Below are 56,670 nucleotides of genomic sequence, written 5' to 3' on the forward strand. Positions count from 1 at the left end.
ACATCCATTCACATCAACGGATAGAGAGTCCACATTCGAGGGAGTCTAGTCCTTACAAGGCGGATGTCGGCGGTTCGAAACCGTCCGCGCCCACCAGCGCAAAGACCCCCAGTCGATCAAGACTGGGGGTCTTTGACGTTCAGGTGCCCGGAATTGCTTGAACAGCGCCAACACCCGGCACTAGCGGCTCCTCGGACAGCTCAGCCCTCGACCGTTGATGTGAGCTGCAGTGAGACTACGAGCCAGTCATGTCATCTCGAGGGCAGGAGGATGTACCTCCAGGATGACTGCGGTGCCGGCCACGGTTCGGTCCTCATGCATGGTGATCTGCTGACCGGGCCGGACGTCCGTCCAGTGGGACGGTGTGAGGGGCACGAGTCGAACCGTGGCCTTCCCGCCGGGTTCCAGGAAGGGCAGGTCTTCAACCCAGAGCGCCGCGATGCTGACCGCGGCGTCGCCGGTGGGTGAGGTGTGTCCGATGTCCCACATGGGGCGAAGAACACCAGCGCCTGAGATTGCAGTGGTGCGTCGCGCCTCGCCGGCAGGGCGGAGCGTCAGATCGGCTCGGATCACGCCGTTCCGAATCTCGGAGCAGCGCCAACGGCACCAGGCCGCGCTCCGCTCAAGCCTGAGCTGCCCAGCCGCTTCGGCAAGCGCCTCCCAGAACGCCAGCGGCAGCGCCCCTTCATCCCGCAGCTCCTCCAGCAGGCCCAGGGCGATCTCCCACTCGTCGTGGACGAGGTAGTCCCAGATGTCTCGCACCGTGATGTCGTTCTCGGTGGCAGTCTCTTCCGGAACCAACAGGGAAGCTGATTCGAGCAGTTCAGGGACGTTCATGCGCTCATTGTCGACCAAGGGATCGTAAGCATGGCCGGGTTGGTAGATGCCTTCTCCACGGGGTCAAGGCGCCCGCACGCGGGGCGCGCGCCGCTCTCGTCCTGCCGGCACAGCCGGAAGGTCCTGGCGTGCGATGGGAGGCCCGGGCTGTTCACCGTGAGACCCGTCAGGTGCAACCCAGGGGATGAGCAGGGACACCTCGATCCACCCCTTGGTCGACCAGCGACAGCACCTCGCACCGGGGAGGATGTCGTGCTCGGAACCATTGACCATGAAGGCACGCTCGACAGGCGACAGCCCGTCGGTCACGAGGAAACTCATGCATGGATCATCACAGCCGAGGCCTCGGCGGTCCTCCGTGCTCCTCAGCGACCACACTGCCGGGGGCCCGCATCGAGGGTGTCGCAGGTACAGCGGTCGACCCTAGGGCGACGGCGTGCGCAACGAACGACACGAAGAGCGGCTCTCCGAGACCGAGATAGAGCTGTTCCTCCAGTACCTCCACCGGTTCGCGAGATCCCATCTCTGACATCGATCGCGACAGCTACCACCGCCCGTGAGTGGCGCTGGGCCGAGTGACCAACTGAGTGCGTGAGGGAGTCCCGCCATGACCATGAATCTGCATGACTTCGACGGCCAGTTCTCGCTGACCGGCTCGAATTCGACAGTGAGGCCGGTATGTTCTGCGCACTCGGAGCCGCAAGCGACCTCACCGGCTCAAAGCCGCCATGGAGCCTGTCATCACAAGTCCCGAGGCAGTCCGCGAAATTGTTGCCCGCGCGGAGGCTTCAGGTTTCGAGTTCGACGACTGAGGCCTCGACGCCCCCCGTGCCAGGTTGAGCAGGGAGCCACGGGAAACACCGGGTGACCGATCAGCTCGACTGGAGATCGCGGACCCACTCCGCCGCAGCTCAGGCGCCCAAGAGGCCCTAGAACATCTGAGCTTCCCAAGCTGCGAGTTCAGTCCTCGGCGTTCTGCTTTATTTCGCTGTGCCAGTCAGGGCGTCACTGATCTCCAAGAGGCGTTCGGTGGGCAGGGCGAAGGCGTTGCCCGGGTTTCGGTACGAGTGTCCGCCGTCGTTGATCCAGGCACCTCCCTCCCACCGCCACTGAGCTGAAGTCCACAGGCCCTGGTTCTCTACCAGGATGTCGGCTACTTCCGCAGGCTCTTCGATCACGGTGAGCGCGGCAAGCGCGGCCGTGAGCAGTCCAGTTGCCTCTTCGGGGATGTCAGCGTCTCCGAGCGCAGGGAAGAGCAGCAACAGCCTGGCGTCGAAACCGTCGGGCCCGTCGGCGGCCGGCCGCCGGGCAGTGGACAGAAGTTCCGGCCAGGAGATCCCCGGGCCCATGAAGTGTCCGTCGACTGCGGCGAGGGATTCTGCCTCGGGCCACGTCTGGTGGTGGATCAGGTAGTCCACCCCGCGTTCGCCTTCGTAGTTGCGGTAGACGATGTGGATGGTGTGCCCGGAGGGCAGCGGCACAGTGAACACCGGCCACGCATCCTGGGCCGAGAGGGCGCTTAGAAGCTCCCTGGCGGCGTCCCAGTCGGCGCCGAACGCAGCCCGCTGCGCGTCCTCACCACGCAAGCCGGCACCGAGGTGCACAGGCCAGAACAATGGGTTGCTCATGTAGGCATCGCCCTGGACCAGCGGGCCACCCTCATATCCGGGGATCTTCAGCATCTGAGGATGATGACACGCAGGGATGCCGGGCCTTCTGGGGCCGTCCGAGGCCAAGCACCAACAGCCACCAAGCACCAACACCACCAAGCACCAACAACAGCCATAGGTATCAGGGCGGTTGATGATCGGATCAGGTCTGCCGCAGCAGACCATCCCCGCTGAGGGGCACCATCGCCGCATCACTGGTCCTGGCGCTGCAGGCCGGCGGTGTCGGCCGCGGTGACGAAGCCAGGCCACTTGAGGGCAGGCGACGGAGCCAGGCCACTTGAGGGCAGGCAAGGTGGGCCGGAGCCGTTGACGCCGGCTCCGGCCCATCCAGCAGTGTGAGCCCGCGGGACGGCCGGTGGGGGTCAGATGGCGGCAGGGTGGGGCGGGGCGGGATTCAGGTCTGCCTCGAGCGGGGCGTTCAGGTGCGCGGTGAGGAAGTGGGCGGCTCGGTCCAGGGCGGTGTCGGCCTCGTCGAGGCGGCCGTGGTGTGTCTGGTAGACGTGCGGGAGGCCGGGGCCTATCTCCAGTGTGGTCTCGACGTCGGCGGCGCCGGCGCGGGCGGCCAGGCGGACCGCGTCGTCGAGCAGCACTTCGTTCGCCCCCACCTGGACGAGCAGTGGCGGCAGGCCGGACAGGTCGGCGAAGACCGGGCTGGCCAGCGGGTGGCTGCGGTCGCCCGCGCCGACGTAGAGGTCCGCGTACGCGCGCACGTCGGCCTGGGTGAAGATCGGGTCGGCCGCCTCCTTGGTGCGCATGCTGGCCCCGGAGAGGGTCAGGTCGACCCACGGCGAGAAGACGACCGCGGCGGCCGGCTGAGGGAGCCCGGCCTCCCGGGCGGCGAGCAGGGTCGCGATGCTCAGGCCGCCGCCCGCGGAGTCGCCGGCCACCACGATCTCCCTCGGGTCGACGCCCGCCGTCAGCAGGTCGCGGTAGGCGGCGAGCCCGTCGTCGACGGCCGCGGGGAACGGGTGCTCGGGCGCCAGCCGGTAGTCGACCGAGGTGGTGCGCAGCCCTGCGCGGGCCGCGAGTTCGCCGGCCAGTCCCGTGTGGGTGTCCGGTGAGCCGATCACATAGCCGCCGCCGTGGAGATAGAGCAGCCGGCCGCGGTCGGCTGCGCCGGCCGGTTCCAGTTCCAGGGCCGGGCGGCCGCCCAGGACGGTTCTGCGGACGGTGACGCTCTCGGGTGCCGGTCGCGTCATGGCGGCGGCGAAGGAGGTGCGCTGTTCGGCGGGGGTGAGCGGAGTTTCGCTGCGCGGGACGGAGCGGAGCAGGGCGTCCAGGGCTTGGCGCTGACGGCGGGACATGGCGGGCCTCCATCGGTCGGGATGCGAGGATGGATTCCTTGGAATTCATTGGGTCCCGGCAGGGGCCGGCGGGTCCGGCGAGTTCTGTCGGGTCCGGCGGTTCTGTCAGGTCCGTCGAGTCCGTCGAGTCCGGTGGGTCTGGCGGATCTGTCAGGTTCCGTCGGTCGGGTCCGTTGGAATCCATCTGTTCGTCACCAACCGCGTTCCAGGGAAGATGATTCCTGGGAATCTATATGGAGTCTCTGTGAGCCGCGTCACTCCCGTCGCCCCCGTCTTCTACGATCTCGTCCGCGTGGAGACCCGGCTCTACAACGCGGTGAGCGCCAGGCTGCGCACCGAACACGGCCTGGGGCTGGGGGAGTTCGAGTTCCTGCAGATCATCGACCGCGTCGACGGGTGCCGGGTACTCGACATCGCGGGTGAACTGGCCATCACCGTGGGCGCCGTCAGCAAGGCCGTGGACCGGCTGGTGGCCGCGGGCCGGTGTGTGCGGGTCGCGCACCCGCAGGACCGCCGCTCCTCCGTGCTCCGCCTCACGCCCGAGGGGGAGGAGCTGCTGTCGGCCGCGCGGCCCGTGGTCGAGGAGACGCTCGCGTCTCTGACCGCGGTGGTTTCTCCCGCCGATCTCAAGGGACTTGCGGCCACGCTGGCCGTCCTTCGTGCCGCCCTTGAGGAGGGTGAATAGGGCGGCGTGAGGCGGCGGCCGAGGGGGCGCCCAAGGAGGGCGGGGTGGTTCAGTCCTTGCGGCCCGTCACCGCCACCGTGACCCCCAGGCCGATCATCGCGAGCCCGCCCGTGCCGCCGACCATCGTGAGGCGGCGGGGGGAACGGGCGAACCAGGTGCGGGCCGAGGCGGCGGTCAGGCCCCACGCGCTGTCGCAGAGCACCGCGATCAGGTTGAAGACCAGGCCGAGCAGGAGCATCTGGGCCGGGACGTGGCCGGCCGTGCGGTCCACGAACTGGGGCAGGACCGCGGCGAAGAAGACGATGGTCTTCGGGTTCGCCACGCCGACCGCGAAGCCCTCCCAGAGCGTGCGCATCCCGCCGCGCTCGGGGGCGTCTCCGGTGAACTCGGCGACCAGGGAGCGCCGTTCGCGGAAGGCCTTCACGCCCAGGTACACGAGGTATGCGGCGCCGATGAGCTTCAGTGCGGTGAAGACCAGGACGGAACGTTCCACGATCGCGCCGACGCCGAGGGCCACGGCGATGACCAGGACGTACGCGCCGAGCGTGTTGCCCAGGACCGTGGTCAGGGCGGCCCGGCGGCCGTGCGCGAGTGCGCGCCCGATCACGAACAGGACGCTGGGGCCGGGGACGACTATCAGGAGGAAGGACATCGCGGCGAAGGCGAGCAGGTTCTCGGTGGCGGGCATGCCTCCATGGAAACACCGATGCGGGCGGCGTGGGACACCGTCCGGTACGTGGACCGCCCGCGCTGCCCGGGGTGCGGTGGGCTACGCCGACCGGCAGCTGGTCGGCCGGGTGCGGTGAGTGGTGCGCGCCTGACCGACCCGGTGCGCGGCGCGCTACGCCGACTGTTCGTCCCAGCCCTCCGCCGGCCGCGGGATCAGCGTCGGGTTCACATGATCGAGGACCGTCTCGCGGGTGATCACGACGCGGGCCACGTCGTCGCGGCTCGGGACCTCGTACATCACGTTGAGGAGGACCTCCTCCAGGACGCTGCGGGCCGCGCGCGCCCCCGTCCGGCGCAGCAGCGCCTGGTCGGCGACCGCGGCGACCGCCTCGTCGGTGAACTCCAGCTCCACGCCGTCGAGTTGGAAGAGCTTCTGGTACTGCTTGATCAGCGCGTTGCGCGGCTCGGTGAGGATGCGGATCAGGGCCGTACGGTCCAGCGGGTGCACCGTCGTCGTGAGCGGCAGCCGGCCGACGAACTCCGGGATCAGGCCGAACTCGCGCAGATCCTCTGCCGTCAGCTCGTTCAGTGGCTGGGGCGAGCGCAGGGGCGTCGGGCCGAAGCCGATCGACCGGCGGGACGAGCGGCGTTCGATGATCTCCTCGAGGCCCGCGAAGGCGCCGCCGACGATGAACAGGACCTGGGAGGTGTCGAGTTGGATGAACTCCTGGCCCGGGTGCTTGCGCCCGCCCTGCGGCGGGATCGAGGCGACCGTGCCTTCGAGGATCTTGAGCAGGGCCTGCTGCACCCCTTCGCCGCTGACGTCGCGCGTCACCGAGGGGCCCTCGCTCTTGCGCGCCACCTTGTCGATCTCGTCGATGTAGATGATCCCGCGCTGCGCCCGCTCGATGTCGTGGTCGGCCGCCTGGACCAGCTTGAGCAGGATGTTCTCCACGTCCTCGCCGACGTATCCCGCCTCGGTGAGCGCCGTGGCGTCGGCGATCGCGAAGGGCACGTCGAGGATCCGGGCCAGCGTCTGGACCAGGTACGTCTTGCCGCAGCCGGTCGGGCCGACGAGGAGGACGTTGGACTTGCCGAGCTCCACGTCGGCGTCGGCGAACGCGCTGTTCCGCAGCCGCTTGTAGTGGTTGTAGACCGCTACGGCCAGGGTGCGCTTGGCCTCCTCCTGGCCGACGACGTAGCTCTCCAGATGCGCGAAGATCTCGCGGGGCGTGGGCAGTTCGGCCGGTGCGTCGCCCGGCGCCTCCACGAGGTCCTCCGCGATGAGCTCGTTGCACAGCCCGACGCACTCGTCGCAGATGCAGATACCGCCCGGGCCCGCGATGAGCTTGCGGACGGACTTCTGGCTCTTCCCGCAGAACGTGCAGGTCAACAAGGAGCCGCTGTCACCGGCGCGTGCCACTCGGATTCGTCTCCCTCGGCCCCGTGACGGGGTTGTGTCGGTTCTGCCCCGCCCGCGTGGCAGGGGCGCGTCGTGCCCCCGGGGCGAGGGTGCCTGGTGCCCCCGCGGCAGGGATGCGTCGTATTTCAAATGACGGCATCATCTGAATCACCTGGTGGTGACGGTAACGTGACCGGGGCGCCGACGGCAACGTGCCCGGCGAAACAGCCCAACTGCCCGGCGGGGCAGGCGGAAAGGTGAGGACGGGGACGATGGCCCGGCTCGGCAGAGGGCTCAGCAGGCTTCAGCTGCAGGCGCAGAACCGGGCGAAGGTGCTCGCCGCGGCCCGCGCCGAGTTCGCCGCGCGCGGCTTCGAGGGGGCGAAGGTCGACGCCATCGCCGAGCGCGCCGGGCTCACGCGCGGCGCCGTCTACTCGAACTTCTCCGGCAAGCGGGCGCTCTACTTCTCCGTCCTGGCCGACCTGGCGGAGGGTGCGCCCGCGCCGCGGCGCCCCGAGCCGCCCGCCACCCCCGCCGCAGCGCTCGGCGCCTACGCCCGCATCCTGCTCACCGGCCTGCCGCTGACGTCCGAGCACGGGCGGCTCGGCAGCCGGCTCCAGCAGGAGATCCTCGCCGAGGAGGCCACGCGCAGCGCGTATGCCCAACTGCTCAAGCTGGACGCGGTGGTGCTCGGCCTGTGCCTGGAGGAGGTGCACCGCCGGGGGGCGAGCGCGGCGGCGCCGCGTAGGGTGCGCAGCCGGGAGCCGGGTTCGGCGCCGCGTGTGGTGCGCAGCCCGGATCCGGGTGCGGCGCCACGTATGGTGCGGGCCGCCGAAGCAGCGCTCACGTTCCTGTACGGAGCGCGTCAACTTGCCGACTCCGCACCGGGTTTCGTGGACCCGTTCCACGCCGTCGCCGCCTGTGAGCGGCTCGCCGCCGTCGCGGACGACGGCTCCTGGCCGCCCGCATACCTCCCGTATGCCGCGGAGGCCGTCCCCTGCGACCGTCCCTGGGAGCCGCCGCCGGCCACGGACGTCCTGCGGGCCCGCCCCGCCCGGCTCGGCGGCGCGGACGGAGTCGTCGCCGTGCTCGGGCTCCAACGGCTCGAAGCCGTCGAGGAGTTGGTGCGCTCGGCGGAGCCCGGTGCGCAGGTCACGGCCGTCCTCGTCTCCGCCGACCCCCACGAACTCACCCCGCTCGCCCGCCTCACCCTCGCCGAGCTGCGCACCTGCGTGAGCGGTGTCTTTCCGCCGGAGACATGGCCGGCGCTGAGGATCGTGTACGACGGGACGCATGCGGTCGCGGGGGCGGTGGGCCTCGACGCGGTGGACGACGGCACCGAGGCGGCCGTACGGATCGAAGCGGGCCGCATCACGGCCTTCGCGGGCGGCCGCGGTGCCTGCCATGCCGCGGCGTCGTCATCCGCTACGGGACCGTCCGCTGCGACTGCGGAACCGTCTCCTGCCGCCACAAAGCCATCCCCTGCCGTTACGCGGACATCCCCTGCCGCTACGCGGACATCCCCTCCGCCGGTCCCGGCCGAGCGCCCCGTGCCCCACTGATCACCGGCCGCCCCTGTGCCCCGCCGACCGGCTGACCAGCTGACCGGCCGAGCGCCCCACGCCGCGCCGCCCCGATGTGACACACCCCCCACAGCTGCCCCCTACCCCTTTATGCAACCAGTTGCATAATGAGGAGTCAGCCGTCCTGCCGCGTAGCCGTCCTGCCGTGACCGAGGAGCCTCCGGATGAGTGCCTACCCCCACCTCATGACCCCCCTCGACCTGGGATTCCTCACCCTTCCCAACCGGGTCGTGATGGGTTCGATGCACATCGGCCTGGAAGAGGCCGAGCGCGGGTTCGAGCGGATGGCGGCCTTCTACGCCGAGCGCGCCCGCGGCGGCGCCGGCCTGATCGTCACCGGCGGCATCGCGCCCAACGACGCGGGACGCCCGTACGAGGGCGGCGCGAAGCTCACCACCGAGGAGGAGGCCGAGCAGCACCGCGTCGTCACCGAGGCCGTGCACGCCGAGGGCGGCCGGATCGCGCTCCAGATCCTGCACTTCGGGCGGTATGCGTACCACAAGGACCTGGTCGCGCCGAGCGCGCTTCAGGCGCCCATCTCGCCTTTCGTGCCGCACGAGTTGACCGAGGACGAGATCGAGCGGACCATCGAGGACTTCGTGCGCACGGCCGCGCTGGCGAAGAAGGCCGGGTACGACGGTGTCGAGATCATGGGCTCGGAGGGCTACCTGATCAACGAGTTCATCGCCGCGCAGACCAACCACCGCACGGACCGCTGGGGCGGCTCGTACGAGAACCGCATGCGGCTGCCCGTCGAGATCGTGCGCCGCACCCGCGCCCGCCTCGGCAAGGACTTCCTGATCGTCTACCGCCTCTCCATGCTCGACCTCGTGCCCGGCGGCTCCTCGCTCGACGAGGTCGTCGCGCTCGCCCGGCAGATCGAGGCCGCCGGTGCCAACATCCTCAACACCGGCATCGGCTGGCACGAGGCGCGCATCCCGACCATCGCCACCACCGTGCCGCGCGGCGCCTTCGCGTGGGTGACCAAGAAGGTGATGGGCGCGGTCGAGATCCCGCTCGTCACCAGCAACCGCATCAACACCCCCGAGGTGGCCGAGCAGTTGCTCGCCGACGGGCACGCCGACCTCGTCTCCCTGGCGCGGCCCTTCCTCGCCGACCCGGAGTTCGTGGCGAAGGCCGCCGAGGGCCGCGCCGAGACCATCAACACCTGCATCGGCTGCAACCAGGCCTGCCTGGACCACACCTTCAGCGGCCAGATCACCTCCTGCCTCGTGAACCCGCGCGCCTGCCACGAGACCGAGTTGGTCCTCGGCCCGGTCCGCCGCGCCAAGCACATCGCGGTCGTCGGCGCCGGTCCCGCCGGTCTCGCCTGCGCGGTCTCCGCGGCCGAACGCGGCCACCAGGTCACGCTGTTCGACGCCGCGGAGGAGATCGGCGGCCAGCTGAACGTGGCCCGCAAGGTCCCCGGCAAGCAGGAGTTCGACGAGACGCTCCGCTACTTCCGCGTGCAGCTCGAAGAGCGGGGTGTGGACGTCAAGTTGGGCGTACGCGTGGAGGCCGGCGACCTCGCCGACGGGCCGTACGACGAGATCGTGATCGCCACCGGCGTCGAGCCGCGCACGCCCCCGATCGAGGGCGTCGGCCACCCGAGCGTGCTCAGCTACCTGGACGTGCTCGCGGGCGGCGCCGAGGTGGGGGAGAAGGTCGCGCTCATCGGGGCCGGCGGCATCGGGTTCGACGTGGCCGAGTTCCTCACCGACGGCGGCGAGGGCGCGAGCGCCGATCCGGCCGTCTACTTCCGCCAGTGGGGCGTGGACATGGAGTACCGCACGCGCGGCGGGCTCGACGAGCCGCGGCGCCCCAAGCCCCCGCGCCAGGTGCACCTGCTCCAGCGCAAGGCCAGCAAGGTCGGCGCCGGCCTCGGCAAGACGACCGGCTGGATCCACCGCGCCGAGCTCAAGCACCGCGGCGTGACCATGCTCGCGGGCGTGACGTACGACCGGATCGACGACGACGGTCTGCACATCACGGTCGGCGGGGAGCGCTCGGTGCTCGACGTGGACACCGTGGTGCTGTGCGCCGGACAGGAGCCGCGCCGCGAGCTGTACGAGGCGCTCCTTGCGGCCGGCGCGAGCGTGCACGTCATCGGCGGCGCCGACGTGGCCGCCGAACTGGACGCCAAGCGGGCCATCAAGCAGGGCACCGAACTCGCCGCCTCCCTGTGACGGGCCTCCCCTCATGTCCCTGCCGCACGCGATCCTGACCGCGCTGCTCGAAAAGCCCTCGTCCGGCCTCGAGTTGACCCGCCGCTTCGACAAGTCGATCGGCTACTTCTGGTCGGCCACGCACCAGCAGATCTACCGGGAGCTGGGCCGCCTGGAGACCTCGGGGCTGATCAGGGCGCTGCCCTCGCAGGGGCCTTCGCGCGGCTCGAGGAAGGAGTACGAGGTCCTGCCGGCCGGGCGCGAGGAGCTTGCCGCCTGGGTCGCGCGCCCCGAGGACCCGCGCCCCATCCGCGACCCGCTGCTGCTTCGGGTGCGGGCCGCGGGCGTGGTCGGGCGCGCGGGCCTGGAGGAGGAGCTGCGCCGCCATCTCGCCCTCCACCGGCGGCAGTTGGCGGAGTACGAGGCGATCGAGGCGCGGGACTTCCCGGTGGGCGCGGACATCGACGTGCTCCAGCATCTGGTGCTGCGGGGCGGGATCGACCTGGAGACGTTCTGGGTGGCGTGGCTGGAGCGGGCGCTGGGGGAACTTGAGGAGGAGGGTCCGGGCGCCTGACGGTCCCGGTCAGCTCAGGCGGCGCCCTTGGCCTTCGCGCTCCCCGCACCCCGGACCACCAGGTCCTGGAGCAGTTCGCGGGTGGCCTCCGCCACCGCGTCGACGGCGCGGTCGAACACCTCCTGGTTGTGGGCGGCGGGCGCCCGGAAGCCGGAGATCTTCCGCACGTACTGCAAGGCTGCGGCGCGGATGTCCTCCTCCGTGGCGTCGTGCTCGAGGACCGGGGGACGAAGGGTCTTGATGCTGCGGCACATGGCTCCAGTGTGGCCCGTGACCGCCGCTGGAACACCCGTTCGCGTGAACTCCCGGATTCCGCTCGCCTTCGAAAATCGAACAGACGTAGCATTGCGGCGTGGCTGTGACTCCTGAGTTCCCGAGTGACCTCCTCCAGGGGCAGGAGGAGCTGCACCAGGTCCGATCAGAACTTCTGGCGCTCCTGAAGCGGCTCCCCTGGTCCGTCGTGCCCCTCGACGGCTTCAGCGACACCGCGGGCTGGCGCAAGGTGGAGCGCCCCGCCTCGCCCGGCTGGACGGAGGACGAGCAGGCCGAGGTGGAGAAGCTGCGCGAGCGGGAGCGGGAGCTCGCCGTGTTCGTCAGCGGCCACCGCTACTGGAAGGAGGTGGCCGCGCCGGACGTGGTCGACGCCCGCATGCTGCTCAAGCATGTCCACGAGCTGCCCGCGCAGCAGGGGGCCGGGGACTGACCCGGGGGCGGCCGGGGCGGCTCAGCCCGCCGTCTCCACCGTCGTCACGGCCCGCGGCCGCCGCATCAGATAGGCCGCCCCGGCGCCCGCCCCGAACAGCGCCGCGAGCGAGACGCCCGTGGCCACCCAGGTCGCGCCGAGGAGCTGGCCGCCGAAGTAGCCGAGGCCCACGCTGTACGCGGCCCAGGCCACCCCCGCGAGCGCCGACCACGGCAGGAACTCGCGTACGCGCCGGTGCGCCGCACCCGCGCCGAAGGAGACCACCGAGCGGCCGGCCGGGGCGAAGCGTGCGAGGACGACCAGTGCGCCGCCACCCCGTGCGAGTGCGGCGCCGAGACGTTCCTGCGCCGAGGCGAGGCGGCGTGAGCGGGCGAGCGCGCGGTCCCAGCGCGGGCCGCCGCGCCAGGCCAGGCGGTAGGCCGCGAGGTCGCCGAGCACCGAGGCGGTCGCCGCGCACAGGGCGAGCAGCAGCAGATCGGGTACGTCGCCCACCACTTGCGTGGCGGAGCCGGCCACCGCGCTCGAACCGGCCACGGCCCCCGTGCCGGCCGCCGCCGCGGTGGCCGCGGTGATCACCAGGAAGCCGCTCGGCAGCACCGGCAGGAACACGTCGAAGAGGATCGAGACCGCGACGACGGCATAGATCCAGGGGCTGCCGGTGAGGGCGCCCACACTGTCCAGCACGAGTCCCTCCCGGTCGGCAGTACCGCGCCGCTCGGGCGCCGCTGAAGTGCGCGTCCGTGGCATCCGGACACGGGGCAACATCAACAGCCATACAGCGTACGCACGAGGGCACGGCGCACATCCACGGGGGTGCACAGGCCCTTCGCAGGTCGTTCACCCGGCTGCCGTGCCCGATGCGGCGGCCGGTCACGAAGTCCCGTACGAACGAAGGGGGCAACAGGGGGCGTACCGGGACGGACCAGACGAAGGAGAGTCGGCGATGGTGGCAGGGATGGCGGTGGCGGGTCTGACGGCCGCGCTGCTCGCGACGACGGGCGGAACGGGGCACAGCGCGGCAGCCGCGGACTACTACTGGATGCGCGCGGAGGCCACCTTCGCGCCGCCGAGCGCGCTGATCCCGTCCACCGCGAAGACGTACGACCTCGGTCTCGTGCCCGCGGCCGGCTGGGTCGAGGTGCGCCAGCACACCGACGAGCGGGGCACGAAGGTCGCGCTGCGGGTCAAGGGGCTCAAGCCCGGCTACGCGTACGGCGCGCACGTGCACCAGAAGCCGTGCGGCACCGATCCGATGGACGCCGGCGGGCACTACCAGAACAAGGTCGACCCGGTGCAGCCCTCGAAGGACCCGAAGTACCTGAACGCGGACAACGAGATCTGGCTGGACTTCACCACGGACGAGGCCGGGAACGGCAAAGCGGCCGCGCACCACAGCTGGAACTTCCGCCGGGGCGCGGCCGCTTCGGTGGTCCTGCACCGCGAACAGGGCGGTGCGGGAGACCGGTTGGCCTGTTTCACCGTGCCGTTCGGATCGCTTCCTCGCGCTTGACGGACGCTTCGGCGCTCCCGGAGGACTCCGGGGCGGAGCCGCCCGCGGCCGTCGGCTGCGCGCCGACGCGGGCGCCGCGCGAGAAGAGCCGGTCGAGGCCGAGGGCGCCGGAGCCGGTGAAGACGAGCAGGAAGAAGGCCCAGCAGAACAGGGCGGAGGACTCGCCGCCGTTCTGCAGCGGCCACAGGGCCTCGGGCTGGTGGACCTTGAAGTACGCGTAGGCCATCGAGCCCGAGGCCAGGAACGCGGCGGGGCGGGTGGCGAGGCCGATGAGCACCAGGCCGCCGCACACGAGCTGGATCACGGCCGCGTACCAGGACGGCCAGGCGCCGATCTCCGGCGTGCTGCCGCCCATCGGGCCGCCGAGCACACCGAACAGGGTGGCCGCGCCGTGGCAGGCGAAGAGCAGTCCGACGACGATGCGGAACAGGGCGACGGCATAGGGCTGGGCGCTGTTGAGACGTCCAGTCATGGTGGGGGACTCCTTACTTCGGTCCGGGGACGAGGACCGACCTGGGGGAGCCCTAGGTTAGGTAAACCTTAGCGTGCTTGCAAGTTCAACATTCGGCCGTCGGCCGGATTCCGTTCGCCGCGCGCACCGGCCCGCGCATCCCCCAGCACCGCCCGCGCCACCGCGTCCGCGTCCGCCAGCGTCACCGAGTCCACCCCGGGCCGCGCGCCCGCCGCGGTCACCCAGTGCACCCCCTCGGCGGGCACGCCGAGCGCGTACCGCGCGGGATGCGCGGCTCCTTGACGGTCGATCAGACGGTAGGGACTCGGGGTGACGTCCAGGCCTCCGGTCTCGTAATCGCCGACGACGTGCGGGCGGCAGCGGCCCGTTTTGAGCAGGCGGGCGAGCAGCGGGTCGGCGGTGCGGCGCAGGTCCGGCTCCGGCAGCCGCGCCTCGACGAGCACGCGCGCGCTCACCTCGGAGCCCGGCACGTCGGGGGAGTGGGCGGTGAACGCGCCCTGTTCTGCGGCGACTTGCATGCGGGGCCCGACGACCGTGAGGACGCCCGCGTCGAGCAGGGCGCACATCTCCTCGATACGGCGCCGGGGCGGGCCGATCGACAGGAACGCGTTGAGCGGGGTGTACCAGCGGTCCAGGTGCTCACGGCGCGAGCGGCCGGTCAGGCCGCCGTGGTCGACGATCAGGCGCAGCTCGTTGCGCAGGTCGCGCAGTACATCGAGCGCCGCCTTGAGCGGGCCCGAGACATTGCCGCGCGCGGCCTCGGCGGCGTCCGCGCGCAGATGTCCGCCGAGCCAGCCGCGCCAGTCCTCGGGGCCGGTGAAGGTGCGTCCGCGGTACGGGCGCGAGATGCGGTCCCAGGACCAGCGGGCCGTGGGCGGCAGGCCGAACTCGGCCAGGAGCAGGGCGAGTTCGGGATCGTGGAGGCCGGCGAGGAAGCGTTCGCGGAAGGCCGTCCGCCGGTCCGCGACGAGCAGCGCTTCGTAATAGACGCACTCCACCTCCCTCGCGACCAGGGGCCAGACCTCGTCGAGGAAGTCGGGTGGATCGCCCTCGGCGGTGCGTTTGCGGAAGGCCTCGATGACGTCCTCGGTGAGCACGAGCGGGAGGTGGCGGCCGTGTGCGCCCTTCTCGTTGTCGCCGCGTGCCTGGTACGGGATGCCGCGCCGCGAGCCCGCGAGCAGCCGTGGCTCGCGGCCGGACGGCAGATAGCGCAGCCCGTGCGGGGTCCGCTCGAAGCGGCCGCCGCGGCCCCGGGTCAACAGGGCCATGTGGTCGAAGAAGTTGAGCCCGAGTCCGCGCAGGATGACCGGCTCGCCGGGTGCGAGCGAGGACAGGTCCACGTCGGCGGGGTTGGCGGGCGGGAGGTGGCGCAGGCCGTGCCGGGCGGCGTGGGCGGCGAGGCGTTCCTGGCCGCGGTCGCCGAGCGCGGGGAGGTGGCCCTGGGCGAGGACCACCGCGTCCAGGCCCTCGATACGGGTGCCGTCGTCGAGGTCGAGGCGCTGGGGGCCGTCCCCCTCCAGGCGGACCGCGCGGGCGCGGTGCACCTCGATCCGTATCCGCTCGGGCGCCCTGCGCACCGTCTCGGCGAACACCCACTCCAGATAGCGGCCGTAGAGCGCACGCGCCGGGTAGGCGTCCGGGCCGAGCGCCGTCGCCGGGTCGCGCGCCGCCCACTCGTACAGGCTCGGGCCCGGGCGGACGGGGCCCGCGCAGCTGACGCTCTCGTCCGTGAACAGCGTGACCTGGGAGGCGACGGTGTTCATCAGGAGCTCGGGGCTCTGGTCGGTGCGCCACACCTGCCCGGCGCCCGGCAGCGCGGGGTCGATCACGTGGACCGTGAGCCGGGTGTCCGGCGGCAGGAGTTCCGGCGCGGAGGCGCAGAGCCGCTCGACGACGCCGGTGCCCCGCGGTCCGGCCCCGACCACGGCGACGGCCGACTCCTGGGCGTATCGGGGTATTCGGGGTGGTACGGGCGTCGGGGACGTCGCGGGCAAGAGGTGGACTCCCGGTCGTGTGGGGCAACTTGGGCGTCACGTGGGGTGGGGGTGACGGATGAGGAAGCGGATGGTCCGCCTCATCATGCCGTCGCCGCGCCGCCTGTCGATGCCCTGACCGGAATTGCCCCGTCCGCTGTGGGGCGGATCACGCAGGTCCCGCGGAGGCACCACGGGACCCCCACAAGAACGCCATGGGGCCGCCACACCAGCCCTACGGTCACCCGCGAAACGCGCGAGCCCTTACGGCGTGAGCTGCGCGTCCTACGGCGTGAGCTGCGCGTCCTACGGCGGGAGCTGTGGTCCTACGGCGTGAGCTGCGTGTCCTCCACCGTCTCCAGGCGCGCCCCGCCGCCCCGCACCCGCTGCGCCTGATCGAGCCGCAGCCGCGAGGAGCGGCCGCGCAGGGTCAGGGTCATCAGCTGGTTGCCGAACCAGGGGCCGCCCGTCCTGCGCCACTTGATGGGCTGCTCGGCGAGCCGCCCGTGCCGCGCGAACCGCCGCCCCAGCGCACGGCCCGCCTTGCTCCAGCCGAAGCGGAAGCCCCACTTCACCGAGCGGTGGATGGAGTTGTGCACGGGGGAGCAGGTCAGCTGGAGGATGCGGGCGTCCGGCCGGTGCTCGCCGTTGGGCCAGGTCGGCTCGGCCGCGTACGCGTGGTGCACGTCCCCGGAGAGCACGCACACCGACGCCGGCGCGCCCGGGCCCGTACCCGCCTCGGCGATCAGCTCGGTCAGCGCCTCGAACGAGCGCGGGAACGCCGCCCAGTGCTCCAGGTCGCTGCGCCGCCGCAGATCCTCGGCGAACCTGGCCCAGCGCGGCCCGCGTTCACCGCGCGCGAGCGCCGCGTTCCACCCCTCGGCCTCGTGGATCAGGTGCGGGAGCAGCCACGGCAGCGAGGTGCCGATCAGCAGGTGGTCGCTCGACTCCCGGTCCGCGAGCGCCTGTTCGCGCAGCCAGGCCGCCTCGCTCTCGTCCAGCATCGCGCGCTCCGACTCCTTCAGGACGCGCGCGCCGCGGGTGTCCACCATGAGCAGCCGTACGCGCCCGAAGTCGCGCCGGTAGCTCCAGCGGGTGCGCGCGGGGTCGCGGTCGGACTCGGCGGCGAAGGTGCGCAGCGCGTCCGTGCCGTCCGGGGTTTCGCGCACGGCCGCGTACAGCTCGTCGGAGGCGAGCTCGGCCGGGGTGAGGTTGCCCAGGTGCTGGTAGACCCAGTAGGACATCAGACCGCTGAGGATCCGCTCGTTCCACCACGGGGTGGCGCGCATCTCGGCGAGCCAGGACTCGCTGGTGTTCCAGTCGTCGATCACGTCGTGGTCGTCGAAGATCATGCAGCTCGGCACGGTGGAGAGCAGCCAGCGCACCTCGGGGTCCAGCCAGGACTCGTAGTAGAGGTGCGTGTACTCCTCGTAGTCCGCGACCTGAGCCCCGGGCGGTTCGCGCAGGTCGCGCCGGGCCGCGAGCCAGCTCTTGGTGGCCTTGGAGGTCATGTCCGCGTACACCTGGTCGCCCAGCAGCACCAGGACGTCCGGGCGTACGTCGGCGGGGTGCTCGGCGAGCTTGGCCGCGAGGGTGTCCAGGGCGTCCGGACCCACCGGGTCGTGCTCGCTCGCGGGCGGCGCGGCCCAGCGGCAGGAGCCGAAGGAGATCCGCATCTGCTCGTCCGCGGCGCCCGAGGGGGTGTGGATCGTGGACGGCGGGAAGCGCGAGTCCGGCAGCGGCCACACCCGCTGCCCGTCCAGGAACACCTCGTACGCCGTCTCGGTGCCGGGGGTCAGACCGCCCACCGGTATCAGCGCATAGTGGTGCCCGGCCACCTGGAACGTGTGCTCCCGGCCTCCGGCGCCGTCGGCGCAGCGCACCTCGGCCGTGCAGGGGCGGTCGGTCTCCACCCAAATCGTCGCCGCGGCCTCGTCGACATAACGCAGCAGCGGGCCCAGGCGCAGCCGGGTCATCGTGATCACTTCCCTCCGTCGCCCGTACGGTACGGAACGACGGAGGGTCGTGGGGAGGTTCCGCCGTAACGAATCAGTCGTAGCGGATCAGCGACCGGTCAGCGACCGGTCAGCACCCGCTGAGCGCCGACTGGAGCGCGCTCTTCTCGGCCGAGTCCACGCTCAGCCCGTAGTGGTGCTTCACGTCCACCCACATCCGTACGTACATGCAGGTGTAGGCGGTGCGCGGAGGCAGCCACTCCGCCGGGTCCTGGTCGCCCTTGGCCTGGTTCACGTTGTCCGTGACGGCGATCAGCTGCGGCTGGGCGAGGTCGTTGGCGAAGCTCTGGCGCCGCGCGGTGGTCCAGCTGCTCGCGCCCGAGCGCCAGGCCTCGGCGAGCGGGATCACGTGGTCGATGTCCACATCCGATGCGGCGCTCCAGGTGGCGCCGTCGTACGGGGAGTACCAACTGCCGGACGTGGCGGCGCAGCTGGAGTCCTGCTGCACATTGGTGCCGTCGCGCTTGAGCACCACCTCGCGGGTGTTGCAGGCGCCGGACTGGGTGATCCAGTGCGGGAACTTGTCGCGGCTGTAGCCGGTCGAGGAGCCCTCGGCCTTCACGGTGAGCTCGCCCAGGTAGGTGCGGGCGGTGGTCGCGCTGATCGGGGTGGGGGGCGCGGCCTGGGCGGGCGGGCCGGTGAGCAGGCTCACAGCGGCGGCCGCGGCGGTCAGGGCGGCGAGGGCACCGGCTCGTTGACGCGCGTAGACACCGGACATGCGAACTCCCTTGGTGTGGGGGGATGTTGAGCGCTCCCCGCTGGTGTGCGAGCGCGCTCATGCTGGCGGCGCGGGATGGCGTGCAGATGTGCGCCGGGTGACAGGGTCGCGTCAACCCGATGAGCGGACAAGAGGGCGTGCACGAACCTCATCCGCCATGCCTGGCAGGGGAGTTGGTGTGCGGCGGCCGTGCGGCCGGGGTTGGTGCCGCACCGGGTCCGGGACCTAAGGCCCTGACGGCAGCGGACGTACGTCGCGTACGATGGAGGACGCAGAAGGGGAGTAGCTCTTCGCCGGACCGTCGACATACTGCTCAGCCGTCTTCCGACAGGCTGGGCCGGCGCCCGGAGCGGACCGTTCGCGGACCGCCAGCGAGACCTTCGGCAAGCAGTGCCCGTGTGCGCCTCTGCCCGGCAGGGGTGGCACCTCAGCGCGCTGCCGTGCCGAGGTGTCCGCAGCAACTCTCGGTGGGGCAGCCCCGACCGATTGAGGAACCTTGATCAGCTTCAGCGTGATGGCGCTCGTCTTCGGCGTCGTCTTCCTCGCCGAACTGCCCGACAAGACCGCGCTCGCCGGCCTCGTCCTCGGCACCCGCTACCGCGCCTCGTACGTGTTCGCCGGTGTCGCCGCGGCCTTCGCCGTGCACGTCGCGCTCGCGATCGCGGCCGGCTCGGTGCTCACCCTGCTCCCCAACCGCCTCGTCCAGGCGCTCACCGGCGTGCTCTTCCTCGCGGGCGCGGTGATGCTCCTGATGAAGAAGGACGAGGGCGAGGAAGAGGTCAGGAAGCCCGAGGACCAGTCGTTCTGGAAGGTGTCCGGGGCGGGCTTCATGCTCATCCTCGTCGCCGAGTTCGGCGATCTGACCCAGATCATGACGGCCAACCTCGCCGCCAAGTACGACGACCCGCTCTCGGTCGGCCTCGGTGCGGTGCTCGCGCTCTGGTCCGTGGCGGCCATCGGCATCATCGGCGGCAAGGCGCTGCTCAAGCGGGTGCCGCTGCGGCTCATCACCAAGATCGCGGCGATCGCCATGCTCGCCCTTGCGGGCTTCAGCCTGTACGAGGCTGTGGCGCCGTAAGCCCCCGGGCGCCGTGGGCCTGCCGGGCTTTCTGGGACTCCTGGGACTCCTGGGGCTCCTGGGCCTGCGCCGGGCCTGAGCCGGGTCTGCCGGAGCCTGTCTGCCGGGCTCCTGCCGAGGGCGCTGTGACCTGCTGTTTTATGGCGGCCTGTCCGGAATCGGGCAGGCCGCTGGCGTAGCGCCGTCCTTGTTTTGTAAGCTGTAGGAACAAAGTGGTCCTCGCCCGCACCTCCCTGACCGGCGGGCGGGACCGCTCTGTTCCCTTCCGCGGCCGCGGTCGACACCGGGCCGCGGCTTCCGCGGCCGGCACCGGCCGCGTCCCGAGCTCTGGAGACCGCCGATGACGGCCACCGAGGCCACCACCGTGCTGACCGCCCGCGCCCTGCTGCTCGACATGGACGGCACGATCGTCAACTCCGATGCGGTGGTGGAGCGTTGCTGGCGACGCTTCGCCGACAAGCACGGGCTCGACTTCGAGCAGGTCATCTCCGTCGTGCACGGCCGCCAGGGCTACGCCTCCATGGCGCTGCTGCTGCCGGACCGCCCGATGGAGGAGAACTACGCGGAGAACCGCGAGATGCTCGCGGCCGAGACCGCCGACGTCGACGGCGTGGTCCCGGTGGGCGGCGCCCCCGCCTTCATGGCCGCGCTCCAGGGCCTGCCGCACGCCCTCGTCACCTCGGCCGACGTGGCCCTGGCCACCGCCCGGATCGACGCGGCCGGGCTGCCGATGCCCGAGCACCGCATCACCGCCGAGTCGGTCTCGGCCAGCAAGCCGGACCCCGAGGGCTTCCTCAAGGGCGCGGCCCTGCTCGGCGCCGACCCGGCCGACTGCATCGTCTTCGAGGACTCCGGCGCCGGCATCGCCGCGGGCAAGGCGGCCGGGATGCGCGTGGTGGGCGTCGGCCCGCGCGCCGTGCAGTACGAGCCCACCGTGCACGTCATGGACCTTGACGAGATCAAGGTCGTCGAGGCGGCGGACGGCTCGGTGGAGCTGCACTTCAAGGGCTGACAGCTGCCCCTGGAGGGCTGAGGACCAGCGATTTCCTGACGGGCCCGGCCGCGCACCGCGCGCGGCCGGGCCCGTCTCGTATGTCCGAAGTGGGGGCTCCCGCGCGGTGCGGCGGGCGGCTGCGCGAAGATGGGCGGCATGAGCATCGTGAAGATCAACGCGCTGACCGTGCCGGCCGAGCAGCGGGAGACCCTCGAGAAGCGGTTCGCCTCGCGGGCCGGCGCCGTGGAGAGCTCTGACGGGTTCGAGTGGTTCGAGCTGCTCAAGCCGCTCGAAGGCACCGACCAGTACCTCGTCTACACGCGCTGGCGCAGCGAGGCCGACTTCCAGGCCTGGATGGAGGGCCCGATGAAGGCGGCCCACCAGGGCGGCGGCGCTGCCGAGGGCGGCGAGCGTCCGAAGCCGGCGGCCACCGGCTCGCAGGTGTGGACCTTCGAGGTCGTGCAGCAGGCCGGTCCGAAGCCCGCCTGAGCCCTCGCGGGTCAGGTCCGAAGCCCGCCCGGCAGCCGGACGGGGTGGAAGCGGGCCCTCGCCCGTTCCCACCCCGTCCGCCGTGGGCTCCAGGCATCACGTCCTGAGGAGCCGCTCGGCGAACTCGCGGTAGTCGCGCAGCGCCAGCCGCAGCCGCTCGGTGTCCGCGGCGGCGCCGCCCTCGGCGACGCCGTGCGGCCCGTCGGGGGCCGTGGCCGTCCCCTCGGCCGCCTTCGTGCCCGGGCCCTCGGACCATGAGCTGCGCAGGTTGCGGTGGCGTTCGGCCAACAGGGCCGTCAGGCGCGAGGTCGCCTCCTCGATCACCCGGTCCGCCTCGCGTACGGACTCCTGCGGTGCGTCGACGAAGGTCGTCACCGCATGCTGGAGCCGCTGCGTCAGCTTGTCCCGCTCCTCACGCGCCAGCAGTCCCGGCACGCCGTTCCCGTGGGTCTCCTCGCCTCCTGTGTGCCGGTGGGGATCCTCGTCCCCCGCGCGCCGGCCGTCCGTCCCGGCGCCGTGCCGCTGCCTGCCGTGGGCCCGCAGCCGGTCCGCGTCACCGGCGTAAGCCTGCCCGCCCGTGGGGCGCGGCGAGCCGGCGTCGCCGGCGGGGCCGCGCTCGTCCGGGGAGAGCGGCGCCTCCGCCTCGCCGGTCCGGTGCGTCCGGTCCGGTGTCCGTGGCCCGTCAGGGTCGCCGCTGTTCCATCGCTCGCCCATGATGCCCCCTCAACTCTCCTTGGTGCGCTGCCGGTTGAACATCCACGCCGGTCCGCCGCGGCCGCGGCCGGAAGGTGCGCCGGTCTCGGCCCGCGCGCCCGTGCGGTGCTTCTCGTCTGCCTCGCGCGTGTCGCCCTGGTGGTGCCTGCCGCCGGTCAGGCTCTTGCGTTCGGTCCTGCTCCGGCCGTCGGAGCGGGCGCCGGAGTGGAGCAGTTCGTGGAACATGGCGCGCGCCTCGACCATGGCCTCGCGCAGCGACTCGGTGCCGGCCTCGCCGTTGCCGTGGGCCGCCGCGTGCACCCGCCGGTAGCCGTTCACCTGGTACGCGTGGTGCACCGACAGAGCGGAGAGCTGGTCCTCATACCGCTCCCGGCCCGGGAATCCACGCTCGGCGGCCAACTCGGCCAGCAGCACGTCGACTTCGGCCACGGCCTCGCGCGGCGAGTCGACGAACCGCGCCTGGGCCGCCGCCCAACGGCTCTCGTACCGCTCCTGCTCACCGGCCGCGAGCGGCTTCGGCGTCAGGGAGCCGTGCTGCTTGACGCGCTCCTCAAGCTCTCGTTCTGCGGCCTTGGTGTCTCCGTCGTGACGAGCGACCGTGCGCTCGTACTCCGGACCGAAGCGCCGCTCCAGGCTGCGGCCGCCGCCCTGCCTGCGGGTCACGAGGAACACCGCACCGGCGATCAGAGCCACGGCGGCCACGATCACGATGACGGTCACAACTGCGGACATGCTCGCGCTCCTGTCGTGAGGGGCTGTCGCTATCCGAATAGCCCGACTTCGGAGACGAAAACCACCTGCACATCCGGTGGGCTGCCCACGAGGATGACGGGCATGAGCACCGCCTGGTCCATCGCCCCCGAACCCGTCGACTCCGCCGCCGCGAGCGCGCTCTGGCGCGCGTACTACACCGAGGTCAGCGACCGCTGGTACCTGAAGGAGACGGGCCGGCCCACCGACCCGGGCGAGCTGGAGCGCGGGATCGCCGCGGACACCGGCGACAACCTGCGGGAACCGGACGGGGTGCTCCTGGTGGCGCGTTACGGGGGCGAGCCGGCCGGCACGGCGGGGGTGCGCCGCCTCGACGCCACGACCTGCGAGCTCAAGCGGGTCTTCCTGCTGCCGCGGCTGCGCGGCAGGGGCGGCTCGGGTCTGCTCATGGACGCCGCCGAGCGGGCGGCGCGGGCGTTCGGTGCGCGCCGGCTCGTCCTCGACACCCGCCTGGACCTGATCGAGGCGCGGACGCTGTACGTGAAGCGCGGTTTCGCGGAGATCCCGGCGTACAACTCCGGCCCGTATCAGGAGATCTGGTACGGGAAAGAGCTGACGGACGTCTCAACGGGCTGACGAGAGCGCCTACTCGGGCAGACGGAGGCGGTCCCTGGGTGCGGGGCCTACGGCTGGAGGCGCGCCGCATGGTCGCGCGGTACGGCGCCCGCACCGGGCGTCTCCGCGTCCGAGCCCGAGAGCTCCGCACTCAGCTCCTCCACCAGGCGCACCAGATCGGTCGGGCGGTCGGGGCCCCACCAGTCGCCGAGCAGCTCCGCGAGGGATTCCTCGCGCGCCTTGCCGAGCCGCTGCGCCACCTCGCGGCCCGCGGGTGTGAACACCAGCCGCAGGCCCTCGCGCGAGGCGAGCCTGCGCTCCTCGAGCTGCCGGGCCGCGGCCTGGATCCGGGCGAGCGGCACGGTGGTGTTCTCGGCGAGCACCGCGGGCTCGGTGAAGCCGTGCCGCTGGATCCGGAGCAGCATCCAGCTGGCCGCGGGCAGCAAGTCCTCGCCGGCCCGCGCGGTGATCTTCTGGTAGATCTCCCGTCGGCCCTGGCGCGTGCCGAGCACCGACAGGGCGCGGTGCACCTCGTCGTGGGAGGAACGCTCGACGGGGTTGCCGGCGAGGGTCTCCGAGAGCTCGGGCGCGGTGACCGAGCCGCGCAGCTTGTCCTCGCGCAGCAGGAACGACAGCGCGAACGCGAGCAGCGCCACCGGCACCGCGTACAGGAAGACATCGGTGATCGCGGACGAGTAGCTGTGCAGGGCGGCGCCCTGGAGGTCGGGCGGGAGCTGCGCGATGGTGCGCGGGTCGTCCTCCAGGCTCTCGACCGTGAGCCCGGCGGGCAGCGTCTGCCCGGCGAGTGCGTCGCTGAGCTTGCCGTCCAGGCGGTTGGCGAACAGCGTGCCGAAGATCGCCACACCGAAGGAGGCGCCGATCGAGCGGAAGAAGGTCGCACCCGAGGTGGCGACGCCGAGATCCTCGTAACTGACGGCGTTCTGCACGATCAGGACCAGGACCTGCATGACCAGGCCGAGCCCGAGGCCGAACACGAAGAAGTACGCGTTCATCTCCCAGGTGCCGGTGGTCTCCTTCAGCTGGTGCAGGAGCAGCAGGCCGATCGAGGTGACCGCGGTGCCGGCTACGGGGAAGACCTTCCAGCGGCCCGTACGCGAGACGATCTGGCCGGAGACCGTGGACGAGAGCAGCAGGCCGAGCACCATCGGCAGCATGTGCACGCCCGACATGGTGGGCGACACACCCTTGACGACCTGGAGGAACGTCGGCAGGTAGGTCATCGCGCCGAACATCGCGAAGCCCACGACGAAGCTGATCGCCGAGGACAGCGTGAAGGTGCGGATACGGAACAGCTTCAGCGGGAGCACCGGCTCGGCGGCCTTGCGCTCCACCGCCACGAACGCCACCAGGAGCACCGCGCCGAGCACCGCGAGGCCGATGATCTGCGCCGAGCCCCAGGCCCAGGTGGTGCCGCCGAGCGAGGCCACGAGGACCAGGCAGGTGGCGACCGAGGCGATCAGGAAGGTGCCGAGGTAGTCGATCCTGTGCGGGCGGACCGTGTGCGGGATGTGCAGCGCGGCCGCGATCACCAGGAGCGCGACGACCCCGATCGGCAGGTTGATGTAGAACACCCAGCGCCAGCTCAGGTGGTCCACGAACAGGCCGCCGAGCAGCGGCCCGAGCACGCTCGTGGCGCCGAAGACGGCACCGAACAGGCCCTGGTACTTGCCGCGCTCACGCGGCGAGACGATGTCGCCGACGATGGCCATCGACAGCACCATCAGGCCGCCGCCGCCCAAGCCCTGGAGGGCACGGAAGCCGATCAGCTGCGGCATGTTCTGCGCGAGGCCGCACAGCGCCGAACCGATCAGGAAGATCACGATCGCGGTCTGGAAGAGCTTCTTGCGCCCGTAGAGGTCGCCGAGCTTGCCCCACAGCGGGGTCGCGGCGGTCGACGCCAGCATGTACGCCGTGACCACCCACGACAGATGCTGCATCCCGCCGAGGTCGCTGACGATCGTCGGCAGCGCGGTCGAGACGATGGTCTGGTCGAGTGCGGCGAGCAGCATGCCGAGCAGCAGGGCGCCGATCGACACCATGACGCCGCCGCGGGTCTGGCCGGCGCCGGGCGTGGCCACGGCCGGGGTGCCCGCGCCGCTCACCTCGTGGGCCATGGGACGCCTCCTGCTCTCTTTCTGCGCACTGCCTCTCTCCATCCTGGGCGGCATGCCCGGTTATGGCCTGTTGAGGGAGGTATACGGGGCCCGCGAGCGGGGTGGGTGCGCTGGGACTCGCGGGGCGGGGTCGGCATAATCGCGGGGAGCTTCAGGGAGCGGGGAACTCCGGGGAGCTCGAGCTCCGAGGGAGAGCTCCGAGGGAGGGGACCCACAGAGGTGAGCGGATTGACGTGCCCGCACTGCGGCACGGCCAGAGAAGCGAGCGGTGCGCCGCGGTGCGGCTGCGGCCCGCGGGCGGCGGACGCCCTGCGGCAGGAACGGTCCGCGCAGGTGGCCGCCGCGGAGGACTTCGACCCGCTGCGGATACGGCCCTATGTGTCGCTGTCGCCGGATGTGGCGCCGGTTCCGGGCGAGCAGCAGCCGGGCGGGGGAGACGGGGACGCGACGGCCGCGCTGCCGGTGGTCTACCAGCCCTCCGGCCCGCCGGCGGTCTCCGAGCCGCATCCGGCGGACGTGGACCTGTTCGTGCCGGGCGGCGCGGGTGCGGCCGGGCATGAGGCCGGGGCGTACGGGGCCGGCGGTTACGGAGCGGACGGATTCGGCGCGGCTGGTCACGGGGCGGACGGTTTCGGCGCGGCTGGTTACGGCGCGGACGGCTACGGGCCCGGTGACTACGAGGTCGAGCTCGAGCGCGCGGAGCCCCTGGTCCACCGCGAGCCCGGCGCGCACGGCAGTCGGCGGGCGCCCCGCGGCCGGCGCCGTACGACGCTGCTCGCGGTGTGCGGGGCGGCGGTGGCCGTCGTGGCGGTGGCGGCCGCGGCCACCGGACTGTTCTCCGGCGACGAGAACGACGGACGACGCGAGGAGGCCCTGCCGGACCGGTCCACGAGCGCCCCCGCGCTCAGCGTGTCGCCGAGCGAGAGCGCGAGCCCGAGCCCGTCGGCCTCCGCGTCCGCCTCGGCGAGCGCCTCGCCCTCGAAGTCGGCGAGCGCCTCGGCCACACCGAGCAGCAGGCCCAGCTCGTCGGCGCCGCAGGCCTCGCCCACGGTCAAGGTCTCGCGTTCGGCGTCAGCGCCCGCGTCCTCGCAGCCGCCGGAGCAGCCCGCCGGCACGCTCCAGCTGGGGGACAGCGGTGGCGAGGTGCGGCAGATGCAGCGGATGCTGCGGGACGTGTACGTCTACCAGGGCCCGGCGCACGGGCAGTTCGACGAGCAGACCCGGGACGCCGTGGCCACCTTCCAGGTCTGGTACGGCGTGGACGGGGACCCGCGGGGCGTCTACGGACCGGCGACGCGCTCCGCCCTGGAACGTGCGGCGGGCCGGGGGGACGGCGACGGGTCGCGGGACTGAGCGGGGCCGCTGCGGTGGCGTCGGCCACTCCTGGGCGCGGTGGCGTCGGCCACTCCATGGCTCGGCCGCGTCGGCCATCCCTCGCGCCGCTGGGTGCCCGGCGCCCCGGCGCCCGCGCCCTCAGCCCTCCTGCCGCGCCCGGCGCCACTCCCGTACGACCTCGTCGATGTCCACCGGGCCGCGGCCCAGGTGGGGACCGGCGGGCGGGCGGCGCAGGAACTCGGCGATCTTCTCGTTGAGCGGTTCGAGCAGCGCGCGGACGGCCCGCTCCGAGGGCGCCTCGGGGGCGGCGGCCAGGGCGTCCTCCACCTCCTTGCGCAGCGCGAGCGCCGGCGGCAGGGCGCCGGGCAGCTGCTCCTGGTGCATCTTCTTGCGGATCCACCACAGCTCGTCGTACGGCTTGTCGAGGCCGTCGAGGGGCTTGCCCGCGCCGGGAAGGCGGGCGAAGTCGCCGCGGGCCTCCGCCTCACGGATCTGTTTGTCGACAAAGGACTCGAAGCTGACACCAGGGGGCTTACGCTCGGTCATGGCACCAGTTTCGCAAACGGGTGCGCGGACCGCCCGGGCGGGGATGTGGCATGGGTCACGCGGCGGGAGCGGCCGGGCGCTCTAAGATGCGGCGGCGCGCCAACAGCGCCGCGGATGTTGCGACTTGAAGGAGCGCAGGTGCTCGAGCTCACCATGGCAGCGGTCTCGCAGGCGGACGCGGGCGCCACCGCCGGCATGTCGATGGCCGACGCGGACAGCACGCCCGGCGAGGTGCTGCGGGTCGGCCGCGACCGTACGGTGTGCCGCCTCTCGCCCCCCGACGACTGGCTGTTCGTCTCGCGGACGCATCTGGAGTTCCTCTGCGGACCCGACGGGGCCTGGCGCGTCACCTGGCTCCTGGGCTCGCACCCGGACCCGGCCTCCGAGGTGCGCGTGCGGGTCGGCGAGCACCATCACCAACTCGCCTACGGAGGCACGATGTTGCTGCCCGTGGGCGGTTCCGGAGAGGTGATCATCCAGGACCGCACCGGGCCGCGCTCGGTCAACGTGGGCTTCTACCACGAGACATGAGCAGCGCCGGGACCTGAGGCGCCATGGTGCCGGGGGAGGTCTCAGACCCGTTCGAGCGGGCGGTGCGGACCCGCCGGCACCTCGGCCTTGATCACATCGCCGGGCCGGACCGTGCCGCCCTCGCGGACGACCGTCATGATGCCCGCCCTGCGCACGAGCCGGCCGTCCGCGTCGCGGTACACCATCTGCTTGAGCAGCCCGTCCTGGTAACCGTCGATCTGCACGCAGGGGTTGCGCAGCCCGGTGACCTCGAGGACGGCCTCGTCGCCGATGCGCAGCAGTGTGCCGGTGGACAGGCCGAGCAGGTCGATGCCGCGCGTCGTGATGTTCTCGCCGAGCGCGCCGGGCGTCACGGTGAACCCTTCCCCGGCGACCTCGGCGAACAGCTCCTCGTGGATGAGGTGGACCTGCCGGAGGTTGGGCTGCGTCGGGTCCTGCGCCACCCGTGAGCGGTGCTTGACGGTGACGCCCGCGTGCACGTCGCCCTCGACGCCGAGGCCGGCGAGCAGCGTGATGCTCTCGCGGTTCGGCTTGGTGAACGCGTACACCTCGTTGCTGCTGACCGCGGTGACGGTCCCTTCGTGTGCCATGCCCTGGTCCCCCTCGTGCCCGCCGTCCGTATCCGCTGCGACCCTAGTTCAGCGGCGGCGGGGTCCATACGGGGGGTGGCGGCGTGACCGGCCGCCGCGCCCGGACGACCCTGCGCCACACGAACAGCGCGAGCAGCGGCAGAAGAACCGCACCGCCCACCGTCACCATCCACGCGGGGACCCCCGCCCACAGCAGCAACTCGTCGTGGTACACGACGTGTTGGTAGGGGGCGTCGGAGGCGGCCCGGCGCAGTTCGTGGTCTCCGGAGATCTCCGCGGGGTGCGGGAACTGCTGCTCGATCGCCGTGAGATACGTGGCCTCGGCGCCGGCGAAGGACCGTACCGCCGGAGCCGCCGTGCCCTTCAGACGGTTCGCGTACGTCACGTCCGGCAGATAGCCGCCGATCGCCGAGCGCGGCTCCATCCGGTGCGCGGCCAGCACGTACAGGTCCAGCTTCTGCGGCTGCGCGGCGAGGCGGGACAGCCGCATCGGGTACACGAGCCGGTCGCTCGCGAAGGAGATCCGCAGCGGTTCGAGCAGGCCGCCCAGGGTGGCGTCGCCGTCCCCGTCGGGTGCGAGGCGGACCGCCACGTACTGCCAGCCCTGGTCGACGTACGGGCGCAGCTCCCGCGAGAGCCGGTCGGGCAGCCGGAAGCCCTCCTTCCGGAGCCAGTCGGCGAGCGCGTCCGGGTCGGCGGCGGTCAGCCGGGCCACGTCGAACGGCCCGAGCCGGTCGCGTCCGGTCACGCCGACCGGCGGCGTCCGCTCGGGCGCGCCCGCACCGCCGCCGTCGGACTCCTCCGCGGAGAACGGGAAGTCGCCCTCGCGCGGCCAGAAGTAGAACCGCTTCTTGTGGATGGGCGCGGTGAGTTCGGCGAGCTCGTCGAAGAGCGCGCGGTCGCCCAGCCGCACATCGGCCCGCGAGGGCACCGGCATGATCCAGGCGGCCTCGCGCGCGTCGCCCCGTACGGACAGGCTCATCGCGATCTCCTGCCGCCGCCCGTCCCAGCGCACCGCCGACAGCTCGCGGTCCACGGAGATCGAGGAGCCCTCGCCGGGCACCATCGCCCCGCATCCGCAGGCGTACGCGGGCCGGATCAGCGAGCCGAGCAGCAGCACGAGCAGCGCGAGCAGCACCGCGGACACCCGCCGCGCCCGGACGCTCTGCCGTGGAAGAGGGACGGCCGGCCCGCGGTCCGCCAGGACCGGAGCCGGCCGTCCACCGAACCCGAAGCGCATGTGCCCATCCCCCCGTGACGACTCACGGGCACAGACGGACGCCTAGCGCGCCCCGGTTCCCACCAGGACCTTTCCTCCTGCTGCGGCCTGCGCCGGGATCGCGCGGGCCCGCAGCCGCCGCGCCTCCGCCTCGGTCTCCACGGACGGAGCCGAACCCGGCAGCGGCCGGCCGGCCGACTCGGGCATCAGCCAGGCCGCCGCACCGCCGACCACGGCGGCGCCCATCAGGTAGTACGCGGGGATCATCAGGTTCCCCGTGCCGGTGACCAGGGCCTGCGTGACCAGCGGGGTCGTACCGCCGAACAGCGAGACCGACAGGTTGAAGCCCACGGACAGCGAGCCGTAGCGGACCTTCGTCGGGAACAGCGCGGGCAGCGCCGAGGGCATCGAGGAGGTGAAGCCCACGAGGAGCAGGCCGAGGGCCGCGAGGCCGAGCGCGATCGCCCAGGTCGAGCCCGCGCGGATCAGGAGCACGGCCGGCACGGAGAACAGTACGAAGCCGGCGCAGGCGGTGCCGATGACCACGCGGTGGCCGACCCGGTCGTTGAGCCGCCCCATCGGGATCTGCACGCACATCATCAGGACCATGACGCCGATCAGGATCAGGGTGCCGTGGGTGGCGTCGTAGCCGAGCTCCTCGCCGAGGAAGGTCGGCATGTAGGAGAGCAGCATGTAGTCGGTGACGTTGAAGACCAGGACCAGGCCGACGCACAGGGCCATCGCGCGGCCGTTGCCCACGAACATGTCGCGGAACTTCGGCTTGGGCAGCGCCTTCTGCTTGGCCTCGGCCTCGTCGGCGAGCGCCTGGAAGGCCGGGGTCTCCTCCAGCTTCATCCGCACGTACAGACCGATCAGGCCGATCGGGCCTGCGACCAGGAACGGGATGCGCCAGCCCCAGCTGTAGAGGTCGGGCTCGGCCATGAAGGTGGTCAGGGCGGTGGCGAGCGCGGCACCGGCGACGTAGCCGACGAGCGTGCCGAACTCCAGGAAGGAGCCGAAGAAGCCGCGCTTCTTGTCGGGCGCGTACTCGGCGATGAAGGTGCAGGCGCCGCCGTACTCGCCGCCGGTCGAGAAGCCCTGCACCATGCGGGCCACGATCAGCAGCACCGGGGCCCACACGCCGATGGTGTCGTACGAGGGGATCAGACCGATCGCGAAGGTGCCCGCGGCCATCATGATCATGGTGAGGGCGAGCACCTTCTGGCGGCCGATGCGGTCGCCGAGCGGCCCGAAGAAGGCGCCGCCGATGGGGCGGACCAGGAAGGCCGCGGCGAAGGTGCCGAGCGCCGAGAGCACCTGCGCGGTGCTGGAGGCGTCGGGGAAGAACACATGGCCGATGGTCACGGCGAGATAGCCGTAGACGCCGAAGTCGAACCACTCCATGGCGTTGCCGAGTGCCGCCGCCTTCACCGCCCGCTTCACGAGCGAGGGGTCGGTGACGGTGACGTCGCCGACGGGCGGCTGCGGTGATTCGGACGGTTCGCGTTCCAGAGCGGTGGTGGACATGGGAGTCGACCATAGGACCCGGTTGCCCGGTTACGTGCTGTGTGCGGTCCTTTGCGTACTGCGCGGAAACCGGCTCCTGCCTGGTGCGACGCGTCCAAGATCAACGCCGGGTGAGCGGACGCTTTGTGATCCTTGTCGCCCGGAAGGCATGCAACCGCGGCCGGATGCGGCGGCTCAGCACCGCTTCGGCGGCCGCCACCCGTACGCCGAGCCGATCGTGTATTCGCCGGGCCCGTCCACGTCGAGCCGGACGAACTCGCCGTCCTTGGCGAGGCAGCCGCCGGACGTGGTCAGCCACGGCGAGTACGCGACCTTGACCCGCACCGAGCCCTTCGCCGACGCCCGCACGACCACCGAAGCCTCGTCGGAGCGCACCACCTCGGCAGGGCCCGACACCAGCGGCTCGGCGTCCCGCACGCGGTACACCGTCCAGTGCTCGTCCTGCCAGGCCTTCTCCAGGAACTCCGGCTCGCTCCGCACCAGCGCCGCCTCGCGCTCGGCCGGCCCGTCGGGGCGCCCGTCGTGCAGTACGACCAGGCCGACGGCCCACCGGTCGAGCCACTCCTTGTACGCGGACGCGCTGAAGGAGCCGTCCGGCACGCCCGCGCCCGGATACCCGTCGTAGAAGAGCGGACCGCGCTGCACGTCCGCCTGCCGGTTCCAGCCCTTGGCCAGGTTCACATGCGGGGCGAGCAGCACCGCCTCGCGGTGGTCGCGCGCGGGCACCACCTCGACCCGGGTGCGGTCCGCGCCCAGCCGGTCCAGCGCGTCCACCAGGCCGTCGGTGTGCTGCGCCCAGGCCGGCACCTTCGTGTAGACGACGATGTCGTCCACCGCCTTCTGCGTCACCCAGTACACGGAGAAGACCAGGGTCAGGATGTACGCGACGCGCTTGATCCGGTCCGCGCGCGGCTGCGGTCCGGCGGGTTTCGCCGGCAGGCACGCGAGCAGGACGGCGGGGGCGATGAGCTGGGCGAAACGTTCCACGTTCGTGCCGATCGGCGAGGCGATCAGCCAGGTGAGCACGGTGCCGAGCGCGTAGACCGCCGCGCCCGCCTTCAGCGTCCGCCACTTCGCGGGAGCCATGAACAGCACGGCCGCGCAGAACAGCACGGGCGCGAGCACCCGCCCCCACCCCATGGGCTGCACGCCTTCGAAGGGGAAGAGCAGCGTGGTCGCCCCGACCACCACGAACGGCGGCAGCAGCAGCGAGAGCGCCCGCCCCCAGTCCCGTACGAGTAGGAAGGCCGCACCCACCACGACCAGGTACAGGCCCGCGACCGGCGACCCCATGGTCGCGAGCGCCGCGCACAGCCCCGCCCACCAGATCCGCCGCGCCCCGATCAGGAGCACACAGGCGCCGAGCGCGAAGGCGATGCCGAGCGCGAAGGTGCTGCGGCCCGAGATCACGTTGCAGCACAGGGCGTACGAGGTGAGCAGGGCCGGGCCCAGCGGGCGGGCGACGCCGGTGCGCACCCACAGCATCCCGCCCAGCCAGCCCGAGGCGAGCCCGGAGAGCAGCGTCACCGTCTTCACGCCGAGCGCGGCCATCAGATACGGGGAGATCAGGCTGTAGTTGGCGGTGTGCACCCCGCCGTACCAGGAGAGGTTGTACGGGGTGCCGGGGTGTTCGGCGACGAAGTCCGCCCAGGCCTGCTGGGCCGCGAGGTCCCCGGCGCCCTTGGCGAAGAACACCCACCACACCGCGTACAGCGGGAGCAGTGCGAGCGTCGAGAGCAGCGGCACCCGGTGGCGGACATGCCAGGTGGCACGGTCCGTGGCCGCGCGGGACGACCGGGAGCGCGACGGCGGTGCGTCCTGGGCCATGGGTGAGGGCTTTCGGTTCGGGGCTCGGCGCGAGCGGGCGGGGCGGCGGCGTGCTGCAACCTCGTAGACGCTAGCCAGCCGCGATCCGTTCAGGTGTGCAGACCCCCGGTTCCGGGCGATTTGTGCAGGCAGGCACCGAAAGCACCCTGCCGATCCGGCCGGTGCGCGCAGTAACGGGTTCTAGATCCGACAAGGGCGGGGACGAGATCTTTTGCGGGCGAGTGGCGTGCAGGAATGGTGGCTGTGCGTGCAAGACCCTTGCGGTGGACGGGTCCCAGTCGTGAGACTGTCCCCGTAACTAGAACGCGTACTAGTTCTTGAGTCAGGTCGAAGACTCGGCCCACGGGGGTGCCGGGACGCCCCCCACGGACCGCAACCACCACTTGAGAAGAGGGCTCATGGCCGCGGAACCCGTCATCGTCGAAGCAGTGCGCACCCCCATAGGCAAGCGTGGCGGCTCGCTCGCCAATCTCCACCCCGCGTACCTGCTCGGGGAGACGTACCGCGAAGTCCTCGCGCGCACCGGCATCCAGCCCGACTGCGTGGAGCAGATCGTCGGCGGCACCGTCACGCACGCGGGCGAGCAGACGATGAACCCGGCGCGCACGGCGTGGCTCACCATGGGCCTGCCGTACGAGACGGCCGCGACCACCGTGGACTGCCAGTGCGGATCCTCGCAGCAGGCCTCGCACATGACGGCCAACATGATCGCGGCCGGCGTCATCGACATCGGCATCTCCTGCGGGGTCGAGGCCATGTCCCGTGTGCCGCTGGGCTCCGCCTCCAAGCACGGCCCGGGCAAGCCCTTCCCCGACGAGTGGAACGTGGACCTGCCCAACCAGTTCGAGGCCGCCGAGCGCATCGCCCGCAGGCGCGGCCTGACCCGCGAGAACGTGGACTCGCTCGGCCTGATCTCACAGGAGCGGGCCGCCATCGCCTGGGCCGAGGAGCGGTTCAAGCGCGAGACCTTCGCCGTGCAGGTGCCCACCACCGAGGAGGAGCAGCGGGCCGGACAGGGCATGTGGCGCCTGGTCGACCGCGACGAGGGGCTGCGCGACACCTCCATGGAGAAGCTCGCGGGCCTCAAGCCCGTGATGCCCACCGCGATCCACACCGCGGGCAACTCCTCGCAGATCTCCGACGGCGCGGCCGCGATCATGTGGGCCTCCAAGCGGATGGCCCGCGCCCTCAAGCTCAAGCCGCGCGCGCGGATCGTGGCGCAGGCCCTGGTCGGCGCCGACCCGCACTACCACCTGGACGGTCCGATCGACGCCACGCGCGCCGTGCTCGGCAAGGCCGGGATGTCCCTCAAGGACATCGACATCGTGGAGATCAACGAGGCCTTCGCCTCCGTCGTCCTCAGCTGGGCGCAGGTCTTCGAGCAGGACCTCGAGAAGGTCAACGTCAACGGCGGCGCCATCGCCCTCGGCCACCCCGTCGGCTCGACGGGAGCCCGCCTCATCACCACGGCCCTGCACGAACTGGAGCGCCGCGACAAGGAGTTCGCCCTCATCACGATGTGCGCGGGCGGGGCGCTGGCGACGGGCACGATCATTCAGAGGCTCTGAGGGCCCGGGGGCTGGGGCCCGGAAGTCCGGGAGTCCGGGCCGGGCAGGTGAAATCCCCCGTGCCGGGGTGTCGTTGGGTACACCCCGGTATACGGGGGTCCGTCGGATGGGGCCCGAGGCGTCCGCGTACGAAGCTCTCCCCATGACCCAGCAGACGCAGCAGAACACCAACTCCCGCCGTACGCACCGCACTTCACGCGGCATCAGGGCCGCCGTTGCCGCCTGCGCGGCGGTCGCCCTGGCCGCGACGCTCACCGCGCCCGCGTTCGCCGGGGCACGCCCCGAGGCCGCCGCGCCCCTGCACCAGGGACGCGGAGACCTCCTGTCCGTGGAGCCGGTCGCCGCGCTCGACCGGGCGGAGGTCGCCGCCTTCCTCGCGCAGGCCGAGATCGGTGACGCCACGGTGCGCCACGGCGTGCGCGCGTACCGCCTGACCTACCGCACCGTCGACACCGCAGGCCGCCCCACCACCGCCACGGGCCTGTTCACCCTGCCCACCGGCGGTGCGCGGCGGCTCGGCCTCGTGGCCGACACCCACGGCACCATGGTCCACCGCGACAACGCGCCCTCGGTCGCCACCGACTTCGCCCGGCTCGCCTCGTATCTGCACGCCTCCGCGGGCCGGGCCGTCGCCGCGCCCGACTACCTCGGCCTCGGCAAGGGCCCCGGCCCGCACCCGTACATGGACACGCGTTCGGCCGTCACCGCCTCGCTGGACATGCTCCGCGCCGCGCGCACCGCGGCCCAGCGGCTCGGCCGGCCGCTGACCGGTGATGTGTACGGCACCGGGTTCTCGCAGGGCGGTCAGGTGGCCATGGCCCTCGGCCGCGAGCTGGGCGAGAGGCGGTCCCACGGCTTCCGGCTGCGCGCCCTCGCGCCGGTCGCGGGCCCGTACGACCTGACCGGGCAGGAGGTGCCGGCGCTGTTCGACGGCCGGGTCAACGACATCAGCGGGTTGTTCTACGTCTCCTACTTCCTGGTGGCCCAGAACCGCCTGCACCCGATCTACCGCGACCCCTCCGAGGCGTTCCGTGCTCCGTACGACCGGCGCATCGAGGCGCTGTTCGACGGGGAGCACCGCGAGGAGGAGATCGTCGCCGCGCTGCCGAAGAACGTGCAGGAGCTGCTGACGCCCGCCTTCCTGGAGCGGATGCGGAACCCGGACGGAGCGCTCCTGACCGCGCTCAGGAGCCAGGACGACACCTGCGACTGGAAGCCGAAGGCGCCGGTGCGGCTGTACGCCTCGGCCGGCGACACCGACGTTCCGATCGGGAACGCGACGAGTTGCGCGGCCGACCTCGCACGGCACGGCGTACGCGCGCCGGTGCTCGACCAGGGGGACGTGGACCACGTGGGGTCGTTCATGAAGGCGGCGCCGCAGACGGTGCGCTGGTTCGACCGCCTCGCCCGCTGAACGTGCCCGCGCATGCGGAAGCGGCCGCCCCCTCGTGGGAGGGGACGGCCGCTTTTCCGCCGGGGGTGTGGGGGCGTGTCAGCCCCCGCACCACGTTCCGCTGCGAAACGATCAGTACCAGTGGTGCTGCTGCCAGAAGTTCCACGCGCCGACGGGCGAGCCGTAGCGGGAGTTCATGTAGTCCAGGCCCCACTTGATCTGCGTGGCCGGGTTGGTCTTCCAGTCGGCGCCCGCGGAGGCCATCTTCGAGCCCGGAAGCGCCTGCACCAGGCCGTACGCGCCGGAGGAGGAGTTGGTGGCGGTGTGGTTCCAGCCGCTCTCACGCGAGACGATCGCGCTGAACGCCGCGTACTGCGCCTGGTCCGGGATCATCTGCCGGGCGATCGCCTGCGCCGAGCCCGCAGCGTACGGGGCTGCGGCCGGGGCGGCCTGCACCGTGGCGGCCTGGGCGGGGGCCGCGGCGAAGACCACACCGGCGGCCGACGCGGCCACGAGAGCGGTGGTGAGGGCCTTCTTCGGGGAGGCGATGCGGCGAATGCGGGAGACGGACACGCTGGACCTTCCGGTCGGGAACAGGACAGTCGCAGGCAAGCCGGTACCGCGGGGACGGTGCGTGGGGTTTGCCGGGGCGGGGCCCGTGGGGGCCGCCGTGCCCTGCGACTCCTCCAGAGAAGCAGGGCTGTTACGTCGCCGCAATGACCCCTCTTACTAGTGGGCCTCGCATCAGGGGTGCTGCGTCCACACTTGGTCCCACCCCCTCGAACCCGCAGGTCAGAGCAGGTTTCAGACCCCTACGGGAACGGGCCTGGAGGGCTACTATTCCGGCTCGTAAGTGACCTTGGTCCTGTGGGCGGGGTCACCGGCTCGGGACCCCGCTTTATACGGAGAGCTATGGGCCCCTTACGGGTTCCTGGGTGTTTCCGTTACGTTTTCGACTGGTGTGCCCCCGTCTTCGACGGAGGTGCCCTCGTCGTCGGAGCGGCCGAATGTGACCGGCGCCTCGAACGCCGCCTTCCGCGTGGCCCGCCGCAGCGCCTTGAGCACGGTCGGGCCGACCGTGAGGGTGAGGACCACGGTGATGACCGCCCGCCCGAGGTCCCAGCCCATCGAGGTGGCCAGGCAGTAGGCGAGGTAGCGGGCCAGGTTCTCGTGGAGGGGGTCGCCGGGCACGAAGGAGATGCCCGAGCTGAGGCCGCCGAGCAGCGGCCAGCCGTACAGATTCATGACGAGTCCGTACGCGAACGCCGCGACCGCCCCGTACAGCGCGAGCATCGCCATCTCGCCCCGCCCGCGCAGCCGGTCCGCGCCCGGCAGCAGGCCCGCGCCCATCGCCACCCAGCCCATGGTCAGCATCTGGAACGGCATCCACGGCCCGACCCCGCCGGTGAGCAGCGCTGACGCGAACAGCGTCACCGAGCCGAGCACATAGCCGAACCCCGGCCCGAGCACCCGCCCGGCCACGATCATCAGGAAGAAGGTGGGCTCGAGGCCGGCCGTCCCCGCGCCCAGCGGCCGCAGCGCCGCGCCGACCGCGGCGAGCACCCCGATCATCGCGACGGCCTTCGCCCCGATCCTGCTCTCCGACACGGTCGCGAGCACCACGCCCAGAAGAAGGGGGAGCAGCGCGGCGAACAGCCACGGCGCGTCCTTCGCATGGGCCGTGACGCCCGCCTGCGCGTCCGCGAGCAGCGGCCACCCGAAGGCGAGGATCCCCACCAGGCTCACCAGGACCAGCGCCGCGACCGACTTCGGACCGAGCCGGACGGCGCGCACCTGGGCGGTGTGCACGGGTGCGGTGCGGGCCTGCGCGGTGTGCGCGGGCGTGAGGCGGGCCTTCGCCGTCATGCGCCCGCCTCCAGCGCGGTGCGCACCTGCCCCACCGTGAGCCACGGCAGCGGCGCAAGGACCTTGCCGATCTGCGGGGCGAAGGAGGGCGAGGACACCACGACCTCCTCGGTCGGCCCGTCCGCGACCACCTCGCCCTCGGCGAGGATCACCACCCGGTGCGCGAGCTCGGCGGCGAGCTCCACGTCGTGGGTGGCCAGGACGATCGCGTGCCCGTCGGCCGCGAGGCCCCGCAGCACGGAGACGAGGCGGGCCTTGGCGGCGTAGTCCAAGCCGCGCGTCGGCTCGTCGAGCAGCAGCAGCGGCGGCCGCGCGGTGAGCACGACGGCCAGGGCGAGCGCGAGCCGCTGCCCCTCCGACAGATCGCGCGGGTGCGTCGCGTCGGCGATACCCGGCAGGAGCTCCTCGACCAGCGCGCGGCAGGTCCCCGGCGCCGCGCCCGCGTCCGTGTCGGCGGCCGCGCACTCGCCGGTCACGGTGTCGGCGTACAGCAGATCCCGCGGCTCCTGCGGTACGAGGCCCACGCGCCGGATCAGCTCGCGCGGCGCGGTCCGGTGCGGCACGGCGCCGGAGACCCGCACGCTGCCCGAGGAGGGCTGCACGAGACCGACGAAGGCGGACAGGAGGGTGGACTTGCCGGCTCCGTTGCGCCCCATCAGCGCGATGGTCTCGCCGGCCGAAACGGTCAGGTCCACCTGCCGCAGCGCCTCGATCCGCCCGCGGTGGACACCGAGGGAGGCTGCGGTGGCGACGGGGGTGACGGGGGTGACGGTGTTCCGGGTGCCTGTGCTGCTGCCGGTGTGGTCGTGCGGGCCGCTGCCGGTGTGGTCGTGCGGGCCGGTGACGGGTGCGTCCGCAGCGGTGGCGGGAGGGGTGGGCCGGGGCTTGAGGCGGCGGAGGGAGAAGCGGCGGCGGGGGGTGTGCTCGGTGACGGGTCCGGACAGACCCCTCCCTCCCGGGGGCCGCACCGGCCCGTCCAGGCTATCGGCGCCCACTGACAACGCGCTCTGACCAGCAGCAACGCCCTCGCCGGGGGAAGCGGCACCCTCCGTACGGTCGGCGGTGCCAACCCCACGCGAAGTGGCCCCCTCCGCACGCGAAGCAGCCCTCCCCACCGCAGCCCCCTCCACCGCAGGCACCGCCACCCCCGCCAGCCGTTCCCGCAGCCCCGCCGCACGGCGCCGGGCGTCGCGCACCGTGAGCGGCAGCGGCGACCAGCCCGCGAGCCGGCCGAGGCCGACCACCGGCGGGAAGACGGGCGAGACCGCCATGATCTCGGCGGGCGAGCCGAGCACCGGTGCCTGGCCCGGACCGGGCAGCAGCACCACCTGGTCCGCGTACTGCACCACCCGCTCCAGGCGGTGCTCGGCCATCAGGACCGTCGTGCCGAGGTCGTGCACCAGGCGCTGGAGCACCGCGAGCACCTCTTCCGCGGCCGCCGGGTCGAGCGCCGAGGTCGGCTCGTCGAGGACCAGGACCCGGGGGTGCGGGGTGAGCACGGAACCGATCGCGACGCGCTGCTGCTGCCCGCCGGAGAGCGTGGCGATCGGCCGGTCGCGCAGGTCCGCGAGGCCGAGCAGGTCGAGGGTCTCCTCGACGCGGCGGCGCATCACGTCGGGGGCGAGGCCCAGGGACTCCATGCCGTAGGCGAGTTCGTCCTCGACGGTGTCGGTGACGAAGTGCGAGAGCGGGTCCTGGCCCACGGTGCCGACCACGTCGGCGAGTTCGCGCGGTTTGTGTGTACGGGTGTCACGCCCCGCGACCGTGACCCGGCCGCGCAGGGTGCCGCCCGTGAAGTGCGGGACGAGGCCGCTGACCGTGCCGAGCAGGGTCGACTTGCCGACCCCGGAGGGCCCGACGAGCAGCACCAACTCGCCCTCGGGGACGGCCAGTTCCACCCCGCTGACCGTGGGCGCGTCGGCTCCGTCGTAGGTCACGGAGACATCCTCGAAGCGGATCATGTGGCTTCCTTCCGAGGCGTGGTTCGTGTGTCGATGGCCGGGGAGCCCGAAGAGGCACTGGTCTCCTGGTCGGCAGCCGCTGCCTTCCTGGCGCCGGCCGCCTTCCCCGCGCCTGCCACCTTCGACGCGCCCCGCACCTTCGTCCCCCCACCCGAAGCAGGCGCGGGAGCGACAAACGCAGGCAGCAGCCCGATCAGCACGGACGCCGCCGGCCACAGCGGCAGTTCGGGAGCTGTCGGGGGGACGACTCCGGGGTTGAGTGCGGCCGGGTCGGCGGAGGCCGCGCCGATCATCAGGGCGGCGACCGCCACCCCGGAGCCCGACACCAGCCAGGCCCGCAGGTCCCACCGGTCCGGCCGGTAGCGCGTGCGCAGCGACCGCTTCCCGCCGAGCCACAGTCCGACGAGCGCGAGGGCGAGCCCGCCGAGCAGCACGGGCAGCCCGAAGCCCGCACCTTGCGCGGCGAGCAGCCCGTACGTACCGGCGCACACCCCGAGCAGCCCGCCGAGCGTGCACACCGCCGTCAGTCGCCGCACGGCGACGGGCACGTCGGCGGTGCGCCCGTATCCGCGTGCGTCCATTGCGGCCGCGAGCGCAACTGACCGCTCCAACGCCCCTTCCAGGACCGGAAGTCCGACCTGCGCGAGCCCGCGGACGCCCTTGTCGGGCCGCCCGCGCAGCCGCCGCGCCCGCCGCAGCCGCGCCAGGTCGGACAGGAACTGCGGGGCGAACGTCATCGCCACGACCACCGCGACTCCCGCCTCGTACAAGGCACCCGGCAGCGACTTGAGCAGCCGGGCCGGGTTGGCCAGCGCGTTCGCCGCGCCGATGCAGATGAGCAGCGTGGCCAGCTTGAGTCCGTCGTACAGCGCGAACAGCAGCCCCTCGGCGGTCACCTTGCCGCCGAGCCGCACGCCCTGCGCCCAGTCCGGCAGCGGCACCTCGGGCAGTCGGAACAGGACCTGCGAACCGGGGATCGGCGACCCGAGCACCACGGCGAACACCAGCCGGATGGCCAGGACCAGCAGCCCCAGCTTCACGAAGGCCCCGTACGAACGTGCCCACGGCGCATCGCTGCGCCGCGCCGCCACCACATAGCCCGCGACGCCGACCAGGAGGCCGAGCAGCAGCGGGTTCGTCGTGCGCGAGGCGGCCGTGCCGAGCCCGAGCGCCCAGATCCACCAGGCGCCCGGGTGCAGGGCGTTGGCGCGGGTGGCGACCGGGGCCGCCGTCCGCCGGCGTACCGCCGCGGGGTGCGCGCTCACGGCTCAGCCCCTGCGCCGGCGGGCCTGCCAGATCGCTGCCACGCCGAGCAGAAGCACCGCGGCCACCCCGGCGAGCAGCCCGACGGACGGACCGCCGTCACCGCCGTTGCCGGAGGCCGCCGGCGCCTTCGTCGAGTCGCTGGAGCCGGAGTCGGATCCGGAGTCGGAACCGGTGGAGGAGCCCGAGTCCGAGCCCGACACCTGGTCGCCGCACCCGCTCTTCGGGTAGCCGGAGATGGCGCACAGCAGGGCGTTGCTGTCATAGCGCAGCGGCTTGGCGACCGCGGCGAGCGCGTCCGCCGAGGTGCCGTCCGCGGCGATCTGCGCACAGGCCGTACGGGGCTCGGGCGGTGTCTCGCCGGAGGGCGCGTCCTTCGCCGTGCCGAAGTCGATGACGAGGGCGACGCGCTTGTGCCCGTCCTTCGGCTCCGTGTCCGCGCAGATGGCCGCGAAGTCCGCGTCCTCGCGCGGCTTGGCCGCGTCGGCCGAGTCCTCGCTCACGGCGAAGCGGAAGCCCTCCACATCGCCGTCCGAGGGCTTGGCGGTCGCGGGGCCCTGGGTGGCGTACGCCCAGGCGCCCTTGTCGTCCTTGAACCAGAAGGACCAGTAGCGGTACGCGTCCGCCTGGGCCGGAGCCGCCAGGAGCACGGCGAGCACCGCCCCCACGAGGAGGGCGGTGGCAGCGCGCAGACGCGTCCTCACAGCTGGTTCTTCTTGCGGCCGCTGAACAGGAAGCCGACACCGACGCTGGCGATGAAGAACACGCCGATGATCCACCAGACGTTCATGGACGAGCTGTCGTCCTTCTTCTCCTCGTCCGCGTCCTTCGTGGCGTCGGCGGAGTCCGCCTTCTGCGGGGCCGGGCCCATCGCGTTGAGGGCGCTCACGAGGTCCGTGCCGCCGAAGTCCTTCGGGTCGGCACCGGCCGCGTGCGCGGCGAAGATCAGCTGGGAGTACGCGGCGGGGGACCCGGAGGTCTTGGCCCAGGCGGCGCCGTTCTTCTCCAGCTCGGCCAGCGGCTTCTTCGCCTGCTCGGTCAGACCGGCAGCGGACAGTGCCACGACGGAGTCGGCGGTGTTGCCGTAGTCGGGCTGGTCCTCGGCGCCGGGCATCGAGGACTTCAGGAAGCCGTCCTTGGCCAGGGTGTCGGCGAGGTAGGCGGCACCGTTGGCGGCGGCCTGCTTCGCGTCGCCGGCCTCGGCGCACTGCGCCGGCTCGCTCTTGTCGGCGGCCTTCACGACGAGGCCCTGCTCCAGGCCGCCGAGCACACCGGCGGCGGTGGCGTCGGCGTTGGGCGCGAGCTTGCCGGTCTTCATGTCCGCGAGACCGAACGCGCCCTTGCCCTTGTCGTCGCACGGCATCGACAGCGCGACCAGCGCGTCGGCGGGCGCCTTGCCCTTCTGGGACTTGACCTCGGCCGGGTTCTCACCGGCCGCCTTCAGGGCGCCGATGACCAGGGAGGTGGAGTTGGCGTCCGAGTCCAGGCCCGGGTTGTAGCCCCAGCCGCCGTCCTCGTTCTGCACGGTGCGCAGCCAGTCCACGGACTTCTTCACGTCCGCGTCGTGCCCGCCGAGCGCGGCCAGCGCCTGGATCGCGGAGGCGGTGGAGTTGGAGTCGACGACCGTCTTGGCGTCGCACTTCTGCGAGGGGTCCTCGCGGAACGCGGCGTACGAGCCGTTGTCGCAGGCCTGCCCGGTCAGCCAGTCCACGGCCTTGGCGGCGGGCTTCACCCCGGCGGTGTGCTGGGCGAGCAGCGCGTACGACTGGCGGAAGACGCCGTCGTACTTCGGGTCCGTCTTGCCGTAGAGGCCCGAGGGCAGGTTGGCGGGAGCCGGGGTGTCGGCGGTCGCTGCGGGGGCGGCGGCCATGCAGAGCACGGCGGTGGCGGCCAGCGCTGCGGCGCTTCGGCGGGCGTTCATGGTCGGCGGTGCCTCTCCTGCTGAGGGCCGGGCACGGGCCCGCGAAGGCACCGGGCTCCGGATCCGTATACCTCGACGGTCCCGGCCGCCGGTGGTTCCGGCGACTGGAGCCACGCACGCCGCTCACGGAGCATTCCGGCTCGCCGGCCCTCGGGACGGCATACGGCTGCGGGTCAGCGCCGGATTCGCACCGGCTTCCCTCCGTACAGGCGTGGTGATTGCCCGCCTACTGTACCGGCCGGTCAGGTGAGGCTTACTGCGCGCCCGATCACAGGGCGGCGGTCCGCACCGCCGCCCTCACCACACGCGACGGCTCACCCCGCCGCTGCCCTCACCCCACGCGACGCCTCACCCCACCGGCGCCCTCACCACCGCGCCACGCCTCACCCCACCGCCGCGTACCGCACCGGATCCGTGCCCTCCACCGCCTCCACATGGCCCAGCTTCACCAGGCGGCGCAGATGTGCCTCGGCCTCGGAGACGGCGATGTTCTGTGAGCCGTACGGGATCTGGTCCCAGGGCCGGTTCCACTCCATCCGGGTCGCGAGCTGCCAGGGCGTGAGCGGCTCGGCCAGCAGCCGGCGCAGTCCCGCGAGGCGCTCCTCGTGGTGCTCCAGGAGTTCCCGTACGCGCGCGGCCGCGTCGGTGAACGCGTACTGGTGCGCGGGCAGCACCTCCGCGACCCCGAGCCGGCCGATCCGCTCCAGGGAGTCGAGGTAGTCCCCGAGCGGGTCGGTCACCAGGGCTTCCTCGGGGTCCTCGTACAGACCGATGTGCGGGGAGATCTCCGGCAGCAGGTGGTCCCCGGAGAACAGCCGCCCGTGGCCCGGCAGGTTCGCCGGGTGCTGCTCCTCCAGATGCAGGCATACGTGGCCGGGGGTGTGCCCCGGGGTCCAGATCGCGCGCAGCCTGCGGCCGGGCAGTTCGAGCAGCTCGCCCGGGGTGATGTCCCGGTCGGGGAGCGCGGAGTCGAGGCCCGGCACGGTGCGCATCCGGCCGGCCTCGCGGGCCGCGCGGATCGGGGCGAGGTGCTCCTCGGGGGCGCCGGCCTTGGTGAGCTTCACGGTGATGTAGTCGAGCCACTGGCCGGGGACCTGCTCGCGGGTGCGCCGCACGACCTGGGTGTCGGCGGGGTGCATCGCGATCCAGGCGCCCGAGGCCTCCCGCACCTGCCCGGAGAGGCCGTGGTGGTCCGGGTGGTGGTGGGTGATCACCACGCCGTGGATGTCCTTGATGTCGGTGCCGAGCGTCGCGAGCCCCTCGACCAGGGTGTCCCAGGACTCCGGGTCGTCCCAGCCCGTGTCGATGAGGACCGGGCCGCGGTCGGTGTCGAGGAGGTGGACGAGGGTGTGGCCGAGCGGGTTGTCCGGGATCGGCACCTTGAGCGACCAGACGCCGCCGCCGTGCTCGGTCACCTGCGTCATGAAGCGCCTGCCTCTCGTCCGGCCGGACTGCGGCCACTGATCGACCACTATAACTAGAACTAGTTCCAGTAGTAGCCCAAGTCATCCATTCGAAGCCCTGGTTGGAGCTCTCGACTCCTCCAACTAGAACTGGTATCAGTTTCCGGAAGCGCACGTCTGAAACGGTGTCAGGAACCGCCCCGCAGGAGGCAGTCGGCCATGACAGAGCTCGTGGAACACGGAAAGCTGTTCATCGGCGGGGAGTTGGTTGACCCCGTCGGCAAGGACGTCATCGAGGTGGTCTCCCCGCACACCGAGGAGGTCATCGGCCGGGTGCCGCACGCCGCGCAGGGGGATGTCGACCGCGCCGTCGCCGCCGCGCGCAGGGCCTTCGACGAGGGGCCATGGCCCCGGATGAGCCTCGAGGAGCGCATCGAGGTCGTCACGAAGATCAAGGACGCCTTCCTCGTACGGCACGAGGAGATAGCCCGCGTCATCTCCTCGCAGAACGGCACCCCGTACACCTCCAGCGTCATGGTGCAGGCCCTGGCCACGATGATGGTCTACGACGCGGCGCTCACCACCGCGCGGAACTTCACGTACGAGGAGCGCCGCCAGGGAGCGCTCGGCAAGATCCTCGTGCGTCGTGAGCCGGTCGGCGTCGTCGCCGCGGTCGTGCCGTGGAACGTCCCGCAGTTCACCGCCGCCGCCAAGCTGGCGCCCGCGCTGCTCGCCGGCTGCTCGGTGGTCCTGAAGGTCTCGCCCGAAACCCCCCTCGACGGCTACCTGTTGGCGGAGATCGCCGCCGAGGCCGGCCTGCCCGAAGGGGTGCTCTCGGTCATCCCGGCCGACCGCGAGGTCAGCGAGTACCTGGTCGGGCACCAGGGCGTGGACAAGGTCTCCTTCACCGGGTCCGTCGGCGCGGGCAAGCGCGTCATGGAGGTCTGCGCGCGCAACCTCACCCGCGTGACCCTGGAGCTGGGCGGCAAGTCGGCCGCCGTCATCCTGCCGGACGCCGACGTCGAGACGGCCGTCAAGGGCATCGGCCCCTTCGCCTGGATGATCAACGGCCAGGCCTGTGTGGCCCAGACCCGCATCCTCGTCCCGCAGTCCCGCTACGACGAGTTCGCCGACGCCTTCGCCGCGTACGCCGGCGCCCTCAAGGTCGGCGACCCGCTGGACCCCGCCACCGAGCTCGGCCCGCTGGTCGCCAAGCGCCAGCAGCAGCGCTCCCTCGACTACATCCGCATCGGCCAGGAGGAAGGCGCCAAGATCCTCACCGGCGGCGGACGTCCGGCCGGGCAGGACAAGGGCTGGTACGTCGAGCCCACCCTCTTCGGCGGCGTGGACAACTCCATGCGGATCGCCCAGGAGGAGATCTTCGGCCCGGTCATCTGCCTGCTCCCGTACGGGGACGAGGCCGAGGCCGTGAAGATCGCCAACGACTCGGACTACGGGCTCTCCGGCAGCGTCTGGACCGCGGACACCGAGCGCGGCATCGACATCGCGCGCCAGGTCCGCACGGGCACGTACAGCGTGAACACCTTCAGCCTCGACATGCTCGGCCCCTTCGGCGGCTACAAGAACTCCGGCCTGGGGCGCGAGTTCGGGCCCGAGGGGTACGGCGAGTACTTCGAGCACAAGATGATCCACCTCCCCAACGACTACGAGGGGTGAGGCCTGATGGGAGACCGCTGGCACGTCGAGGTCGACCGGGGTGTCTGCATCGGGTCGGGGATGTGCGTCACCAGTGCGCCCGAGGGGTTCCGGCTCGACTCGGCGCGCCAGTCGCATCCGCAGGAGTCCGAGGTCGACGCGAGCGAGGACATGCTCGCGGCGGCCGAGGGCTGCCCGGTGGAGGCGATCACGCTGACCCTCCTGGGCAGCGGTGAGTCGGTGTATCCCCCCGAGGACTGAGCTGCGTTCGCGCGCTCTGCCGCTGTGAAGGGGCCCCTCCTGCGAGGGGCCCCTTTTCGTATGGCGAGCGCCGCTTGTCCGTGTGCCGAGTGCCGTCTGGTTACTCGTGCGTTTGTCACGGTTCCGTCGTGACAAAGGTGACTTACCTCCGTACGGGACGGCGTGGAACTCTCGTTGCCACACCGCAGGAGGGGGCTCGGGATGGACAAGCGCTACGAGGTGTTCTGTCTCGCCGACCGGTATTTCTACGAGACAGCGGACCGGCTCACCTCCCGCGGCGGCTCCGTCCCGCTCTACGAGGCGGCGCGCCGGCCCGCGCCCGAAGGCTGGCGCCGGGCGAGCGCGGGGGACTGGCTGCACCTGGACCCCGGCACTCGCGACCGGCCGCGGCAGGGCTGGAAGGTGCATGTCTCGGCCTGCCTCGACACCGCCGAGAAGACCGCCGCAGTGGTGTGGGACTACTGCGTGCCGCGCGGCCTGCCCTTCAAGTTCGTGCCCGGCCCGCACGCGCTGCATCTGCGCAACTCCAAGTACGCGCAGCGCGGCTCCAGCGGGAAGTTCGTCACCGTCTATCCCAAGGACGAGACCGAACTCGCTGTCGTTCTACGGGACTTGGACGAGCTGCTCGGCGGGCAGCCGGGCCCGTACATCCTGACCGATCTGCGGTACGCCGACGGCCCGCTCTACGTGCGCTACGGCGCCTTCGTGCAGCGGCACTGCGTCGGTGCCGACGGCCGGCTCGTGCCCGCGATCGAGAACCCCGAGGGCGCCCTCGTGCCCGACCGCAGGGACCCGGTGTTCCGGCTGCCCGAGTGGGTGACCCTGCCGGAGTTCCTGCGCCCGCACCTTGAAGCCCGGGACGCCACGACCGTCTCGGATCTGCCGTACCGCATCGAGAAGGCGCTGCACTTCTCCAACGGCGGCGGCGTGTACGCCGGGACGGACACCCGCAGCGGGGAGCAGGTGGTCCTGAAGGAGGCGCGGCCGTACGCCGGTCTCGCCGCCGACGGGGCGGACGCCGTCGCCCGCCTGGAGCGGGAGCGGGCCGCGCTGGAGCGGCTCGGCGGGCTCGGCGTCGCGCCCGGAGTGCGCGACTGGCTCCTGGTCGACGGCCACCGCTTCCTCGTCATGGACCATCTGCCGGGCAGCACGCTCAACTCCTTCTTCGCGCGCCGCCATCCGCTGCTCGCCGTCGACCCGGACCCGGAAGCGGTCGCCCGCTACACGGACTGGGCGCTCGGCATCCTGCGCGCGGTGGAGCGGGCCCTGGACGCCGTGCACGGGCGCGGGCTCGTCTTCAACGACCTGCACATGTTCAACATCATGGTCGCGCCGGACGAACGCACCGTGAAACTTCTGGACTTCGAGGCCGCCACCCCGGTGGAGGAACACCGGGGGCAGGCCATCGCACACCCCGGTTTCATCGCCCCCGCCGACCGCACCGGCTTCGCGGTGGACCACTACGCGCTCGCCTGCCTCAAGCTGGCCCTGTTCGTGCCGATGACCACGCTGCTCGCCGTGGACCGCGGCAAGGCGGCCCACCTGGCGGAGATCGCCTGCGGTCAATTCCCGGACTTGCCAAGGGAGTTCCTCGACGAGGCGGTGCGAGTAATCGAGGGGAGTGAGGGGGTCGAGAAGGTCGTGGGGAAGAGCACGGGGGCGAGGGGCCGCCATGCCGAACCGCCACGCCGTACCCCCCGCGAGCCCGCGGCAGGCGACTGGCCGCGCAGCCGCGACGAACTGGCCGCGGCGATCCTCGCCTCCGCCACTCCCGACCGTGAGGACCGGCTCCACCCGGGCGACATCGCGCAGTTCGCCGACGGCGGCGGACTCGGGCTCGCACACGGTGCGGCCGGAGTCCTGTACGCGCTCGCCGAGACCGGCTGCGCCCCGTACGAGGAAGGCGAGCAGTGGCTGCTCCGGCGCACCGCGCCGCCACCCGAGGGCACACCCCTCGGCCTGTACGACGGCCTCGCGGGCGTCGCCTACGTCCTCGACCGCCTCGGCCACACCGAACGCGCCCTGGACCTCCTCGGCCGGGTGCGCGCCGAGAACTGGCGCCGGCTCGCCCCCGACCTGCACGGCGGTCTCGCGGGTCTCGGCCTCGTCCTCGACCACCTCGCCTCCCGCGAGCCCGCCCTGCGCGAACTCGCCCTGGAAGCAGCCGAGATCACGGCCGCGCGCCTGCCCGCGGGGCGCGCGGGACTGCTGCGCGGCTCCAGCGGCCCGGCGCTGCTCTTCCTCAGGCTGTACGAGTCCACGCGCGACCCCGCTTTCCTCGACCGGGCCGCCACCGCCCTGCGCGCGGACCTCGCCCGCTGTGTGACGGACGCGTCCGGAGCGCTCGTCGTCGACGAGGGCGTGCGCACCATGCCGTATCTCGGCGCGGGCAGCATCGGGATCGCGGCGGTGCTCGACGACTATCTGGCGCACCGCCCCGACGGGGAGTTCGCCCGGGCGCGGTCCGCCATCGCACCGGCGGCCCGGCTGCGCTACTACGCACAGCCCGGACTGTTCAACGGCCGTGCGGGCATGGTCTGGCACCTCGCCCGCACCGGTGCGCCCGCCGCGCACCTCGACGCGCAGATCGCCGGTCTCGACTGGTACGCGATGGCGTACGAAGGCCACCGGGCCTTCCCCGGCGACCAGATGCTGCGCCTGTCCATGGACCTCGCGACCGGCACCGCGGGCTGTCTTCTCGCCCTGGGCGCCGCACGCGGAGAACGGCCGGCGAGCCTGCCGTTCCTGCCCAACCGCCGTATTCCTAAGGGCGGTTCACCCGCCGTCACCCCGCTGCCGTCCGCAAGGACGGCCCCAGAGCCGGCCCCGACCGGGGCCGAACAGGCCCGTGTGTGACATCACCGCACACAGGCCGAACACCGCACCAACGTCCCCAACGGGCCCGCGATCCGCGGACCCCGACACCAAGGAGAGAACATGTCCCTTCTCGACCTGCAGAGCATGGACGTCCCCGAGCCGGAGACCACCGGCGGCGGTGGCGGCGACCTCAGCAGCGCGAGCCTGCTCCTGTGCGACAAGCACAGCTCGCACAGCACCCTGCTCTGTCTGTGACCTGCCCGTGTGACCCACTCGCGCGGACGGGTGCCGTCTGATCCACGGCACCCTCCGCGCACCGGCCCCGGGCGCCGCGCACGCCGCGCGCCCGGGGCCGTCACCGTGCCCACTCACGGAGGTCTGCCCGATGTCGCAACTGCCCGCCGGTTCCGTGCCGTTGGGGACCGACACGCGTCCGCCCGGCGGACCGTCGCGGGACAGCGGACGGCCGCGCGACGGGCTGCTGCGGGACGGGCTCCGGCACGGCGCCGGGCTCGCCGCCCTCGTCCTGCTGTGCACCCTGGCCGCCGCCGCGGCCACCCTCGCCCTGCCCGCCGCACTCGGCCGCGCCCTCGACGCCGTGCTCGCGGGCAAGCACGCCACCGGCCCTGTGGTCGAATGCGGTCTCCTGCTCGGCGCCGCGGCCCTGTTCGCCGCCCTCGACGCCCTTGCCACCGCGGCACTCGGCGCGCGCACCACCGCCCGGCTGCGCACCCGCACCCTGGCCCACGTCCTGGCCGCCGGACCACGCGCCGCCGAACGGCTCGGCCACGGCGACCTGGTGGCCCGCCTCGTCGGCAACGCCGCCCAGGCCGGATCCGCACCCGCCACCGTCGTCGCACTCGCCGCGGGAGCGCTGCTGCCCGCGGGCGCCCTCGTCGCGCTCGTCCTCACCGACGGGGCCACCGCCGTGGCCTTCGCGGTCGGCCTGCCGCTGCTCGCCCTGCTGCTCCGGCTCTTCGTGCGGGCCTCCGGCGACAGCAGCCAGCAGTACCTGGCCGCCCAAGGACGCATCGCGGGACACCTGGTGGAAGCGGTACGCGGCGCCCGTACCGTCGCCGCCGCCGGCACCCGCGACCGCGAGGCCGCACGCATCCTCGCGCCGCTGCCCGACCTGCGCCGCCACGGCCTGCGCATGTGGCGCGTGCAGGGCCGCTCCACCGCCCAGGCGGCCACGCTCCTGCCGCTCCTCCAGCTCAGCGTGCTCGCCGTGGCGGGCCTGCGGGTGGCGTCCGGCGACCTGAGCGCGGGCGGGCTGCTGGCCGCCTGGCGCTACGCGGTGCTCGCGACCGGCATCGGGGCGTTCGTCGGCCAGCTGAACGCCCTTGTCCGCGCCCGGCGGGCACAGGCCCGCCTCGCAGAGGCGCTCGCGCTGCCCGCGCCGGGCCACGGACCTTCACAACTCCCGCCCGGGACAGGCGAGTTGGAATTCAGGAATACGGTCCTGCGGCGCGAGGGCCGCACTGTCCTGAACCTTTCCCCGCTGCGTCTGCCCGGCGGCTCCGTCACCGCGGTCGTGGGCCGCTCCGGCAGCGGGAAATCCTCCCTCGCGGTCCTCGCCGGACGGCTCGAGGACCCCGACGAAGGCGTCGTCCTGCTCGACGGGGTACCACTGCCCGCACTGACCCACGACGCCCTGCGCGCCGCGGTGTCCCAGGCCTTCGCCCGCCCCGAACTGGTCGGTGCCCGCCTGCGGGACACCATCGCGCTCGGCGTGCGCCACCCCGGAGAGGCCCGGGTCGTCCAGGCCGCGCGCGAAGCCCGCGCCCACGAGTTCATCCGGCGGCTGCCCGAGGGTTACGCGACCCCGTGCCCGTCCGCCCCGCTGTCCGGCGGCGAACGCCAACGCCTGGGCCTGGCCCGCGCGTTCACCCGGCCCGGCCGCCTCCTCATCCTCGACGACGCCCTGTCCGGCCTCGACTCGGCCACGGGGGCGCGGGTCGAGGAGGTCCTGTTCCGCCCGTCCCCGGGCCGCGCCTGCCTCCTGATCGCCCACCGCGCCCGCACCGCCGCCCGGGCCGACCGGGTGGTGTGGCTGGCGGAGGGGAGGGTGCGGGCCGTGGGCACCCATGCCGAGCTGTGGCGGGATCCGGCGTACCGGGAGGTGTTCGGGGATGAGGGGTAGGGCCGTCCGCTTCCTCGCCGCCCACCCGCGCGAGGTCCTCCTGCTCGCCCTCTGGTCGCTGCTCGAAGCCGGCCAGACCTGGCTGCTCGGGTACGCGCTCGCCCGCGCGCTCGACGACGGATTCCTCGCGGGCGAGCGCGCCGTCGGTCTGGGCTGGCTGGCCGCGGCCGCGGGGGCGGTGGTCCTCGCCGCGTACGGGACGGGGCAGGTCTACCGCCAAGTCGCCGCCCTGGTCGAACCCGCCCGCGATGCCCTGGTCCGCCGGGTCGTCCACCGCGCCCTCGACGCACCCGACGACGCCGCCGTCTCCCGGCTCACCCACCAGGTGGAGATCGCACGCGACGCGCTCGCCGGACTGATCCTGGTCCTGCGCTCCTTCGTGTTCACCGCGGTCGGCGCGCTCGTCGGCCTGCTCGTGCTCGCCCCCGCGCTGCTGCTCGTCGTGGCACCTCCGCTGGCGGCCGGGCTCGCCCTGTTCGCGGCGACCCTGCGCCCGCTCGCCCGCCGCCAGGAGCGCTTCCTCGCCGCGGACGAGGCGGTCTCCGCCGAACTGGGGCGCGCCGTCGGCGCGTTGCGGGACATCCGCGCGGCCGGGGCCGAGCGCACGGTGGCCGCTGCCGCCGCCGGGACCGTGGACGCCGAGCGAGCCGCCGCCGAATCCGTGGCGCGCTGGGCCGGGGTGCGGGTGCTCGCGGTCTCCGTCGGCGGCCGGCTGCCCATCCTGCTGCTCCTGGTCACCGCACCTTGGCTGCTGCGCCAGGGAGTCAGCCCCGGCGCCCTGGCCGGCGCGCTCGTCTACCTCACCCAGTCCCTGCTGCCCGCGTTGCAGAGCCTGGTGGAGGGCCTGGGCGTCACAGGCTCGCGGCTCTTCGTGGTCCTGCGCCGGCTGCTCGCCGCGCCCGCGCTCCGGCCGCCCGCGGTGCCCGGGGCGCCCCCGGATCCGTATGCCATCAGCCTGAAACAGGTCACCTTCGCCTACGGTCCGCACGCCGAGCCCGTCCTCGACCGGCTCGACCTCGACGTCCCGGCGGGCGCGCACCTCGCCGTCACCGGGCCGAGCGGCAGCGGCAAGTCCACGCTCACCGCCCTCGTTGCCGGCCTCCTCGCGCCCGGCGCGGGGGAGGTGCGGGCGGTCGCGGACCGGGTGCTCGTCCCGCAGGAGGCCTACGTGTTCTCGGGGACCGTACGGGAGAACCTCACCTATCTGTGCCCGCGGCCGCCCGCCGACCCGGACGTGCTCGCGGCCGCCGAGCGGGTGGGCGCGGCCGAACTCGTCCGGCGCGCGGGCGGGTTGGACGCCGCGCTCGACCCCGGGGCCCTGTCGGCCGGGGAACGCCAGCTGCTCGCCCTCACCCGCGCGTATCTGGCACCCGGCCGCCTCGTCCTGCTCGACGAGGCCGCGAGCGAACTCGACCCGGCAGCGGAACTGCACGCCGAGCGCGCCTTCCGCGCCCGCCCCGCCACCACCCTCGTGGTCGTCGCCCACCGCACGGCGGCGGCCGCCCGCGCGGACCTCGTCCTGGAACTGGACGGCATGGAGTGGCAGTTGAGGGCCGGGGAGCGGCACCGGAACGGCACGGAACCGCGGCGGGCGGACGGCCAGGGGCCGGAGCACCGGAACGGAGCCGACCCGCGGCAGCCGGACGGCCAGAAGCCGGAGCACCCGGACGGCCGGGCACCGTGGCACGGGAAGGGCGCGGAGCCGCGGCAGCCGACGCGGAACCACGAGGCGCGGACCCCGCTGCCCCAGCGCCCCTCAGACCCAGCCCTCCCCTTGTGAGATCCGGATCGCGTCCACCCGGTTGCGGGCGCCCGTCTTGCGGGTGATCGCTGCCATGTAGTTGCGGACCGTGCCGCGCGACAGGTGCAGACTCCCGGCGATCTCGGCGATGGACGCACCGCGCGCCGCCAGTGCGAGCACGCTCAACTCGCGCTGCGTCAACGGCATCTCGGCCGCTCTGAGGAACCCGAAGCCCAGCGACTCGTCGACGAACCGTTTCCCCGCGACGACCTCGCGTATCGCCCGGATCAGCTGGGCCGCCGTGCTGGCCTTGTCCACGTAGCCGGCCGCCTGCGCCTCGGCCGCGCGGCGCAGCAGCCCCGGACGCTGGGTGCTGGCGAGCACCACGAGCCGGGGCGGCCGGGCGGTCCCGGCGCGTGCGGCCTGTTCGCACAGATCGGCCAGCGGGGCCATCCCGTACGAGTCCGAGCAGTCGAGATCCGCCACGCAGACGTCGGGCCGCGCGGTGCGCGCGCGGGCCGCGGCGCCGGGCCACGCCGTATGGACCACCTCCAAGTCGGGCTCACGGTCGAGGCGTTCGGCGAGCACCGACCGCATCAGACAGGTGTCATGCACCAGAAGTACCCGGATCACGTTGTCGCCCCTCCAGCTCCCCGCACACCGGTTGCTTCCTGTCCACGCGCAAACCATTCAACCGGCGCCGCCGTCGGGAAGGGGGCGGAGAACCGGCCAAGCGGAAGCACGGGGGCGCACGGAGAGGGGCGCGCGACCTGCGATGCGACGGCGCACAAGGGGCGCAGAACCCGCGCCGGACGTTCATCGGGAGGTCACGCGATGACCGCCTGGCGGCCTTTGCGCAGGTGATGCGCCGGATGCGGGGGAGTGGAGACGCCCCGGCCCGCTACTTGCGCCGGTCCTCGCCCATCGTCAGGTCGATCAGCTTGCACACCGTCTCGATGTCGATCTTCACCTGGGCGATCGAGGCGCGCCCCGACAGCCAGGTGATCAGCGCCGAGTGCCAGGTGTGCTCGATGACGCGGACCGCCGAGAGCTGCTGCGGGGTCGGGTCGTCCAGGCCCATCGCGTCCAGGATGATCGCCGTGGTCAGCCGCGAGACCGTGTCCACCTCGGGGCTCACCGAGCGGTCCGCGAAGGTCAGCGCGCGCACCATCGCGTCGGCGAGGTGCGGCTCGCGCTGCATGGCGCGGAACGCCCGCATCAGCGTTTCCGCCACCCGCTCGGCCGCCGAGTCCCCGGCCGGCGGACGCTTGCGGATTGTGCCGTGCATGTGCTGGAGCTGGTCCTGCATCGTGGCCACGAGCAGGTGCACCTTGGACGGGAAGTAGCGGTACAGCGTGCCGAGGGCGACCTGCGAGGACTCGGCCACCTCGCGCATCTGCACGGCATCGAACCCGCCCCGGCTGGCCAGCTGGGCGCTCGCGTGCAGGATGCGGCGGCGGCGGGCTTCCTGACGCTCGGTCAGGGCGGGAGTGGCGCCCGTGCCGTCGGATTCCTTGGCTTCCGCTGTCATGTGTCCCGTTCCGCGTTCCATGTCCGGCAGGGTGGTGAAGCCCCGAGAGGGCCACAGCATGGCAGGGGCTCCGTCGTGGCGCGAATCACCTGATCCAGGCCTTCCGGTCTGCTTACCTGCCGGTAAATTCGATGCTCTTCGAGCGATCAAGTCTGAAACTTGTTCTAGGTTAGCGTCCCGGCGTAATCTCGCGGGCAATGCAGTCAGAAGGGGGCCGTGAGTGACCGCTGAGGCCATGGAGGCGGGCCCCGCGGGCCCTGGTGCCGTCGCTGGTGCCGCCACACGTACCGCCGGTGACCGGCCGCGTACGCATGGACGCCCGGACGGCGGCGAGAAGCCGCTGCGGATCGCGCTGCTCACGTACAAAGGGAACCCGTTCTGCGGCGGCCAGGGCGTCTATGTGCGCCACCTCTCGCGCGAACTCGCCCGGCTCGGCCACGACGTCGAGGTCATCGGGGCGCAGCCCTATCCCGTGCTCGACGAGGTCGACGACCGCGTCTCGCTGACCGAGCTGGCCTCCCTCGACCTCTACCGCTCGCCCGACCCGTTCCGCACGCCCAAGCGTGAGGAGTACCGGGACTGGATCGACGTGGTCGAGGTCGGCACGATGTTCACCGGCGGCTTCCCCGAGCCGCTCACCTTCTCGCTGCGCGCCCGGCGCCATCTCGCCGCCCGCCGCGGGGACTTCGACGTCATCCACGACAACCAGACGCTCGGCTACGGCCTGCTGGGCGGTCCCGGCGCGCTCGGCGCCCCGCTCGTGACCACCATCCACCACCCGATCACCGTCGACCGGCAGCTGGAGCTCGACGCCGCGAACGGCTGGCGGGAGCGGGCGTCCAAGCGCCGCTGGTACGGGTTCACGCGGATGCAGAAGCGCGTCGCGCGCCGGCTGCCCTCCGTGCTCACCGTCTCGGGCACCTCCCGCGACGAGATCGTCGAGCACCTCGGGGTGCGCGAGGACCGTATCCACGTCGTGCACATCGGCGCCGACACGGACCTGTTCTCGCCCGACCCGTCGGTGGCCGAGGTCCCCGGGCGCATCGTCACCACCTCCAGCGCCGACGTCCCGCTCAAGGGCCTCGTGTACCTCGTCGAGGCGCTCGCCAAGGTGCGGACCGAGACCCCGCACGCCCACCTCGTCGTCGTCGGCAAGCGCCCCGAGCACGGACCGGTCGCCAAGGCGATCGCGAAGTACGGCCTCGAGGACGCGGTCCAGTTCGTCAAGGGCATCTCCGACCAGGAGCTCGTCGACCTCGTGCGCTCGGCCCAGGTCGCCTGTGTGCCCTCGCTGTACGAGGGGTTCTCGCTGCCGGCCGCCGAGGCGATGGCCACGGGCACGCCGCTGCTCGCCACCACCGGCGGGGCGATCCCGGAGGTCGCGGGGCCGGACGGGGAGACCTGCCTGGCCGTGCCGACCGGGGACGCGGGCGCGCTGGCCGCGGGCCTGAACCGGCTGCTCGGCGACGCGTCGCTGCGGGCGCGGCTCGGTGCGGCGGGGCGCGAGCGGGTGCTCTCCCGGTTCACCTGGGCGCGGGCGGCCGAGGGGACGGTCGCGCGGTACCGCGAGGCGATCGCGGCGGCCCCGCGCCGGACGGCCCGATGAGCCGCGTCGCATCTGCGATGGGCCCCGCAGCACCACTGACTTCGACTGACGTGAACCCAGCCGCACCCGACCACGAAGGCAGGCGCCCGTGCTGACTGTCGACTTCTCCCGCTTCCCGCTCGCCGCAGGCGATCGCGTGCTCGACCTCGGCTGCGGTGCCGGGCGGCACGCCTTCGAGTGCTACCGGCGCGGCGCGCAGGTCGTGGCGCTCGACCAGAACGGTGAGGAGATCCGCGAGGTCGCCAAGTGGTTCGCCGCCATGAAGGAGGCCGGCGAGGCGCCCGAGGGCGCGACCGCCACCGCCATGGAGGGCGATGCGCTCAACCTGCCGTTCCCCGACGAGTCCTTCGACGTCGTGATCATCAGTGAGGTCATGGAGCACATCCCGGACGACAAGGGTGTGCTGGCCGAGATGGTGCGCGTCCTGAAGCCGGGCGGCCGGATCGCCGTGACCGTGCCGCGCTACGGACCCGAGAAGGTCTGCTGGGCGCTCAGCGACGAGTACCACGAGGTCGAGGGCGGCCACATCCGCATCTACAAGGCGGACGAACTCCTCGGCAAGATGCGCGAGGCCGGCCTCAAGCCCTACGGCACCCACCACGCGCACGCGCTGCACTCGCCCTACTGGTGGCTCAAGTGCGCGTTCGGCGTCGACAACGACAAGGCGCTGCCGGTGCGCGCGTACCACCAGCTCCTGGTCTGGGACATCATGAAGACCCGCGGCATCTCCACGCTGACGCGCGCCGCCGAGCGGGCCCTCAACCCGGTCATCGGCAAGAGCTTCGTGGCCTACGCGACCAAGCCGCACCTGCCCAAGTCCTCGGTGGCCGACGCGGGTTCGGCGGTCGCCAAGTGACCACTCCCCGGACGCAGCATCTCGTACTGCCCGGGGTCCTCACCGCGGAGCAGGCCGCGCACACCGTCGAAGGGATCCTCGCGTGCCAGCGCG

Annotated in this window: 51 protein-coding genes and 1 riboswitch (1 of these 52 only partly in view); of the genes, 23 read left to right on the forward strand and 28 right to left on the reverse strand. The window is 72.5% G+C overall.

The features are described 5' to 3' along the window. Positions 1-246 precede the first annotated feature (246 nt). The 3 genes from BLT97_RS12065 to BLT97_RS12080 all read right to left on the reverse strand — a co-directional run bounded on the left by BLT97_RS12065 (position 247) and on the right by BLT97_RS12080 (position 3,811). Complete coding sequence (locus BLT97_RS12065) at positions 247-837, reverse strand: hypothetical protein (protein WP_093609091.1); 591 nt, start codon at positions 835-837, stop codon at positions 247-249. A 980-nt stretch (positions 838-1,817) separates the two neighbouring features. Then, positions 1,818-2,519, reverse strand: coding sequence for a hypothetical protein (locus BLT97_RS12075; protein ID WP_093609093.1), 702 nt, complete (start codon positions 2,517-2,519; stop codon positions 1,818-1,820). Positions 2,520-2,869: 350 nt separating this feature from the next. Beyond that, positions 2,870-3,811, reverse strand: a complete 942-nt coding sequence (locus BLT97_RS12080) for an alpha/beta hydrolase (RefSeq protein ID WP_093609095.1) — start codon at positions 3,809-3,811, stop codon at positions 2,870-2,872. A 244-nt stretch (positions 3,812-4,055) separates the two neighbouring features. Here BLT97_RS12080 and BLT97_RS12085 point away from each other — a divergent pair, with 244 nt between their 5' ends. Next, positions 4,056-4,496 carry a MarR family winged helix-turn-helix transcriptional regulator gene (locus tag BLT97_RS12085; RefSeq protein ID WP_245769282.1) on the forward strand — a complete coding sequence of 147 codons (441 nt, stop codon included), beginning with the start codon at positions 4,056-4,058 and terminating at the stop codon, positions 4,494-4,496. A gap of 49 nt (positions 4,497-4,545) precedes the next feature. Here BLT97_RS12085 and BLT97_RS12090 read toward each other — a convergent pair whose 3' ends face one another. After that, positions 4,546-5,184, reverse strand: coding sequence for a LysE family translocator (locus BLT97_RS12090; protein ID WP_093609099.1), 639 nt, complete (start codon positions 5,182-5,184; stop codon positions 4,546-4,548). Positions 5,185-5,337: 153 nt separating this feature from the next. Next, on the reverse strand, positions 5,338-6,588 hold the full coding sequence (gene clpX, locus BLT97_RS12095; protein WP_093609101.1) for an ATP-dependent Clp protease ATP-binding subunit ClpX: 1,251 nt from the start codon (positions 6,586-6,588) through the stop codon (positions 5,338-5,340). A 236-nt stretch (positions 6,589-6,824) separates the two neighbouring features. Between clpX and BLT97_RS12100 the strand changes: the two genes are divergently transcribed. The 3 genes from BLT97_RS12100 to BLT97_RS12110 all read left to right on the forward strand — a co-directional run bounded on the left by BLT97_RS12100 (position 6,825) and on the right by BLT97_RS12110 (position 10,889). Then, positions 6,825-8,129 (forward strand): TetR/AcrR family transcriptional regulator, encoded by a 1,305-nt coding sequence (locus BLT97_RS12100; RefSeq protein ID WP_245769283.1) that lies wholly within the window; start codon positions 6,825-6,827, stop codon positions 8,127-8,129. Positions 8,130-8,314: 185 nt separating this feature from the next. Then, positions 8,315-10,336: an NADPH-dependent 2,4-dienoyl-CoA reductase gene (locus BLT97_RS12105; protein WP_093609105.1), complete on the forward strand. Its 2,022-nt coding sequence runs from the start codon at positions 8,315-8,317 to the stop codon at positions 10,334-10,336. Positions 10,337-10,349: 13 nt separating this feature from the next. Then, entirely contained in the window at positions 10,350-10,889 is a 540-nt protein-coding gene (locus BLT97_RS12110; protein WP_093609107.1) for a PadR family transcriptional regulator, read from the forward strand. A gap of 14 nt (positions 10,890-10,903) precedes the next feature. Here BLT97_RS12110 and BLT97_RS12115 read toward each other — a convergent pair whose 3' ends face one another. Next, a complete protein-coding gene (locus tag BLT97_RS12115) occupies positions 10,904-11,143 on the reverse strand; it encodes a DUF2277 domain-containing protein (RefSeq protein ID WP_093609109.1) in 240 nt (79 codons plus the stop codon). Positions 11,144-11,241: 98 nt separating this feature from the next. On the opposite strand from BLT97_RS12115, the gene BLT97_RS12120 reads away from it, so the two are divergent. Continuing rightward, complete coding sequence (locus BLT97_RS12120) at positions 11,242-11,592, forward strand: hypothetical protein (RefSeq protein ID WP_093609111.1); 351 nt, start codon at positions 11,242-11,244, stop codon at positions 11,590-11,592. A gap of 21 nt (positions 11,593-11,613) precedes the next feature. On the opposite strand, the gene BLT97_RS12125 is transcribed toward BLT97_RS12120, so the two are convergent. Next, positions 11,614-12,276, reverse strand: a complete 663-nt coding sequence (locus tag BLT97_RS12125; RefSeq protein ID WP_176953740.1) for a DedA family protein — start codon at positions 12,274-12,276, stop codon at positions 11,614-11,616. Between the two features lie 259 nt (positions 12,277-12,535). On the opposite strand from BLT97_RS12125, the gene BLT97_RS12130 reads away from it, so the two are divergent. Beyond that, positions 12,536-13,102, forward strand: a complete 567-nt coding sequence (locus tag BLT97_RS12130; protein ID WP_093609115.1) for a superoxide dismutase family protein — start codon at positions 12,536-12,538, stop codon at positions 13,100-13,102. Here the strand turns inward: BLT97_RS12130 and BLT97_RS12135 are convergent. From BLT97_RS12135 to BLT97_RS12150, 4 genes are all read right to left on the reverse strand, one after another. Further along, entirely contained in the window at positions 13,068-13,574 is a 507-nt protein-coding gene (locus BLT97_RS12135; protein ID WP_093609117.1) for a DoxX family protein, read from the reverse strand. The two genes, BLT97_RS12130 and BLT97_RS12135, sit on opposite strands and share 35 nt — an antisense overlap. A 68-nt stretch (positions 13,575-13,642) precedes the next feature. Next, positions 13,643-15,568 (reverse strand): FAD/NAD(P)-binding protein, encoded by a 1,926-nt coding sequence (locus BLT97_RS12140; RefSeq protein WP_245769284.1) that lies wholly within the window; start codon positions 15,566-15,568, stop codon positions 13,643-13,645. 305 nt (positions 15,569-15,873) lie between these two features. Then, positions 15,874-17,523 (reverse strand): alkaline phosphatase D family protein, encoded by a 1,650-nt coding sequence (locus tag BLT97_RS12145; protein ID WP_093609909.1) that lies wholly within the window; start codon positions 17,521-17,523, stop codon positions 15,874-15,876. 109 nt (positions 17,524-17,632) lie between these two features. Continuing rightward, positions 17,633-18,280, reverse strand: a complete 648-nt coding sequence (locus tag BLT97_RS12150; protein WP_093609119.1) for an HNH endonuclease family protein — start codon at positions 18,278-18,280, stop codon at positions 17,633-17,635. Positions 18,281-18,776: 496 nt separating this feature from the next. On the opposite strand from BLT97_RS12150, the gene BLT97_RS12155 reads away from it, so the two are divergent. From BLT97_RS12155 to BLT97_RS12165, 3 genes are all read left to right on the forward strand, one after another. Next, the gene (locus tag BLT97_RS12155) at positions 18,777-19,358 is read left to right on the forward strand and encodes a TMEM165/GDT1 family protein (RefSeq protein ID WP_093609121.1); all 582 of its coding nucleotides are present in this window, start codon (positions 18,777-18,779) and stop codon (positions 19,356-19,358) included. Between the two features lie 340 nt (positions 19,359-19,698). Beyond that, on the forward strand, positions 19,699-20,370 hold the full coding sequence (locus BLT97_RS12160) for an HAD-IA family hydrolase (RefSeq protein ID WP_093609123.1): 672 nt from the start codon (positions 19,699-19,701) through the stop codon (positions 20,368-20,370). 138 nt (positions 20,371-20,508) lie between these two features. Continuing rightward, a complete protein-coding gene (locus BLT97_RS12165; RefSeq protein WP_093609125.1) occupies positions 20,509-20,841 on the forward strand; it encodes an antibiotic biosynthesis monooxygenase family protein in 333 nt (110 codons plus the stop codon). A gap of 96 nt (positions 20,842-20,937) precedes the next feature. Here the strand turns inward: BLT97_RS12165 and BLT97_RS38465 are convergent, their stop codons facing one another. Next, positions 20,938-21,555, reverse strand: coding sequence for a hypothetical protein (locus BLT97_RS38465; RefSeq protein ID WP_245769285.1), 618 nt, complete (start codon positions 21,553-21,555; stop codon positions 20,938-20,940). A 9-nt stretch (positions 21,556-21,564) separates the two neighbouring features. After that, positions 21,565-22,287 (reverse strand): hypothetical protein, encoded by a 723-nt coding sequence (locus BLT97_RS12175; protein ID WP_093609127.1) that lies wholly within the window; start codon positions 22,285-22,287, stop codon positions 21,565-21,567. A gap of 93 nt (positions 22,288-22,380) precedes the next feature. Here BLT97_RS12175 and BLT97_RS12180 point away from each other — a divergent pair, with 93 nt between their 5' ends. Further along, on the forward strand, positions 22,381-22,902 hold the full coding sequence (locus BLT97_RS12180; protein ID WP_093609129.1) for a GNAT family N-acetyltransferase: 522 nt from the start codon (positions 22,381-22,383) through the stop codon (positions 22,900-22,902). Between the two features lie 47 nt (positions 22,903-22,949). Here BLT97_RS12180 and BLT97_RS12185 read toward each other — a convergent pair whose 3' ends face one another. After that, positions 22,950-25,016, reverse strand: a complete 2,067-nt coding sequence (locus tag BLT97_RS12185) for an MDR family MFS transporter (RefSeq protein ID WP_093609131.1) — start codon at positions 25,014-25,016, stop codon at positions 22,950-22,952. A gap of 219 nt (positions 25,017-25,235) precedes the next feature. Here BLT97_RS12185 and BLT97_RS12190 point away from each other — a divergent pair, with 219 nt between their 5' ends. Then, positions 25,236-26,369, forward strand: coding sequence for a peptidoglycan-binding domain-containing protein (locus tag BLT97_RS12190; protein WP_143041330.1), 1,134 nt, complete (start codon positions 25,236-25,238; stop codon positions 26,367-26,369). Between the two features lie 120 nt (positions 26,370-26,489). Here BLT97_RS12190 and BLT97_RS12195 read toward each other — a convergent pair whose 3' ends face one another. Then, entirely contained in the window at positions 26,490-26,897 is a 408-nt protein-coding gene (locus BLT97_RS12195; protein ID WP_093609135.1) for a DnaJ family domain-containing protein, read from the reverse strand. A gap of 138 nt (positions 26,898-27,035) precedes the next feature. Here BLT97_RS12195 and BLT97_RS12200 point away from each other — a divergent pair, with 138 nt between their 5' ends. Next, positions 27,036-27,428, forward strand: a complete 393-nt coding sequence (locus BLT97_RS12200) for a hypothetical protein (protein ID WP_093609137.1) — start codon at positions 27,036-27,038, stop codon at positions 27,426-27,428. A 41-nt stretch (positions 27,429-27,469) separates the two neighbouring features. Here the strand turns inward: BLT97_RS12200 and BLT97_RS12205 are convergent, their stop codons facing one another. The 4 genes from BLT97_RS12205 to BLT97_RS12220 all read right to left on the reverse strand — a co-directional run bounded on the left by BLT97_RS12205 (position 27,470) and on the right by BLT97_RS12220 (position 32,591). Continuing rightward, positions 27,470-28,018: an MOSC domain-containing protein gene (locus BLT97_RS12205; RefSeq protein ID WP_093609139.1), complete on the reverse strand. Its 549-nt coding sequence runs from the start codon at positions 28,016-28,018 to the stop codon at positions 27,470-27,472. Between the two features lie 43 nt (positions 28,019-28,061). Beyond that, positions 28,062-29,165 carry a DUF2330 domain-containing protein gene (locus tag BLT97_RS12210; protein WP_245769286.1) on the reverse strand — a complete coding sequence of 368 codons (1,104 nt, stop codon included), beginning with the start codon at positions 29,163-29,165 and terminating at the stop codon, positions 28,062-28,064. Between the two features lie 135 nt (positions 29,166-29,300). Next, positions 29,301-30,764 (reverse strand): MFS transporter, encoded by a 1,464-nt coding sequence (locus BLT97_RS12215; RefSeq protein ID WP_093609143.1) that lies wholly within the window; start codon positions 30,762-30,764, stop codon positions 29,301-29,303. A 174-nt stretch (positions 30,765-30,938) separates the two neighbouring features. After that, on the reverse strand, positions 30,939-32,591 hold the full coding sequence (locus tag BLT97_RS12220; protein ID WP_245769287.1) for a glycosyltransferase family 87 protein: 1,653 nt from the start codon (positions 32,589-32,591) through the stop codon (positions 30,939-30,941). A gap of 398 nt (positions 32,592-32,989) precedes the next feature. Between BLT97_RS12220 and BLT97_RS12225 the strand changes: the two genes are divergently transcribed. Further along, positions 32,990-34,159, forward strand: a complete 1,170-nt coding sequence (locus tag BLT97_RS12225) for a steroid 3-ketoacyl-CoA thiolase (protein WP_093609145.1) — start codon at positions 32,990-32,992, stop codon at positions 34,157-34,159. A 142-nt stretch (positions 34,160-34,301) separates the two neighbouring features. Continuing rightward, entirely contained in the window at positions 34,302-35,573 is a 1,272-nt protein-coding gene (locus BLT97_RS12230) for an alpha/beta fold hydrolase (RefSeq protein ID WP_093609147.1), read from the forward strand. A gap of 111 nt (positions 35,574-35,684) precedes the next feature. On the opposite strand, the gene BLT97_RS12235 is transcribed toward BLT97_RS12230, so the two are convergent. From BLT97_RS12235 to BLT97_RS12265, 7 genes are all read right to left on the reverse strand, one after another. Beyond that, the gene (locus tag BLT97_RS12235) at positions 35,685-36,125 is read right to left on the reverse strand and encodes an aggregation-promoting factor C-terminal-like domain-containing protein (protein WP_093609149.1); all 441 of its coding nucleotides are present in this window, start codon (positions 36,123-36,125) and stop codon (positions 35,685-35,687) included. 348 nt (positions 36,126-36,473) lie between these two features. Next, on the reverse strand, positions 36,474-37,418 hold the full coding sequence (locus BLT97_RS12240; RefSeq protein WP_093609151.1) for an ECF transporter S component: 945 nt from the start codon (positions 37,416-37,418) through the stop codon (positions 36,474-36,476). After that, positions 37,415-39,379: an ABC transporter ATP-binding protein gene (locus tag BLT97_RS12245; protein WP_107407013.1), complete on the reverse strand. Its 1,965-nt coding sequence runs from the start codon at positions 39,377-39,379 to the stop codon at positions 37,415-37,417. Before BLT97_RS12245 ends, BLT97_RS12240 begins: the two co-directional genes overlap by 4 nt. Next, entirely contained in the window at positions 39,376-40,644 is a 1,269-nt protein-coding gene (locus BLT97_RS12250) for an energy-coupling factor transporter transmembrane component T (RefSeq protein ID WP_093609153.1), read from the reverse strand. Before BLT97_RS12250 ends, BLT97_RS12245 begins: the two co-directional genes overlap by 4 nt. 3 nt (positions 40,645-40,647) lie before the next feature. Beyond that, the gene (locus BLT97_RS12255; RefSeq protein ID WP_093609155.1) at positions 40,648-41,346 is read right to left on the reverse strand and encodes an SCO2322 family protein; all 699 of its coding nucleotides are present in this window, start codon (positions 41,344-41,346) and stop codon (positions 40,648-40,650) included. Further along, complete coding sequence (locus tag BLT97_RS12260) at positions 41,343-42,563, reverse strand: SCO2321 family membrane protein (RefSeq protein WP_093609157.1); 1,221 nt, start codon at positions 42,561-42,563, stop codon at positions 41,343-41,345. The genes BLT97_RS12255 and BLT97_RS12260 overlap by 4 nt, the downstream gene beginning before the upstream one ends. A 130-nt stretch (positions 42,564-42,693) precedes the next feature. Next, a riboswitch (cobalamin riboswitch) is annotated at positions 42,694-42,762 on the reverse strand. Positions 42,763-42,946: 184 nt separating this feature from the next. Beyond that, positions 42,947-43,987 carry a Strvi_7410 family MBL fold metallo-hydrolase gene (locus tag BLT97_RS12265; protein ID WP_093609159.1) on the reverse strand — a complete coding sequence of 347 codons (1,041 nt, stop codon included), beginning with the start codon at positions 43,985-43,987 and terminating at the stop codon, positions 42,947-42,949. A 198-nt stretch (positions 43,988-44,185) separates the two neighbouring features. On the opposite strand from BLT97_RS12265, the gene BLT97_RS12270 reads away from it, so the two are divergent. From BLT97_RS12270 to BLT97_RS12295, 6 genes are all read left to right on the forward strand, one after another. Next, the gene (locus BLT97_RS12270; RefSeq protein ID WP_093609161.1) at positions 44,186-45,643 is read left to right on the forward strand and encodes an aldehyde dehydrogenase; all 1,458 of its coding nucleotides are present in this window, start codon (positions 44,186-44,188) and stop codon (positions 45,641-45,643) included. A 6-nt stretch (positions 45,644-45,649) separates the two neighbouring features. Continuing rightward, positions 45,650-45,883: a ferredoxin gene (locus BLT97_RS12275; RefSeq protein ID WP_093609163.1), complete on the forward strand. Its 234-nt coding sequence runs from the start codon at positions 45,650-45,652 to the stop codon at positions 45,881-45,883. 201 nt (positions 45,884-46,084) lie between these two features. Next, on the forward strand, positions 46,085-48,739 hold the full coding sequence (lanKC, locus tag BLT97_RS12280; protein ID WP_093609165.1) for a class III lanthionine synthetase LanKC: 2,655 nt from the start codon (positions 46,085-46,087) through the stop codon (positions 48,737-48,739). Positions 48,740-48,820: 81 nt separating this feature from the next. Further along, positions 48,821-48,955, forward strand: coding sequence for a SapB/AmfS family lanthipeptide (locus tag BLT97_RS12285; protein WP_093609167.1), 135 nt, complete (start codon positions 48,821-48,823; stop codon positions 48,953-48,955). A gap of 130 nt (positions 48,956-49,085) precedes the next feature. Beyond that, a complete protein-coding gene (locus tag BLT97_RS12290) occupies positions 49,086-50,843 on the forward strand; it encodes an ABC transporter transmembrane domain-containing protein (RefSeq protein WP_093609169.1) in 1,758 nt (585 codons plus the stop codon). Continuing rightward, positions 50,833-52,623, forward strand: a complete 1,791-nt coding sequence (locus BLT97_RS12295) for an ATP-binding cassette domain-containing protein (protein ID WP_093609171.1) — start codon at positions 50,833-50,835, stop codon at positions 52,621-52,623. Before BLT97_RS12290 ends, BLT97_RS12295 begins: the two co-directional genes overlap by 11 nt. Here the strand turns inward: BLT97_RS12295 and BLT97_RS12300 are convergent. Both BLT97_RS12300 and BLT97_RS12305 read right to left on the reverse strand, forming a co-directional pair. Beyond that, positions 52,600-53,217, reverse strand: coding sequence for a response regulator transcription factor (locus BLT97_RS12300; protein ID WP_093609173.1), 618 nt, complete (start codon positions 53,215-53,217; stop codon positions 52,600-52,602). The two genes, BLT97_RS12295 and BLT97_RS12300, sit on opposite strands and share 24 nt — an antisense overlap. 268 nt (positions 53,218-53,485) lie before the next feature. After that, positions 53,486-54,115 (reverse strand): TetR family transcriptional regulator, encoded by a 630-nt coding sequence (locus BLT97_RS12305; protein WP_093609915.1) that lies wholly within the window; start codon positions 54,113-54,115, stop codon positions 53,486-53,488. Between the two features lie 220 nt (positions 54,116-54,335). On the opposite strand from BLT97_RS12305, the gene BLT97_RS12310 reads away from it, so the two are divergent. From BLT97_RS12310 to BLT97_RS12320, 3 genes are all read left to right on the forward strand, one after another. After that, entirely contained in the window at positions 54,336-55,721 is a 1,386-nt protein-coding gene (locus tag BLT97_RS12310; RefSeq protein WP_245769288.1) for a glycosyltransferase family 4 protein, read from the forward strand. Between the two features lie 88 nt (positions 55,722-55,809). After that, positions 55,810-56,577, forward strand: coding sequence for a class I SAM-dependent methyltransferase (locus BLT97_RS12315; protein ID WP_093609177.1), 768 nt, complete (start codon positions 55,810-55,812; stop codon positions 56,575-56,577). Continuing rightward, positions 56,574-56,670 carry the 5' portion of a prenyltransferase/squalene oxidase repeat-containing protein gene (locus BLT97_RS12320; protein ID WP_093609179.1) on the forward strand. The gene runs 980 nt beyond the window's last position, so 97 of the gene's 1,077 nt are visible here — the first part of the coding sequence; its start codon is at positions 56,574-56,576; its stop codon lies off the right edge, out of view. The genes BLT97_RS12315 and BLT97_RS12320 overlap by 4 nt, the downstream gene beginning before the upstream one ends.

This window comes from Streptomyces indicus (assembly GCF_900100315.1).
Classification (GTDB): domain Bacteria; phylum Actinomycetota; class Actinomycetes; order Streptomycetales; family Streptomycetaceae; genus Streptomyces; species Streptomyces indicus.

Excerpts from the sequence above, each read along its gene's own strand:
- BLT97_RS12065 (WP_093609091.1), bottom strand. The coding sequence starts at position 837 with ATGAACGTCCCTGAACTGCTCGAATCAGCTTCCCTGTTGGTTCCGGAA.
- BLT97_RS12075 (WP_093609093.1), bottom strand. The coding sequence starts at position 2,519 with ATGCTGAAGATCCCCGGATATGAGGGTGGCCCGCTGGTCCAGGGCGAT.
- BLT97_RS12080 (WP_093609095.1), bottom strand. The coding sequence starts at position 3,811 with ATGTCCCGCCGTCAGCGCCAAGCCCTGGACGCCCTGCTCCGCTCCGTC.
- BLT97_RS12090 (WP_093609099.1), bottom strand. The coding sequence starts at position 5,184 with ATGCCCGCCACCGAGAACCTGCTCGCCTTCGCCGCGATGTCCTTCCTC.
- BLT97_RS12105 (WP_093609105.1), top strand. The coding sequence starts at position 8,315 with ATGAGTGCCTACCCCCACCTCATGACCCCCCTCGACCTGGGATTCCTC.
- BLT97_RS12110 (WP_093609107.1), top strand. The coding sequence starts at position 10,350 with ATGTCCCTGCCGCACGCGATCCTGACCGCGCTGCTCGAAAAGCCCTCG.
- BLT97_RS12115 (WP_093609109.1), bottom strand. The coding sequence starts at position 11,143 with ATGTGCCGCAGCATCAAGACCCTTCGTCCCCCGGTCCTCGAGCACGAC.
- BLT97_RS12130 (WP_093609115.1), top strand. The coding sequence starts at position 12,536 with ATGGTGGCAGGGATGGCGGTGGCGGGTCTGACGGCCGCGCTGCTCGCG.
- BLT97_RS12135 (WP_093609117.1), bottom strand. The coding sequence starts at position 13,574 with ATGACTGGACGTCTCAACAGCGCCCAGCCCTATGCCGTCGCCCTGTTC.
- BLT97_RS12145 (WP_093609909.1), bottom strand. The coding sequence starts at position 17,523 with ATGACCCGGCTGCGCCTGGGCCCGCTGCTGCGTTATGTCGACGAGGCC.
- BLT97_RS12150 (WP_093609119.1), bottom strand. The coding sequence starts at position 18,280 with ATGTCCGGTGTCTACGCGCGTCAACGAGCCGGTGCCCTCGCCGCCCTG.
- BLT97_RS12160 (WP_093609123.1), top strand. The coding sequence starts at position 19,699 with ATGACGGCCACCGAGGCCACCACCGTGCTGACCGCCCGCGCCCTGCTG.
- BLT97_RS12165 (WP_093609125.1), top strand. The coding sequence starts at position 20,509 with ATGAGCATCGTGAAGATCAACGCGCTGACCGTGCCGGCCGAGCAGCGG.
- BLT97_RS38465 (WP_245769285.1), bottom strand. The coding sequence starts at position 21,555 with ATGGGCGAGCGATGGAACAGCGGCGACCCTGACGGGCCACGGACACCG.
- BLT97_RS12175 (WP_093609127.1), bottom strand. The coding sequence starts at position 22,287 with ATGTCCGCAGTTGTGACCGTCATCGTGATCGTGGCCGCCGTGGCTCTG.
- BLT97_RS12180 (WP_093609129.1), top strand. The coding sequence starts at position 22,381 with ATGACGGGCATGAGCACCGCCTGGTCCATCGCCCCCGAACCCGTCGAC.
- BLT97_RS12185 (WP_093609131.1), bottom strand. The coding sequence starts at position 25,016 with ATGGCCCACGAGGTGAGCGGCGCGGGCACCCCGGCCGTGGCCACGCCC.
- BLT97_RS12195 (WP_093609135.1), bottom strand. The coding sequence starts at position 26,897 with ATGACCGAGCGTAAGCCCCCTGGTGTCAGCTTCGAGTCCTTTGTCGAC.
- BLT97_RS12205 (WP_093609139.1), bottom strand. The coding sequence starts at position 28,018 with ATGGCACACGAAGGGACCGTCACCGCGGTCAGCAGCAACGAGGTGTAC.
- BLT97_RS12215 (WP_093609143.1), bottom strand. The coding sequence starts at position 30,764 with ATGTCCACCACCGCTCTGGAACGCGAACCGTCCGAATCACCGCAGCCG.
- BLT97_RS12220 (WP_245769287.1), bottom strand. The coding sequence starts at position 32,591 with ATGGCCCAGGACGCACCGCCGTCGCGCTCCCGGTCGTCCCGCGCGGCC.
- BLT97_RS12225 (WP_093609145.1), top strand. The coding sequence starts at position 32,990 with ATGGCCGCGGAACCCGTCATCGTCGAAGCAGTGCGCACCCCCATAGGC.
- BLT97_RS12230 (WP_093609147.1), top strand. The coding sequence starts at position 34,302 with ATGACCCAGCAGACGCAGCAGAACACCAACTCCCGCCGTACGCACCGC.
- BLT97_RS12240 (WP_093609151.1), bottom strand. The coding sequence starts at position 37,418 with ATGACGGCGAAGGCCCGCCTCACGCCCGCGCACACCGCGCAGGCCCGC.
- BLT97_RS12245 (WP_107407013.1), bottom strand. The coding sequence starts at position 39,379 with ATGATCCGCTTCGAGGATGTCTCCGTGACCTACGACGGAGCCGACGCG.
- BLT97_RS12260 (WP_093609157.1), bottom strand. The coding sequence starts at position 42,563 with ATGAACGCCCGCCGAAGCGCCGCAGCGCTGGCCGCCACCGCCGTGCTC.
- BLT97_RS12265 (WP_093609159.1), bottom strand. The coding sequence starts at position 43,987 with ATGACGCAGGTGACCGAGCACGGCGGCGGCGTCTGGTCGCTCAAGGTG.
- BLT97_RS12270 (WP_093609161.1), top strand. The coding sequence starts at position 44,186 with ATGACAGAGCTCGTGGAACACGGAAAGCTGTTCATCGGCGGGGAGTTG.
- BLT97_RS12275 (WP_093609163.1), top strand. The coding sequence starts at position 45,650 with ATGGGAGACCGCTGGCACGTCGAGGTCGACCGGGGTGTCTGCATCGGG.
- lanKC (WP_093609165.1), top strand. The coding sequence starts at position 46,085 with ATGGACAAGCGCTACGAGGTGTTCTGTCTCGCCGACCGGTATTTCTAC.
- BLT97_RS12285 (WP_093609167.1), top strand. The coding sequence starts at position 48,821 with ATGTCCCTTCTCGACCTGCAGAGCATGGACGTCCCCGAGCCGGAGACC.
- BLT97_RS12290 (WP_093609169.1), top strand. The coding sequence starts at position 49,086 with ATGTCGCAACTGCCCGCCGGTTCCGTGCCGTTGGGGACCGACACGCGT.
- BLT97_RS12295 (WP_093609171.1), top strand. The coding sequence starts at position 50,833 with ATGAGGGGTAGGGCCGTCCGCTTCCTCGCCGCCCACCCGCGCGAGGTC.
- BLT97_RS12305 (WP_093609915.1), bottom strand. The coding sequence starts at position 54,115 with ATGACAGCGGAAGCCAAGGAATCCGACGGCACGGGCGCCACTCCCGCC.